Annotated in this window: 51 protein-coding genes, 2 pseudogenes and 1 riboswitch (2 of these 54 cut by a window edge); of the genes and pseudogenes, 35 read left to right on the forward strand and 18 right to left on the reverse strand. The window is 54.2% G+C overall.

The annotated features are described in order from the left end of the window. Both BQ7483_RS10525 and BQ7483_RS17735 read right to left on the reverse strand, forming a co-directional pair. Nucleotides 1–95, reverse strand: partial view of an OmpP1/FadL family transporter gene (locus BQ7483_RS10525; protein WP_072545860.1) — the 5' portion only. The gene continues 1,555 nt to the left of window position 1, outside the view; 95 of the gene's 1,650 nt are visible here — the first part of the coding sequence; the start codon lies at nucleotides 93–95; its stop codon lies beyond the left edge, outside the window. A 40-nt stretch (nucleotides 96–135) separates the two neighbouring features. Continuing rightward, entirely contained in the window at nucleotides 136–1,482 is a 1,347-nt protein-coding gene (locus tag BQ7483_RS17735) for a dermokine domain-containing protein (protein ID WP_072545861.1), read from the reverse strand. A gap of 222 nt (nucleotides 1,483–1,704) precedes the next feature. Here BQ7483_RS17735 and prmA point away from each other — a divergent pair, with 222 nt between their 5' ends. Beyond that, nucleotides 1,705–2,553, forward strand: a complete 849-nt coding sequence (gene prmA, locus BQ7483_RS10535) for a 50S ribosomal protein L11 methyltransferase (RefSeq protein WP_072545862.1) — start codon at nucleotides 1,705–1,707, stop codon at nucleotides 2,551–2,553. Here prmA and BQ7483_RS10540 read toward each other — a convergent pair. Further along, a complete protein-coding gene (locus BQ7483_RS10540; RefSeq protein WP_022019726.1) occupies nucleotides 2,542–3,414 on the reverse strand; it encodes a glycoside hydrolase family 25 protein in 873 nt (290 codons plus the stop codon). The two genes, prmA and BQ7483_RS10540, sit on opposite strands and share 12 nt — an antisense overlap. Before the next feature lie 263 nt (nucleotides 3,415–3,677). Here BQ7483_RS10540 and BQ7483_RS10545 point away from each other — a divergent pair, with 263 nt between their 5' ends. The 5 genes from BQ7483_RS10545 to BQ7483_RS10565 are packed head-to-tail and all read left to right on the forward strand — an operon-like array spanning nucleotide 3,678 to nucleotide 6,566. Beyond that, nucleotides 3,678–3,947, forward strand: coding sequence for a hypothetical protein (locus tag BQ7483_RS10545; protein ID WP_072545863.1), 270 nt, complete (start codon nucleotides 3,678–3,680; stop codon nucleotides 3,945–3,947). A 13-nt stretch (nucleotides 3,948–3,960) separates the two neighbouring features. After that, nucleotides 3,961–4,515, forward strand: a complete 555-nt coding sequence (locus tag BQ7483_RS10550; protein WP_072545864.1) for a 1-acyl-sn-glycerol-3-phosphate acyltransferase — start codon at nucleotides 3,961–3,963, stop codon at nucleotides 4,513–4,515. Nucleotides 4,516–4,531: 16 nt separating this feature from the next. Continuing rightward, nucleotides 4,532–5,308, forward strand: a complete 777-nt coding sequence (locus tag BQ7483_RS10555) for an amidohydrolase (RefSeq protein ID WP_022019729.1) — start codon at nucleotides 4,532–4,534, stop codon at nucleotides 5,306–5,308. Nucleotides 5,309–5,341: 33 nt separating this feature from the next. Then, on the forward strand, nucleotides 5,342–6,235 hold the full coding sequence (locus BQ7483_RS10560) for a helix-turn-helix domain-containing protein (RefSeq protein ID WP_022019730.1): 894 nt from the start codon (nucleotides 5,342–5,344) through the stop codon (nucleotides 6,233–6,235). Nucleotides 6,236–6,257: 22 nt separating this feature from the next. Further along, nucleotides 6,258–6,566, forward strand: coding sequence for a nitrous oxide-stimulated promoter family protein (locus tag BQ7483_RS10565; protein ID WP_022019731.1), 309 nt, complete (start codon nucleotides 6,258–6,260; stop codon nucleotides 6,564–6,566). A gap of 4 nt (nucleotides 6,567–6,570) precedes the next feature. On the opposite strand, the gene BQ7483_RS10570 is transcribed toward BQ7483_RS10565, so the two are convergent. Next, nucleotides 6,571–6,777, reverse strand: a complete 207-nt coding sequence (locus BQ7483_RS10570) for a hypothetical protein (RefSeq protein WP_072545865.1) — start codon at nucleotides 6,775–6,777, stop codon at nucleotides 6,571–6,573. 16 nt (nucleotides 6,778–6,793) lie between these two features. Beyond that, nucleotides 6,794–7,258 (reverse strand): MaoC family dehydratase, encoded by a 465-nt coding sequence (locus BQ7483_RS10575; protein WP_022019733.1) that lies wholly within the window; start codon nucleotides 7,256–7,258, stop codon nucleotides 6,794–6,796. A 161-nt stretch (nucleotides 7,259–7,419) separates the two neighbouring features. On the opposite strand from BQ7483_RS10575, the gene BQ7483_RS10580 reads away from it, so the two are divergent. Genes BQ7483_RS10580 through BQ7483_RS10590 form a run of 3 tightly spaced genes read left to right on the forward strand, consistent with a single transcriptional unit; the run spans nucleotide 7,420 to nucleotide 9,593 of the window. Beyond that, nucleotides 7,420–7,836, forward strand: a complete 417-nt coding sequence (locus BQ7483_RS10580) for a secondary thiamine-phosphate synthase enzyme YjbQ (protein ID WP_072546222.1) — start codon at nucleotides 7,420–7,422, stop codon at nucleotides 7,834–7,836. 4 nt (nucleotides 7,837–7,840) lie between these two features. Then, a complete protein-coding gene (locus BQ7483_RS10585; RefSeq protein ID WP_072545866.1) occupies nucleotides 7,841–8,572 on the forward strand; it encodes an SDR family NAD(P)-dependent oxidoreductase in 732 nt (243 codons plus the stop codon). 40 nt (nucleotides 8,573–8,612) lie between these two features. Beyond that, the gene (locus BQ7483_RS10590) at nucleotides 8,613–9,593 is read left to right on the forward strand and encodes a lytic transglycosylase domain-containing protein (RefSeq protein WP_072545867.1); all 981 of its coding nucleotides are present in this window, start codon (nucleotides 8,613–8,615) and stop codon (nucleotides 9,591–9,593) included. Between the two features lie 6 nt (nucleotides 9,594–9,599). Here the strand turns inward: BQ7483_RS10590 and BQ7483_RS10595 are convergent, their stop codons facing one another. Next, on the reverse strand, nucleotides 9,600–10,376 hold the full coding sequence (locus BQ7483_RS10595; RefSeq protein ID WP_022019737.1) for a TIGR03915 family putative DNA repair protein: 777 nt from the start codon (nucleotides 10,374–10,376) through the stop codon (nucleotides 9,600–9,602). A gap of 62 nt (nucleotides 10,377–10,438) precedes the next feature. Beyond that, the gene (locus BQ7483_RS10600; protein ID WP_072545868.1) at nucleotides 10,439–11,701 is read right to left on the reverse strand and encodes a putative DNA modification/repair radical SAM protein; all 1,263 of its coding nucleotides are present in this window, start codon (nucleotides 11,699–11,701) and stop codon (nucleotides 10,439–10,441) included. A 219-nt stretch (nucleotides 11,702–11,920) separates the two neighbouring features. On the opposite strand from BQ7483_RS10600, the gene BQ7483_RS10605 reads away from it, so the two are divergent. The 5 genes from BQ7483_RS10605 (at nucleotide 11,921) to BQ7483_RS10620 (ending at nucleotide 17,162) form a co-directional block, all read left to right on the forward strand. After that, nucleotides 11,921–12,436, forward strand: coding sequence for a very short patch repair endonuclease (locus BQ7483_RS10605; protein WP_072545869.1), 516 nt, complete (start codon nucleotides 11,921–11,923; stop codon nucleotides 12,434–12,436). A 210-nt stretch (nucleotides 12,437–12,646) separates the two neighbouring features. Continuing rightward, nucleotides 12,647–12,895 (forward strand): hypothetical protein, encoded by a 249-nt coding sequence (locus BQ7483_RS17550; RefSeq protein ID WP_139247635.1) that lies wholly within the window; start codon nucleotides 12,647–12,649, stop codon nucleotides 12,893–12,895. A 144-nt stretch (nucleotides 12,896–13,039) separates the two neighbouring features. Then, nucleotides 13,040–14,209, forward strand: a complete 1,170-nt coding sequence (locus BQ7483_RS10610; protein WP_072545870.1) for an McrB family protein — start codon at nucleotides 13,040–13,042, stop codon at nucleotides 14,207–14,209. Nucleotides 14,210–14,215: 6 nt separating this feature from the next. Further along, nucleotides 14,216–16,489, forward strand: a complete 2,274-nt coding sequence (locus BQ7483_RS10615) for a DUF2357 domain-containing protein (protein ID WP_072545871.1) — start codon at nucleotides 14,216–14,218, stop codon at nucleotides 16,487–16,489. Nucleotides 16,490–16,505: 16 nt separating this feature from the next. Next, on the forward strand, nucleotides 16,506–17,162 hold the full coding sequence (locus tag BQ7483_RS10620) for a DUF1847 domain-containing protein (RefSeq protein ID WP_072545872.1): 657 nt from the start codon (nucleotides 16,506–16,508) through the stop codon (nucleotides 17,160–17,162). On the opposite strand, the pseudogene BQ7483_RS10625 reads toward BQ7483_RS10620, so the two are convergent. From BQ7483_RS10625 to mfd, 4 genes and pseudogenes are all read right to left on the reverse strand, one after another. After that, nucleotides 17,132–17,476 (reverse strand): annotated as a pseudogene (locus BQ7483_RS10625) (MATE family efflux transporter); the annotation flags it as partial. The gene BQ7483_RS10620 and the pseudogene BQ7483_RS10625 sit on opposite strands and share 31 nt — an antisense overlap. Further along, nucleotides 17,449–17,676 (reverse strand): hypothetical protein, encoded by a 228-nt coding sequence (locus BQ7483_RS17340; protein WP_235847347.1) that lies wholly within the window; start codon nucleotides 17,674–17,676, stop codon nucleotides 17,449–17,451. The gene BQ7483_RS17340 and the pseudogene BQ7483_RS10625, both read right to left, overlap by 28 nt. A gap of 177 nt (nucleotides 17,677–17,853) precedes the next feature. After that, nucleotides 17,854–19,053, reverse strand: coding sequence for an ATP-binding protein (locus tag BQ7483_RS10630; protein WP_072545873.1), 1,200 nt, complete (start codon nucleotides 19,051–19,053; stop codon nucleotides 17,854–17,856). Between the two features lie 126 nt (nucleotides 19,054–19,179). Then, the gene (gene mfd, locus BQ7483_RS10635; RefSeq protein WP_072545874.1) at nucleotides 19,180–22,584 is read right to left on the reverse strand and encodes a transcription-repair coupling factor; all 3,405 of its coding nucleotides are present in this window, start codon (nucleotides 22,582–22,584) and stop codon (nucleotides 19,180–19,182) included. Nucleotides 22,585–22,723: 139 nt separating this feature from the next. Here mfd and BQ7483_RS10640 point away from each other — a divergent pair, with 139 nt between their 5' ends. The 6 genes from BQ7483_RS10640 to BQ7483_RS10665 all read left to right on the forward strand — a co-directional run bounded on the left by BQ7483_RS10640 (nucleotide 22,724) and on the right by BQ7483_RS10665 (nucleotide 28,387). Continuing rightward, nucleotides 22,724–23,473 (forward strand): polyprenol monophosphomannose synthase, encoded by a 750-nt coding sequence (locus tag BQ7483_RS10640; RefSeq protein WP_072545875.1) that lies wholly within the window; start codon nucleotides 22,724–22,726, stop codon nucleotides 23,471–23,473. Between the two features lie 5 nt (nucleotides 23,474–23,478). After that, nucleotides 23,479–24,828: a dihydroorotase gene (locus BQ7483_RS10645; protein WP_072545876.1), complete on the forward strand. Its 1,350-nt coding sequence runs from the start codon at nucleotides 23,479–23,481 to the stop codon at nucleotides 24,826–24,828. 265 nt (nucleotides 24,829–25,093) lie between these two features. Beyond that, entirely contained in the window at nucleotides 25,094–25,981 is an 888-nt protein-coding gene (locus BQ7483_RS10650; RefSeq protein ID WP_022019753.1) for a vitamin B12 dependent-methionine synthase activation domain-containing protein, read from the forward strand. 71 nt (nucleotides 25,982–26,052) lie between these two features. Continuing rightward, a complete protein-coding gene (locus tag BQ7483_RS10655; protein ID WP_022019754.1) occupies nucleotides 26,053–26,541 on the forward strand; it encodes an RNA polymerase sigma factor in 489 nt (162 codons plus the stop codon). Between the two features lie 2 nt (nucleotides 26,542–26,543). Beyond that, nucleotides 26,544–27,176 carry a hypothetical protein gene (locus BQ7483_RS10660; RefSeq protein ID WP_022019755.1) on the forward strand — a complete coding sequence of 211 codons (633 nt, stop codon included), beginning with the start codon at nucleotides 26,544–26,546 and terminating at the stop codon, nucleotides 27,174–27,176. Then, nucleotides 27,158–28,387 (forward strand): metallophosphoesterase, encoded by a 1,230-nt coding sequence (locus BQ7483_RS10665; protein ID WP_072545877.1) that lies wholly within the window; start codon nucleotides 27,158–27,160, stop codon nucleotides 28,385–28,387. Before BQ7483_RS10660 ends, BQ7483_RS10665 begins: the two co-directional genes overlap by 19 nt. Before the next feature lie 200 nt (nucleotides 28,388–28,587). Here the strand turns inward: BQ7483_RS10665 and BQ7483_RS10670 are convergent, their stop codons facing one another. Further along, nucleotides 28,588–29,757: an IS4 family transposase gene (locus BQ7483_RS10670; RefSeq protein ID WP_072544383.1), complete on the reverse strand. Its 1,170-nt coding sequence runs from the start codon at nucleotides 29,755–29,757 to the stop codon at nucleotides 28,588–28,590. Between the two features lie 350 nt (nucleotides 29,758–30,107). Between BQ7483_RS10670 and BQ7483_RS10675 the strand changes: the two genes are divergently transcribed. The 3 genes from BQ7483_RS10675 (at nucleotide 30,108) to BQ7483_RS10695 (ending at nucleotide 33,126) form a co-directional block, all read left to right on the forward strand. After that, complete coding sequence (locus BQ7483_RS10675) at nucleotides 30,108–30,473, forward strand: DUF4372 domain-containing protein (protein ID WP_072545878.1); 366 nt, start codon at nucleotides 30,108–30,110, stop codon at nucleotides 30,471–30,473. A 1,303-nt stretch (nucleotides 30,474–31,776) separates the two neighbouring features. After that, nucleotides 31,777–32,067, forward strand: a complete 291-nt coding sequence (locus BQ7483_RS10690) for a YdeI/OmpD-associated family protein (RefSeq protein ID WP_083535712.1) — start codon at nucleotides 31,777–31,779, stop codon at nucleotides 32,065–32,067. A 300-nt stretch (nucleotides 32,068–32,367) separates the two neighbouring features. Beyond that, nucleotides 32,368–33,126, forward strand: a complete 759-nt coding sequence (locus BQ7483_RS10695; RefSeq protein ID WP_022019757.1) for a lysophospholipid acyltransferase family protein — start codon at nucleotides 32,368–32,370, stop codon at nucleotides 33,124–33,126. Between the two features lie 260 nt (nucleotides 33,127–33,386). On the opposite strand, the gene BQ7483_RS10700 is transcribed toward BQ7483_RS10695, so the two are convergent. Beyond that, on the reverse strand, nucleotides 33,387–34,133 hold the full coding sequence (locus BQ7483_RS10700) for a DUF4369 domain-containing protein (RefSeq protein ID WP_022019758.1): 747 nt from the start codon (nucleotides 34,131–34,133) through the stop codon (nucleotides 33,387–33,389). Between the two features lie 133 nt (nucleotides 34,134–34,266). Here BQ7483_RS10700 and BQ7483_RS10705 point away from each other — a divergent pair, with 133 nt between their 5' ends. The 8 genes and pseudogenes from BQ7483_RS10705 (at nucleotide 34,267) to BQ7483_RS10740 (ending at nucleotide 46,394) form a co-directional block, all read left to right on the forward strand. Next, nucleotides 34,267–35,505 carry an anaerobic sulfatase-maturation protein gene (locus BQ7483_RS10705; RefSeq protein ID WP_022019759.1) on the forward strand — a complete coding sequence of 413 codons (1,239 nt, stop codon included), beginning with the start codon at nucleotides 34,267–34,269 and terminating at the stop codon, nucleotides 35,503–35,505. A gap of 50 nt (nucleotides 35,506–35,555) precedes the next feature. Next, nucleotides 35,556–37,715, forward strand: a complete 2,160-nt coding sequence (locus BQ7483_RS10710; RefSeq protein WP_072546223.1) for a S46 family peptidase — start codon at nucleotides 35,556–35,558, stop codon at nucleotides 37,713–37,715. A 118-nt stretch (nucleotides 37,716–37,833) separates the two neighbouring features. Further along, complete coding sequence (locus BQ7483_RS10715; RefSeq protein ID WP_072546224.1) at nucleotides 37,834–39,996, forward strand: S46 family peptidase; 2,163 nt, start codon at nucleotides 37,834–37,836, stop codon at nucleotides 39,994–39,996. A gap of 60 nt (nucleotides 39,997–40,056) precedes the next feature. Next, the gene (gene trxA, locus BQ7483_RS10720) at nucleotides 40,057–40,356 is read left to right on the forward strand and encodes a thioredoxin (RefSeq protein ID WP_072545881.1); all 300 of its coding nucleotides are present in this window, start codon (nucleotides 40,057–40,059) and stop codon (nucleotides 40,354–40,356) included. Between the two features lie 164 nt (nucleotides 40,357–40,520). After that, nucleotides 40,521–41,685: pseudogene (locus tag BQ7483_RS18255) on the forward strand (IS4 family transposase). A gap of 65 nt (nucleotides 41,686–41,750) precedes the next feature. Continuing rightward, nucleotides 41,751–43,328: an arylsulfatase gene (locus BQ7483_RS10730; RefSeq protein ID WP_072546225.1), complete on the forward strand. Its 1,578-nt coding sequence runs from the start codon at nucleotides 41,751–41,753 to the stop codon at nucleotides 43,326–43,328. 59 nt (nucleotides 43,329–43,387) lie between these two features. Further along, complete coding sequence (locus BQ7483_RS10735) at nucleotides 43,388–44,773, forward strand: alpha-L-fucosidase (protein ID WP_072546226.1); 1,386 nt, start codon at nucleotides 43,388–43,390, stop codon at nucleotides 44,771–44,773. A 106-nt stretch (nucleotides 44,774–44,879) separates the two neighbouring features. After that, complete coding sequence (locus BQ7483_RS10740; protein ID WP_407657217.1) at nucleotides 44,880–46,394, forward strand: sulfatase; 1,515 nt, start codon at nucleotides 44,880–44,882, stop codon at nucleotides 46,392–46,394. A gap of 145 nt (nucleotides 46,395–46,539) precedes the next feature. On the opposite strand, the gene BQ7483_RS10745 is transcribed toward BQ7483_RS10740, so the two are convergent. From BQ7483_RS10745 to BQ7483_RS10755, 3 genes are all read right to left on the reverse strand, one after another. Further along, on the reverse strand, nucleotides 46,540–48,858 hold the full coding sequence (locus BQ7483_RS10745; protein ID WP_083535713.1) for a M60 family metallopeptidase: 2,319 nt from the start codon (nucleotides 48,856–48,858) through the stop codon (nucleotides 46,540–46,542). A 197-nt stretch (nucleotides 48,859–49,055) separates the two neighbouring features. Then, nucleotides 49,056–50,633, reverse strand: a complete 1,578-nt coding sequence (locus BQ7483_RS10750; RefSeq protein WP_022019778.1) for an Rne/Rng family ribonuclease — start codon at nucleotides 50,631–50,633, stop codon at nucleotides 49,056–49,058. A gap of 312 nt (nucleotides 50,634–50,945) precedes the next feature. After that, on the reverse strand, nucleotides 50,946–51,221 hold the full coding sequence (locus BQ7483_RS10755) for an HU family DNA-binding protein (protein WP_022019777.1): 276 nt from the start codon (nucleotides 51,219–51,221) through the stop codon (nucleotides 50,946–50,948). 256 nt (nucleotides 51,222–51,477) lie between these two features. On the opposite strand from BQ7483_RS10755, the gene mutY reads away from it, so the two are divergent. From mutY to BQ7483_RS10775, 4 genes are all read left to right on the forward strand, one after another. Next, the gene (gene mutY / locus BQ7483_RS10760) at nucleotides 51,478–52,521 is read left to right on the forward strand and encodes an A/G-specific adenine glycosylase (protein WP_072545883.1); all 1,044 of its coding nucleotides are present in this window, start codon (nucleotides 51,478–51,480) and stop codon (nucleotides 52,519–52,521) included. A 71-nt stretch (nucleotides 52,522–52,592) separates the two neighbouring features. Beyond that, complete coding sequence (locus BQ7483_RS10765; RefSeq protein WP_072545884.1) at nucleotides 52,593–53,039, forward strand: single-stranded DNA-binding protein; 447 nt, start codon at nucleotides 52,593–52,595, stop codon at nucleotides 53,037–53,039. A gap of 23 nt (nucleotides 53,040–53,062) precedes the next feature. Beyond that, nucleotides 53,063–54,418: a gliding motility-associated protein GldE gene (gene gldE, locus BQ7483_RS10770; RefSeq protein WP_072545885.1), complete on the forward strand. Its 1,356-nt coding sequence runs from the start codon at nucleotides 53,063–53,065 to the stop codon at nucleotides 54,416–54,418. A 1-nt stretch (nucleotide 54,419) separates the two neighbouring features. Continuing rightward, nucleotides 54,420–55,058, forward strand: coding sequence for a 4'-phosphopantetheinyl transferase family protein (locus BQ7483_RS10775; RefSeq protein ID WP_022019773.1), 639 nt, complete (start codon nucleotides 54,420–54,422; stop codon nucleotides 55,056–55,058). A gap of 81 nt (nucleotides 55,059–55,139) precedes the next feature. Here the strand turns inward: BQ7483_RS10775 and BQ7483_RS10780 are convergent, their stop codons facing one another. Next, on the reverse strand, nucleotides 55,140–56,513 hold the full coding sequence (locus BQ7483_RS10780) for a tryptophanase TnaA (RefSeq protein WP_072545886.1): 1,374 nt from the start codon (nucleotides 56,511–56,513) through the stop codon (nucleotides 55,140–55,142). 279 nt (nucleotides 56,514–56,792) lie between these two features. Further along, nucleotides 56,793–56,998, reverse strand: a riboswitch (cobalamin riboswitch). A gap of 114 nt (nucleotides 56,999–57,112) precedes the next feature. Then, nucleotides 57,113–57,671, reverse strand: the 3' portion of a protein-coding gene (locus BQ7483_RS10785) for a hypothetical protein (RefSeq protein ID WP_072545887.1). It continues 14 nt past the right edge of the window; 559 of the gene's 573 nt are visible here — the last part of the coding sequence; its start codon lies off the right edge, out of view; it ends in the stop codon at nucleotides 57,113–57,115.

A 57,671-nucleotide genomic window follows, 5' to 3' on the forward strand; every position in this document is an offset into this window, starting at 1 on the left:
GCTATCTTGGCGGCGTCATAGACCGTCTGCGCCGTCACAGGGGCCAGTGTCAGGCACAAGCCCATGACAGCCAGAAACATTTTTCTATTTTTCATACTCCAATAATCTTAAAACAAACATTCTTAAACACACATGTTATCTTCTGCTTCTGGACGAACCGCCTCCGCCACCCGAACGGACAGCACCGCCACCGCCAAAGCTACGCGAACTGCTGCCCGAGCCGAAGCTGCTGCGCGACGACGAGCTGCTGCGCGTGGACGAATTGAAGTTCGAACGTCTGCTCTCGTTGTTATTGTTATTGTTCATCGGCGAATAGGAACGCGTGCGCACCGAGTTGGAACTGCCGCGGCTATAGGTGGCACCCGACGAACGGAGACCGCTGCCGCGTGTATAGGTGGAAGTGCCGCCAGTACGTCCGGCCTCGGACGACGATCCTACACGCGTGCTGCTCGGACGGGTATAGGCCCCTGTATTGCGACGCGAATACGTGGACGGTGTGCCGGCCGAAGCATCGTTGCGTGTCGTGGTGGAGCGTGAGCCTACCACCCTGCGGACGGTCGTTGTCCCGTTCTGGTTGCCCGAGCGGTAGGAAGTGGTGCCGCTCACACGGCCATTCGTCGAACGTACCGAACCCTGGTTGCTGACCACCGTTCCGTTACGGTAGACACTCCGGCCAGACGAGCGGCGCGTGGTGTACGTGTCGCGCGAAGCCCAGTGGCCGGGTCCCGGATGATGCCAGCCCGGATAGTAGTGCGGATAGTGGTAATAGGGCCAACCCCAGCCCCATCCGCCGTACCAGCCGCCCCAGCCGGCATACCAACCGCCGTACCAGCCATCATACCAGCCGCCCCAGCCCCAGTTCCAGCCGTAGTAGGGCCAACCCAAACCCCAGCCGTAGGAGTTATAGCGCCAGTCCCACCACAGGCGGTTGGTGAATGTCGGGAAAGCATAGGCATACAGGCCGTCGGTATAGACGTTCCAGTCCCACGAGTTCAGACCGTAGACCACATCCCAATAGAGCGGGCTGCTGATACTGATGGCATAGCGCGGATTGCGGAAACGGACAATGCGCATGGCGTACTCATAGTCGTCCTGCGAGCCGTCGAATCCGTTCACCCACTCACCGTCGGGGTCGGGCACGGCTTTTTCTTCAATGTAGAGGGTATCTTCGTTCTGCGAGAAGTTATACTCCTTCGCGTCGTAGCGGCGGTTGTATTCGTCCACGTCGCGCACGTTGCCCTTCTTGTCCTTCACCACGACGGTGGTTGTCGTACCCGAGTTGGTACAAACCACAGGCTTCTGCGTCTCTACCACAATCACGTTCTCGGGAGCTTTCCGGACGGCCTGCTCCTCGGTCTTTTCGGTCTTCTCTTCGGCCTTCTTCTTCGAGGGTACATAATAGAGGTCGTCCACCACACTCTGTGCCGCGAGTGTCCACGGGAGACACAGGGCTAAAAGTGATAAAAAAACAATCTTCTTCATATATCTGTCAGTTTATAGTTTACAAACACTTGATTTCGTATGACAAAAATAAGGCCAAAGCACCGGATTTCCCAAAGATTTTCCCCCTCCCTTTATAGGGATTTCCCTAAATCAGTCTATCTTTGCAAACGAAGGCTTTTGCCAACTTCATTCAAAGATATAACAAATTGTGCGACGGGATGCCACTGCGCCCCCGCATTTTAACAAAACCCCATTAAAACAATGAAATATTTAGAATTCACCTTCCACACCCAGCCCTGCACGGATACGGCCAACGACGTGCTCTGCGCCGTCTTGGGCGAAGTGGGTTTCGAGAGCTTCGTCGAGCAGCCCGACGGCATTGCCGCCTACATCCAGAAGGACCTGTACGACGAGGAAGCGGTACGCCAGGCCGTGTCCGACTTTCCCCTGGCCGACACCACTATCGACTTCAGCTACACCGAAGCCGAGGACAAGGACTGGAACGAGGAGTGGGAGAAGAACTTTTTCCAACCCATCGTGATAGGCAACCGCTGTGTCATCCACAGCACCTTCCACCACGACGTACCTCAGGCACAATACGACATCGTCATCAACCCGCAGATGGCCTTCGGCACGGGACACCACGAGACGACGAGCCTCATCATCGGCGAACTGCTGGACAGCGACCTGCAAGGCAAGTCGGTGCTCGACATGGGTTGCGGTACGTCCATCCTGGCCATCCTGGCACGCATGCGCGGCGCCGCCCGCTGTACGGCGGTGGACATCGACGACTGGTGCGTACGCAACTCGCTGGAGAACATTGCCCTGAACCACCTGGACGGCATCGACGTCTACCAGGGCGACGCCTCGTCGCTGGCCGACAAGGGACCCTTCGACGTGGTGATAGCCAACATCAACCGCAACATTCTGCTGGCCGACATGAAGCACTACGTGGCCCGCATGAACCCCGGCGCCACCCTGCTGATGAGCGGCTTCTATACCGACGACATCGCCGCCATCCGCGCCGAAGCCGAAAGCCTGGGCCTGACGTTCATCGAACACAGGGAGAAGAACCGCTGGGCAGCGGTGAAGTTTGAATTATTTAAGTAAAAGTGAGTCGAGCTGGGCCTGCGTGCCGTTGAACACGTTCAGGTCCACCTTCTTCTCGATGCCCGGCACGGTACCCACATCCGTATGCTGCCAGAAGTGCCACGACCCCTGGTAGCGCACGGAGTCCACGTAATAGTGGGCTATCCAGTAGGGATAGGCGTCGAAGACGGGGCTGTCCAGATAGCGCATCTTGAACTTATAAGAGGTGTAGAGGATGGGCTTCACGCCATAGTGGGCTTCCACGCGGTCGAGCCACGTCTTGACGCAGGCCTGCAGCTCGGCCTTGTCCTTCTTGCCCGTCGTCTCCACGTCGAGCACGGGAGGCAGGTCGCCCGCCGTGAGCGGCACGGTGCGGATGAAGAAATCCGCCTGCTTCAGCGCGTCGGTGCGCGGCAGGAAGTAGTGGTAGGCCCCGCGGATGAAGCGGTAGGCGCGGGCCGAATCGAAATTCTGCAGGAAGGTGTCGTCCTGATGGTCGCCGCCCTCGGTAGCCTTCAGGAAGATGAAGCGGATGGGAAACTCCCCTGCCCGATGCTCGGCCAGGCGCGACCAGTCGATGCGCCCCTGATAGTGGGACATGTCCACGCCGTGCACCTCGAAGTCGCAGGGCATGCACACGCCGTAGCCCTTCAGCCCGTAGCAGGGCTTCCAGCGGTAGGCATAGGGGCGGATGAAGAACCAGTAGAAGCCAGCCGAAAAGACCAGTACCACACAGACGGCCAGCACGTTGCGCACCCACACGGGCATGGTGCGCTCTACCGCCTGCCGCCTGGCAGCCTTGCCTCGCGGAGCAGCCGTGCGGCGGCGCACGGGTTTCTTGGTTTTGCCGTCGTTTTTCTTCTTGGAGGATGCTTCAGTCATACACTCAATCTAAATTGCCTGCAAAGTTAGCAGTTTTCCGAAATATCCGCTTACTGATTGTCTTATTTTGAATGCCCCCACTCTTTTTTACCCCATCGCACGGCCGGCAGGAAAGCAATGCTTTGTCCGCGACAAAGCAGCCTTTTCCTCATGAAAAAACAATGCTTTTTCCACAAAGAAAATGAAAAAAACACCCGCCCCTGGTCCTATCATAAATAAAAACACTATCTTTATCCCGAAAATCTAACTTAAAACTCAAGATTATGGCAAGTAGAAAAGCATTGAAGAAAAGCGTGAACTATATCGCAGGTGAGCTCTTCACCGAATGTCTGGTCAACAAACTATATGTTCCCGGTACCGACCCGCAGAAAGCCGACAACCTGATGGCCGATGTCCTGAAGATGCAGGACGAATTCCTGAGCCGCATCAGCCACACCGAACCGGGCAACGTGAAGGGCTTCTACAAGAAGTTCCGTGCGGACTTCAACGCACAGGTGAACGAGATTGTGGACCGCATGCGCCAGCTGAAGTAACCGCGACGGAGGAATGAAACAGCAGCTCTGCCGTTTTATCTACCACCGCCTGCTGGGCTGGAAGACGGTCGTCACGGTGCCCTTCCACGAGAAGTGTGTCATCTGTGCCGCTCCCCACACCTCCAACTGGGACCTGCTCATCGGCAAGCTCTTCTATGGCTCGCTGGGACGCAATGCCAGTTTCATGATGAAGAAGGAGTGGTTCTTCTTCCCGCTCAACCTGGTGTTCAAGGCTATGGGAGGCATCCCTGTGAACCGCGGCAAGAAGAATTCGCTGGTCGACCAGATGGCCCGCCGCTTCGCCTCGTGCAGCCGGTTCAATCTGGCCATCACGCCCGAAGGCACCCGCAAGGCCAACCCCGAATGGAAGAAAGGCTTCTACTACATCGCCCTGCAGGCGCAGGTACCCATCATGCTCTTCGGGATAGACTATCCGTCGAAGACCATCACCTGCACGAAGGCCATCATGCCCTCGGGCGACATCGAGAAGGACATGCGCGATATAAAGCGCTATTTCATGCAGTTCACCGGCCGCCACCCCGAATACTTCTCCGTCGGAGAGATTTGAAAAAGACACTGAAAACATGCGCATCAGCCTCATACAGACCGACATTGCCTGGGAGGACAAGCAGGAGAACCTGCGACGCCTCCGCCTCCGCCTCGAAGAGCTGAAGGGGCGGACGGACCTGGTCGTCGTGCCCGAAACCTTCACGACCGGCTTCAGCATGAATGCCGACCGCCTGGCCGAACCTCTCACGGGGCCTACGGTCAGCCTCCTCCAGCAATGGGCGTCCAAATACTGCACCGCTCTGGCCGGCAGCTTCATCGCCCGCCACGACGACGGCACCTGCCGCAACCGTTTCTTCTTCTTCACGCCCGACGGAAAGGCCGCCTACTACGACAAGCGGCACCTCTTCCGCATGGGGCACGAAGACCAATACTTCGCTCCCGGCGGCGAACGCCCCGTCATCTCCTACCGCGACTTCCGCATCCTGCCGCAGGTGTGCTACGACCTGCGCTTCCCCGTGTGGAGCCGCAACGTGGACAACGGCTACGACCTGGCCGTCTACGTGGCCAGCTGGCCGGCCTCCCGCCGACAGGTGTGGGACGTACTGCTCCGCGCCCGTGCCTTGGAGAACCAATGCTACGTGTGCGGCGTGAACCGCACCGGCATCGACGGCAACGACCTGCTCTACGACGGAGGCAGTGTGGTCTATTCGCCCAAAGGGGAGCGTCTTGCCTCCCTGCCCGACGGTCACGAGGGGACCGCCACCGTCGACCTCGACCAGGCCTCCCTGCAACACTTCCGCAAGAAATTCCCTGTGGCAGCCGATGCCGACCCCTTCGTGTTACAGAAATAATGTGTAAATTTGTAGCGATTTACAGACACACCCATGGAAGAAATTATCAAATTGGATACAGTAGAGCAGTATAACCAACTCTTCGGCTTGAAAAGCCTGCACCCGCTGGTCAGCGTCGTAGACCTGAAAGAAGCCACCCGTTTCCCCACCCACGTCACCATGAACTATGGCGTCTACGCCCTGTTCCTGAAACAGACACGTTGCGGCGACATCCGCTACGGACGGCAGACCTACGACTACCAGGAAGGCACGGTGACCAGCTTCGCCCCCGGCCAGGTGGTCGAGGTACAGATGGACGAACGCCCGCAGGCACGGGGATTGCTCTTCCACCCCGACCTCATCCGCGGCACTGCCCTCGGACGTGAAATCAGGCACTACTCCTTCTTCTCGTACAACTCCAACGAAGCCCTCCACCTGTCTGAAGCCGAAAAAGGGCTCTTCACCGACTGCCTGGACAAGATACGCATGGAGGTGGAGCGCCCGGCCGACCGCCACAGCCGACGGCTCATCGTGCGCAACATCGAGCTGCTGCTGGATTACTGCATGCGCTTCTACGAACGCCAGTTCACCACCCGCTCGGCCGTCAACAAAAACGTGCTCAACCGATTCGAAGACCTGCTGGACGACTATTTCACCAGCCACCAGGCTCAGGAAAAAGGGTTGCCCACCGTCCGCTACTTCGCCGACAAGGTGTGCCTCTCGCCCAACTACTTCGGCGACCTCATCAAGAAGGAAACCGGCCGTTCGCCGCAGGAATACATCCAAGACAAAATCATCGACCTCTCCAAGGAAATGATAGCCGGCACGGACAAGACTGTGAGCCAGATAGCCTACGAACTGGGCTTCCAGTACTCGCAGCACTTCAACCGCATCTTCAAGAAACACGTGGGACACACGCCCTGCGAATACCGCAGGACACTGGCCTGACTGAAACGATAAAACCCGCCCTATGTCGAAACGCCTGGAGCAGGAAAAGGAAACCGTCGGACAGATGATCCGCCTGTATTGCCGCCGGAAGGAAGGCAACAGGGAGCTGTGTCCCCAATGCCGCGAACTGCTGGAGTATGCCCACGCACGCCTGTCGCACTGCCGCTTCGGCGAAGGCAAACCCACCTGCCGCCTCTGTCCCGTCCATTGCTACAAGCCCGAGATGAAGGAGCGAATGCGCCTCGTCATGCGCTACGCAGGGCCGCGCATGCTGCTCTACCACCCGATGGCCGCCCTGCAGCACCTGTGGCGCGAATATGTGAAAAGATAAGGCGTCAATACTTCACCAGCCGCTTGGGGCTTCCGTGCCACGAACAACCCAGGCACCAGACCTCGCTCAGGTCATAGCCCTCCAACGACGCCGCCGCGTCCTTGGGCACAATCTCCCCTTCGCCTGATACATAGACGGGCAGGCGGTTCCCCTGCGCGTCCTTCACGCAGAAGATACCGACCTTGCACTGCGGACAAAGCATCTTTTTCATCCCCATACGCCCGCTGTCAGTTGAAATAATAGAGGAAGACGGCCACACCCTCGAGCGCCTTCTTCTTCTCGCCCTCGATTTCGATGGCAAACTTGATTTCGGCTTTGGCCACGCCGCGCAGGTTGGCCAGCGACTGCAGGGTAGCCACCAGACGGATGCTCTGACCCGACAGTACGGCCTGTCCGAACTTCATCTTCTCGATGCCGTAGTTGATCATCATCTTCAGGTTGTTCACCTCGATGATCTGGCTCCACAGGTAGGGCAGCATGGACAGGGTGAGGTAGCCGTGCACGATGGTGCTCTTGAAGGGGCTCTCCTTCTTGGCGCGCTCCGTGTCCACATGTATCCACTGATGATCCAGCGTAGCGTCGGCAAAGAGGTTGATACGCTCCTGCGGAATCTGCACATACTCTGAAATACCAATCTGCTGGCCTACCAGCTTTTCAAATTCTTCATACGAATTAATAATCACTTTTTCCATAGATGTCACTCTTATATTGTTCGATAGTATTTGTTTTTGAGTGGACAAATATCGCACTTTCCCCACAATCCGCCAAGAATTTCACCCGGCTTATGCAGCCGTTTACGCAAGAATTGTCTATATTTGCCCCTATATTGTACCAAAAAATCCCTCTGCAAGACATGAGCATCCGACAGATAGAATTTTCCCTGCCGTCGCACGGACGGGGATTCCACCTCGTAACCGACGAAATTGTGGCGCAGCTCCCCCCGCTTCCCGCCGTGGGGCTGCTCCACCTGTTCATCAAGCATACCTCCGCCGCCCTCAGCATCAACGAGAATGCCGACCCCGACGTACAAGCCGACCTGGAAGCCATCTTCAACCGGCTGGTGAAGGAACGCGAACCCTACTACCGGCACACCTGCGAGGGCGACGACGACATGCCCGCCCACGCCAAGTGCACCCTGACGGGCACCGGCCTCACCATCCCCGTCACGAACCACCGCCTGAACATGGGCATCTGGCAGGGCATCTACCTCTGCGAGTTCCGCAACGGGAGGGAACGACGAAAGATTGTAGCCACTGTCATCGGAGAATAGCCTTATGAGAAGAGCCGTCATCATCGGAGCCACGTCGGGCATGGGCCTGGAAGTGGCGCGCATCTGGGCCGCCCGCGGCTGGAAGCTGGGCATTGCCGGCCGTCGCGAAGAAGCCTTGCTGCGCTTCCAAGCCAGTTACCCCGCCGGCCAGGTGGAAGTGCAACCGCTGGACGTAACCCACGACGACGCCCCCCAACGGCTGGACGAACTCATCGCGCGGCTGGGCGGCATGGACCTGTTCCTGCTGAGCTCGGGCATCGGCTCGCAGAACCTGGAGCTGCAACCCGCCATCGAACTGGCCACGGCGGCCACCAACGTCGGCGGCTTCATCCGCCTGACGACCGCCGCCTTCCACTACTTCAAGGCGCACGGAGGGGGACACATCGCCGTCATCAGCTCCATCGCCGGCACCAAGGGATTGGGTTCCGCCCCTGCCTACTCGGCCACCAAACGCTTCCAAAACACCTACATCGAAGCGCTGGAGCAGCTGGCACGCATGCAGCACTACCCCATCCGCTTCACCGACATCCGCCCCGGCTTCGTGGCCACCGACCTGCTGAAAGGCGGACGCTACCCCATGCTGATGCAAGCCCCGAAAGTGGCGGCGCGCATCGTAAGGGCCATTGACCGACGGCAGACGGTGGCCGTCATCGACGGACGCTACCGCGTGCTTGTCTTCTTCTGGCGGCTCATCCCTCGCTGGCTGTGGAAGCGCATGCCCGTCAGAAACCGATAAATCCATCCGAAAAACAAACGTAAAACATAAAATGACTGATATGAAAAAGAATTTCCTCCGCCCCATACTGGCCTCCACGGCCACGCTGTGCATCGGCATCTCCCTGCCCTTCCTGCTGGGCAACGACCGCTTCGACCCCGAAGTGAACTCCGTGCGCAGCGACGTGTCCCACTTCACCGCCTCGCCCTCCGTCCCCGACCAGGTGAGCTTTGCCGGACAAACCATCCACATGGACCGCTACGACCACCGCGAGCGCATGGATCGCGAGCTGATGTCGTTCACCTACATGCACTCCACCACCCTGCTCTCGCTGAAGCGTGCCAACCGCTACTTCCCCATCATCGAGCCTATCCTGAAGGAATGCGGCGTGCCCGACGACTTCAAGTACCTGGCCGTCATCGAGAGCGGATTGAACCACCTGGCCAAGTCGCCCGCCGGAGCCGCCGGCATGTGGCAGTTCATGCAAGGCACGGGGCGCCAATACGGATTGGAGGTGAACCAGAACATCGACGAGCGCTACAACATAGAGAAAGCCACCCGCGCCGCCTGCAAGTATCTGAAGGAATCCTATGAGAAATATGGCAACTGGCTCTGCGTGGCCGCCGCCTACAACGCCGGCCAGGGACGCATCACCCAGCAGCTCCAGCGACAGATGGTCGACCAAGCCGCCGACCTGTGGCTCGTCGAGGAAACCTCGCGCTACATGTTCCGCCTGCTGGCCGCCAAGGCCGTCTTCACCGACCCGCAACGCTACGGCTTCATGCTCAAGCGCGAACAGCTCTACCCACCCATCGCCTGCACCACGGTGACCGTCACCAAGGGCATCGACAACCTGGCGCAGTTCGCCCAAAGCAAGGGCATCACCTATGCCCAGCTCAAGGACTTCAACCCCTGGCTGCGCGACACCTCGCTGATGAACAAGAGCGGGCGCACCTACGTGCTGAAAATACCCACCCGTGCGGGCATGCACTACAACCCCAAGAAGACCGTCGCCCACAACCGCCGCTGGGTCATCGACTAAGGCGCCTCACTCCTGCTTCTCCGTCAAGTACTTCCAGTAGCGCACGGGCATGTCCTGACGGTGCTTGCGCGGGTTCCACCGCTCCTTGATGCAGATGGCCTTGAAGTACGTCTTCCACAGCTGCTGGAAGAGGCGTTCGTCCTTGTCCATCAGCTCCTCGTCCAGGCGTCCGTCCACCAGACGGACTACAGGGCTGTCGTCGGCAAAGGTGACGTGCCTCACCTCCTGCCCGTCGAAGTAGAAGCCATAGCTGCGCCCCACGTCGTACACCACCCAGCGCTGGTCGCCCAGGCGGTCGCGGAAGTGGTCGACCACCAGCGGCAGGGCATCCTTCTCGGGCTCCACGGCGGCAAAGTAGGTGCCGTCGGCCGCCTTCTGGAAGCGGATGAACTGGATGAGGTGCCACTTCTCCGTCTCCACCCGCTTCCACATGCGCGCAAACGCCAGCACGTCGGGGTCGGCAAAGTTCGTCTCGATGGAGCGGGGCGCGTCGACCACCTTGCGAATGTAGCGGAAGAGCACCATGGGCGTCCCCGCCTCCTCGGCCAGCCAAGAGCGGGTCAGGCAGCGCAAGGCACCCGCCGAGAGCTTCTTCTGCACCCCTTTCCACACCCTTTCGGCCTTCGCCGTATCGGTCACTACCGTGAACACCTCGCCGTGGAAAAGCGGAAGCGGCTCCCCCTCCACCGACAGGACGTCGGGGAAGGTGCGCCGCGAATATGCCTCGAAGACGGCCGTCAGCAAGCCGTCGAAGGTATTGTCAAACTGAAATATCGTCTGCATATCTGCGTGTTTCTGTAAGTCTATTCAATGAACAGGACTTCCGTCCTTCTTGTCCGCCGGCCTCACCCGCCGAAATCCAGCGTCAGCTGTCCGTCGTCGCCGCCCTTCGCCTTGCGCTTCACCAGCAGGCGGCGCACGCCCTGTGGCGTCAGCTCGTTCACCGTCAGCATGGGCAGTTCGCTGCAGGTGATGAAGTATTGCGCCTTCTTCATCACCGCCCCCATCTTCTTCAGCTGGTAGTAACCCAGCCGCCCGAAGCGGCGCGAAGCCACGATGAGGCGGGCAGACTTCACCCCGATGCCCGGCACGCGGAGCAGCATCTCGTAGTCGGCCTTGTTGACGTCGACAGGAAACTGCTCGGGGTGGCGCAAGGCCCATGCCAGCTTGGGGTCTACCTCGAGGTCGAGGTCGGGATAGGCATCGTCCACAATCTCGTCCACCTGGAACTGGTAGAAGCGCATCAGCCAGTCGGCCTGGTAGAGGCGGTTCTCGCGCACCAGCGGCGGCTGCTTCAGGGCGGGCAGGCGCGGGTCGTAGGCATTGACGGGCACGTAACCCGAGTAGTAGACGTGGCGCATGGTGGGTTGGCTGTAGAGGGCCGACGACAGGCGCAGGATGTCCTTGTCCGTCTCCGTTGTGGCGCCCACAATCATCTGCGTGCTCTGCCCTGCGGGCACGAAGCGCGGCGCGTGGCGGAACTTCTTCCGCTCCTCGCGGTTCTCCAGCACCCCCTGGCGGATGTAGCGCATGGGGGCGTACACGCTGCGGTGGTCCTTCTCGGGCGCCAGCAGCTTCAGGTTCTCCTCCTTGGGTATCTCGATGTTCACGCTCAGGCGGTCGGCATAGAGCCCCGCCTCGTGTACCAGCTCCTGGGAGGCGCCTGGGATGCTCTTCAGGTGGATGTATCCGTTGAAGCGGTGCACCGTCCGCAGGTCCTTGGCCACGCGCACCAGCCGCTCCATGGTGTAGTCGGGGTTGCGTACCACGCCGCTGCTCAGGAAGAGCCCCTCGATGTAGTTGCGGCGGTAGAACTCCATGGTGAGCTCCACCAGCTCGGTCACCGACAGCGTGGCGCGCGGTATGTCGTTGCTGCGGCGGTTGATGCAGTAGGCACAGTCGTAGATGCAATAGTTGGTGAGCATCACCTTGAGCAGGGAGATGCACCGCCCGTCTTCGGCAAAGCTGTGGCAGATGCCCACGCCTCCCACCGTGTTGCCCACCATGCCCGCCTTGCCCCGCCGCACGGTGCCGCTCGACGAGCACGACACGTCGTACTTGGCCGACTCGGCCAACACCTTCAGTTTATGGAGCACATTTTCGTTCATCGTTCGCGGAGATAGGGTTGTGGGGACAAAGGTAATGAGAATCGGGTGGTTTCGGGTCGGGGGGAGGAGGATTTTTTTGCGGGCAACCTGTCTGGAGGAAATGCACAGACGGCAGGCAGGAGATACAGGTTCTCTTCGGACACCTCATTTTTCATCGGACAGGGCTGAAAGATGGAGATTTTTCCGTAAGTTTGCATCCGTTGAAAACCCTATCACCGCATGGCAGACAAGCTGACACCCGAACAGCGGCACAAGTGCATGTCCAGCATCCGCAGCCGCAACACCAAGCCCGAGGTCCTGGTGCGCAAGTACCTGTTTGCCCGGGGGTTCCGCTTCCGCATCAACGTCCGCCGCCTGCCAGGCACGCCCGACATCGTGCTCCGCAAGTACCGCACCGTCATCTTCGTAAACGGCTGCTTTTGGCACGGCCATGAAGGCTGCCGTTACTTTGTCCTTCCCAAGACCCGCACCGACTTCTGGCAAGCCAAGATTGAGCGCAACCGCGAGCGCGACCTTGCCGAACGCCTCCAGCTCCGCCGCATGGGTTGGCACGTCATCCAGGTGTGGGAGTGCCAGCTCAAGCCCAAGAACCGCGAACAGACCTTGCAGGGGCTTGCCCTTACGCTAAACCATATTTTCCTTCAGAACTGTTCCGTCTCCAAGGCGAAACCTTATGGAGAGCAGGAAGAAGGTGACGGCATGTCGATGGCGGCGGAAGAGAAAAGCGAATACTGAACATCAAACCTTCACACCTAACTGAGCATTTTAATACGGAAAAGGTCCTGATGACAAATATGATTATTTTTATTACTGAAGGAAATACCATATCCAAATTTAAGATTAATCTATGAAAAAATAATATCTTTGCGGCTAAGATTCAGTACATTCATATTGTATTAACTATATCTAACCCAATCAGATAAAACCATAATAAAAGATTCGGCCATGAAAGAATATTACCAGCTAAAGATAGGAGATACTTCCACCAATGGACAGGTCAAGATTGTAGATAAAGACAGATTATGCTATATCGTTGAATCACAAAGTAAAGGAGCAAAAGGATTACGTACCATATCCAGAAGTCTTCTTACAGAGTACGTGGAATATTTCAAACAACATCCAAATGCTTCCGCAAATGATGCAAGAAATGATTTATGTGGAAAAACTGATATTGATAAATTTGAGTATGGCTAGACCTCGACTCTGAGCGTAATGGCCAAAATGGTTCTTAATTCCAATGAGGCTGTTAATCAAGATTATACTGAACTTGTTATAAATAATGAAGCTTATTCATTCCGCCGTTACATAACCGCCATTCAATCCAAACCGTTTGTTCTTTTGGCTGGTATTTCCGGCACAGGCAAATCGCGTATAGTGCGCCAACTGGCGTATGCTACAGGCGGAGAGTCCCCTGACAAGGTCCAAAAACCATACAACTACGAGATTATACAGGTACGGCCCAATTGGCATGATTCTACAGAACTGATAGGATATGAGACCCGTATTTCAGGAGAACCAGAGTACAGGACAACCGACTTCCTGCGCTTCCTGGCCAAAGCCTGGTATTTTGAGGAAGTTCCTTTCTTCCTATGTCTGGACGAAATGAATCTGGCACCTGTCGAGCAATACTTTGCCGAATACCTGAGCGTACTCGAAACTCGTAAATTAAGAAACGGTAAAATCGTGTCTGATCCACTACTGCCACCACTAAACAGCTTCGGAAAGAAAAAGGACAATGCTTGGGTATGCGACTCCATACTGAATGACCTGTTTGGAGAAGTATGGAAAATAAACGGAGAAATCATAGAAAAGGATAAAGGCAGGGAAGCCCAACTCCGTGAAACATTCCGAATGGATGGAATCGGACTTCCCTCCAACCTGATTGTGATGGGAACAGTCAACATGGACGAAACGACCTTCAGCTTCTCCCGGAAGGTACTGGACCGCGCCATGACCATCGAAATGAACGAAGCCAACCTGGAAAGCGGACTGACGCAGGCAGACAACCAGCTTCCTGACATCAGCGCATCCGACATTCTGCCCCATGCCGTAGAAGCAATGGACGTGTATGAAAGGAACCGACAAACGTGTGACATCGTCATCAAGTATCTGAACCAAATCAACGAAACTCTGAAAGGGACTCCGTTCAAGATTGCCTACCGTACACGCAACGAAGCCATTCTGTACGTACTGGCGAACATGAGATACACCGAAAACGATGACTGCTACAAACTGATACAGGCACTGGATGAAGTGACCAGCATGAAAATACTGAGCCGTATTGAAGGAGACAAGAACAAGTTGATGAACTGGGAAAAGAACGGATGTATCCTGGACGACCTTTTCTCACAAATCAAGCAACTATTCAGCGACATCTATAAGAATTTCGATTGGGAAGAAGAAAAATCCATGTATGGCAACGTGGAAGAAGAATCCCTCTCCTTACAGAAACTGAAAGAGATGAAACGAAAGCTGGACAACACGTATTACTGTACCTTCTGGAGCTGACGAACAATGGAAGCCTTGCTGAAACTGGAACATAAGGATTTCGAATTGTTGGTTTCCTGCAACTCGTATGACAGGATTTTCAGGAAAGCAGCTGCCTGCATGCGGGTAGCTCCCGATTCTGATGCCCTGAAATCATACTATACCTGGAATGATGACAACACTATATTGACCTGCAAAGGGAATACAATTGAAAAAGGGACCTACGTCCCCTCGATATTCTTTGAAAATACCGATTACCAATATTGGATATGGTTCAAGACACCAGTTTCCCAGGCATATATCGACACCACATTGAGCAGCATCAGCGACGGATTCTGTTTCAACGAAGACGCCCAAGTGCTGTACGGACACATCAATTACGGTAACGACATCGGTCGTACCGACCTGAAAATTACCTACAAAACCCAGGAAAACCGTCAACAGACCTTCGTTTTCAGTTATGATGTGTTATCCGTCAAGCTGGATTATCACAGCGACCTGAAGCACATCATCCATGACATTGAAGAAGAATACCGGATGCTCTCCATCGACTTCTTCCGCAGGACACACCATTCCTTTACCGAGAAACTACAAGGGGAAACTCCGGACATCATTTGGTGGAACGTATTTCAGGAAATAAACGAAGAGTTCATACAGGCCGTCAAATCGGTTGTCGACCGCCCGCACCATAAAGTAGTTTATGCGGAAACATACTGCCGGGCAGACAAACTGAAACGGCTTACCCCCCAACTGGAAATGAAAGTCACCGAACATCGGACGGAACCTCAAAGACTATATCGGACAGAAATTCCCAACATGAGCGCCGATACGTTTGAGAACCGTTTCCTGAAATACGCTGTCAAATCGGTTTCCCAGAAATTTACGGAATTGAAAAACAGAATTCTGGAGAACTATCCGATGGATTCCAATATCCGATTTATCGAAAGCCTGGGCAAGACTGAGGAAGAAATGAAACGACTGGTCCACCATCCCTTTTTCCGTACTATAGGAAACTTTAAAGGAATGAGCCAGGAGTCGCTGACGCTGAAACAAGGAACAGGATATTCCCAAATTTACCGCATCTGGCTATTGTTGACATGCAGTTATGATCTGGAAGAGGGTATCAGAAGTCTGGAATTGAAAGACATTGCCACACTATACGAAATTTGGTGCTTCATAGAAGTAAAGAATCTGGTCAAGACAATACTGGGAGAAGACAATCTTCTGGTGGACAACCAAAGCCGCATAGATCTGAACAAGTACTTTACCTATTCACTGACCAAGGGACAAAAGTCCAAAATAGTCTTCTCAAGAACAACTTCCGAGGGCGATCCGGTCGAACTGGCAGAAGTAATCTATAATCCCAAGGGAAATACAAAAACGGCAAAAAATGAAACTTCCATCGACCATACCTACTCATTTACTGTTCCACAAAAACCGGATATTGTACTTCAGCTGACCAGACGGGACATTGAAACAGGTTTCAAACTGACTTATCTGTTTGATGCAAAATACAGAATAGACCAAACGGACGGCAACGGAATCGACACCCCGCCCGACGATGCCATCAACCAAATGCACCGCTATAGAGATGCACTCTATTATGACCCGGGGCAAGAAGGGCTTCCTATAAAAAAAGAAGTTCTGGGCGGCTACATACTTTTTCCCGGCAACGGCGAAGAAGAAGAGGTGGCCAATGCCGACTTCTATCGCTCCATAGAAAAAGTAAACATCGGTGCTTTTCCGCTCCGTCCCAACAACGAAAACAGCAAAAGACTTCTGAAAGACTTTCTGCATTCGCTCATTTGGGAACAACCTACCGTACAAATACTACAGGATGTAAAAGCCCAGAAAGGCACAAACCTGACGTTGGAAAAGAGCGGTACCATTCTGGCCGTTACAATCTTTGAAAACGGGAAAAGGGAATATTTCCAGAAGTTCATTGACAGAGAACCGGAAATTGAATATTATTTTGGAAAGATAACGCCTTCCAACCAATTATCGCAACTGAATTTTCAGAAATACGATTACTTTGTCCCTGTCATCAACGGGCAAATCCGTGACATCTATCAGATTGCTTTCAGTTCCATCCGATATCGCAAAGACTTGCCCCATCCAGACAACAAACCCATTGCCGATGATGACGTGCGCATCGTCATGAAACTGGTAAAGCCTTCTTATCTGGTTGGAAATAAAAGATTCATCCAACTGCAACCCAAACTATTTCCTCCCCGCCGTTGGGGATTCAGAGAATTTGTATCAGTTCGCGAACTATTAAGTTACGTCGTCCAACAATCATAAAAACATTATCTACCCTATGAATACCTCCGAACAACCCTCATCGCCCACCCGCCACTCGTGCGTGGATTGCGGCACACAGAACTGCAAGTACCAGAACCGCACGTATCCCGAATTCTGCCCCACCACCCATCTGAAGGAGGAAGACCTGCAATGGGCACTGGAGCGCTACGACGAACCACGCAACCACGACATCATGGTGGCCAGCGCCGAAGTGGAATACGAAGGCTACTGCCAATGGACGCGCGTACAGGAAATCATGGAGTTTGCCCGAAAGATAGGGGCACACAAGATAGGCATCGCCCACTGCATCGGCCTCATCCGCGAAGCACGCATCTTTGCCCGCATCCTGCAAGCCAACGGCTTCGAACCACTGGCGGTGATCTGCAAGGTGGCGGGCAAGGCGAAATCGTCCATCGGCATCCCGCAGGCGTGCGAAACCATCGGAGCGGCCATGTGCAACCCCATCCTGCAGGCGCGCCTGCTGAACGAGGCGCGGACGGACCTGAACGTGGTCATCGGCCTCTGCGTGGGGCACGACAGCCTGTTCTACAAGTACTCCGAAGCCTACGCCACCACCCTCGTCACCAAGGACCGCGTGACGGGCAACAACCCTGTCGCCGCGCTCTACACGGCGGAGTCGTACTATCGGAAGAAATTCGGCTTGGAGCGGTAGTACCACACGCCCACAACATCGGCCAGCGCCCAACCGATGGGAACAGACCACCAGATGCCCGTATAGCCCACCTGGGGCAACGAAGCCAGCAGATAGGCCAGCAACACGCGCGTGCCCAGCGACACCACCGTGAGCACCACCGACATGGAGGGAAGGGCCACGGCACGATAGAAGCCGTAGAGCAGGAAGAGGTAGCCGATGCCCACGTAGAAGCTGCCTTCGATGCGCAGGTACTCCACGCCGATGGCGATAATCTCTGCCTCGGACGGAGAGACGAAAAGCGACATCAGCCAGGGGGCGCCCACAAAGACGAGACCAGGGCATCGGCGCCGAGGACACGCCCCACGATGAGCGTATCGGCCACGTTGTAGCACTGCTGCAACAGGTTGCCCAGCATCAGCGGGAAGGCAAAGCGGAGCATCGTGCCCGTGATGCTGCCCTCCGTCAGATTTCCCTTGTACAAGTCGGCCATGAAATCGGTTCTTGAAATGACGCCCAAAATTAAGGCACGCACGTCAGATATACAACGGTTGGACGAAGAGTTTTAGGGATACAAAGGGTGGAAAAGACAGATTTAAGCATATTTATTTGGAATGCATTCATAAAACAATGAGGGTGTGTCAACATAGAAAAGTATAATCAAAACGCAATGTCATCCTGAACGCAGTGGAGGATCTCAATACACAAACGATTAATAAGTCAATCCAACCAACCATATCGGCAGTTTATGCCCCGTGGCATATTCCAACTGGTCGGCCAGGATGTACGATTGGGGCAAATCAGCAATCTGCCTGAAGGTTTTGTCCGCACCGCCTACCTCAAAAGTATAGGTGTGGTCAACCTTGAAGTCGCCTTTCTGCTTCCCATATTCCACTGTATGATTCACACACAACTGGCTGACAACAAACGTCTCGCGGGCCGTACCTGTCTGTACGGCTTCAGGAGAAAGAGCATAAAGCAGATTCGGGTTTTGCAAATAGATTTTATCCGGCTTCTGCATTTTCTTGACGGAAGACACATCGGCATAGAGCAGATTGAGCAGTTCGGCACGGGCAAGCCCTTGCAGGTAAGTCAAAACAGAATTGCGTGTCAAGCCGATAGTTGAAGCCAGCTTGGTAATGTCCACCTCATAAGGAACAGACGTGGCCAATACACCCAACAAGGCTTTCAGCCTTCTGATATAGGCAGGATCGACTCCACAAAGCAGCGGCATCTCCTGCTCCAAAATGAGATTGATGACATTCTCAATGCTAATATAATAGTCGTCACGATTGCCTGTAAAGAACGGATAATAGCCTTCGTGCAGATATTCGTTGAACATCTGTACAGGACGGCACTTTTCATTGACTTCCGCACAAATGACACCGGCATTCTCCAGCACCTCATTCAAGCTGTAAACAGGCAATGATATATTTTTATAGAACATCAGAAACTCCCGAAAAGAAAGCCCATACATATTATAAGGCAAGCATCTTCTGGAAAGGTCAGCATCGGCATTCAGAATGTTCAGCAAAGAGGAACCACTGAACACAATCTGCAAAGCCGGGTACAAATCATAGGCTTCCTTCAGCTCCTTACTCCAAGCAGGGTATTTGTGTACTTCATCCAGAAACAGCTTCTTCCCTCCTTGCAAATAGAACCGCTCTATCAAATCGAGTAAAGAATGATTGCTGAAGTAAATGCTGTCGAGCGAACAATAAAGTACCTCCCTGCAACCCGGTGCATAGTTCATCTTGATGTACTGCAACATCAATGTTGTCTTTCCTACACCACGTGACCCGCGGATAGCTATCAAGCGATTGTCCCAATGAATCTTGCCCATCAGTTCTCTTACGATGCGTGTACTGGTTTGCGCCAGCAACCTCTCTTGCTTTATAAACAGATTATCCATACCTTCTCCGATTAGTTTGCAACAAAGATACGAATTTGTTTACCCAAGAAAGCAGAAACGTTCATAATTTGTTGACCAAAGAAAGCAGATTTGGCATAAATTTGTTGAGAGCTCTCAACAAATGCCTTATTCTTCCACCGCCATCGCCACCATTTCCTGCAGGGTGGCAACGGCTTCTTCGACCGTAGGCACGTCCTTGACCAGCATGCTGCGCTTGCCGTTCTGCTCGCGCAGGTCGCAACGGCGGGTGTACTTCATCATGTAGGCGATGACCTTGCCGAAAGCCTGGCTCTGATAGTAGGGGCTGTCGGGGTTGGACACGAAGAAGAGGGTCATGCGGCCACCTTTGAGGAACACCTTCTCGGCTCCCAGACGGGCGGCCAGGCGACGCAGGGGCACGATGCGCAGCAGCTCTTCCGTCTCGGGCGGCACAGGGCCGAAACGGTCTTCGAGGCGGGCGCGGAAAGCGTCGACGTCCTTGTCGAGCACCAGCGAATCGAGCTCGCGGTAGAGGAGCATGCGCTCGCTGCTGCCCGTGACGTAGGTGGCGGGCAAGAGGAGTTCGAGGTCGCTCTCCACCTGACATTCGTCCACAAACTGCTCGCCGCTGATCTGCCCGCTGCCGTCGGCCGCCTGCTGCTCTTCGGCCACGAGGTCGGCAAACTCGTCGTTCTTCAACTCGCGCACGGCTTCGGTGAGGATCTTCTGATAGGTTTCGTAACCCAGGTCGGCGATGAAGCCGCTCTGCTCGGCGCCCAGCATGTTGCCCGCCCCGCGGATGTCGAGGTCCTGCATGGCGATGTGGATGCCGCTGCCCAGGTCGGAGAAGTTCTCGATGGCCTGCAGGCGTCGCTTGGCTTCGGGTGTCAAGCTGGACAACGGGGGTGCCAGCAGGTAGCAGAAGGCTTTCTTGTTACTGCGCCCCACACGCCCGCGCATCTGGTGCAGGTCGCTCAAACCGAAGTTCTGCGCCTGGTTGATGATGATGGTATTGGCGTTGGGGATGTCGATGCCGCTCTCGATGATGGTGGTGGCGATGAGCACATCGTAGTCGTAGTTCACGAAGTCGAAGATGATCTTCTCCAGCTCGGCCGGCTCCATCTGACCGTGACCGATGCACACGCGGCAGTCGGGGATGTTGCGCTCGATAAGGGCCTTCAGCTCGGGCAGGTTGGAGATGCGGTTGTTCACGAAGAACACCTGCCCGTTGCGGCTCATCTCGAAGTTGATGGCGTCGATGATGACTTCCTCGTTGAAGGTATGCACCTCTGTCTGAACAGGGTAACGGTTGGGCGGCGGCGTCTGGATAACGCTGAGGTCGCGCGCACCCATCAGCGAGAACTGCAGGGTGCGGGGGATGGGCGTGGCGGTCATGGTGAGCGTATCGACATTCACCTTGAGCTGGCGGAGCTTCTCCTTGACGCTGACGCCGAACTTCTGCTCCTCGTCGATGATGAGCAGGCCCAGGTCCTTGAACTTGACGTCCTTGCCCAGGATGCGGTGAGTGCCGATGAGGATGTTCACCTCGCCTGCGGCCAATTCCTTGATGACAGCCTTCGTCTGGGCGGCAGTGCGGGCGCGGCTCAGGTACTCCACGCGGCAGGGCAGGTCTTTCAGGCGCTCCTTGAACGTCTGGAAGTGCTGGTAGGCAAGGACGGTGGTGGGCACCAGGACGGCCACCTGCTTGTTGTCGCAGACGGCCTTGAAGGCGGCGCGGATGGCCACTTCGGTCTTTCCGAAGCCCACGTCGCCGCACACCAGCCGATCCATCGGCCGGGCGCTCTCCATGTCGGCCTTCACGTCGGCCGTGGCCTTGCTCTGGTCGGGCGTGTCTTCGTAGAGGAACGAGGCTTCGAGCTCGCGTTGCAGGAAGCTGTCGGGGCTGAACTGGAAACCTTTCTCCTCGCGGCGCTGCGAGTAGAGCTTGATGAGGTCGCGGGCGATATCCTTGATCTTCTTCTTCGTGCGGTCCTTCAACTTCTCCCACGCGCCCGTGCCCAGCTTGTTGAGGCGGGGCGCTTCGCCCTCCTTGCCCTTGTACTTGGACACCTTGTGGAGGGAGTGGATGGAGACAAACACCACGTCGTCGTTCTGATAGACGAGCTTCATCACCTCCTGCGTAGTGTTGCCGTTGGGGATGCGCACCAAGCCGGCAAAGCGCCCCACGCCGTGGTCGGTGTGCACCACGTAGTCGCCCGGCTGGAACTGGTTGAGCTCCTTCAGCGAGAGGGCCACCTTGCCGCTGCGGGCCTTGTCGCTCTTGAGGTTGTACTTGTGGAAGCGGTCGAACAGCTGGTGGTCGGTGAAGACGCACATGCGCAGCGTGTTGTCGGCAAAGCCTTCGTGCAGGGTCTTCTCGACCGCCGTGAAGGTGATCTTCTCGCCTCCGCGCTCCTCGAAGATGGCACGGATGCGGTCGGTCTGCTTGGTGCTGTCGCTACAGATATAGATGGTATAGCCGTCGGACAGATAGCGGTGGAAGCTGTCGGCCACGAGGTCAAAGTTCTTGTGGAAGATGGGTTGCGCCGACGTGTCGAACTGCAGCGAAGCGTCGGGCGTGCCTGTGGGCTTGGTGCCGAACTCCAGGCGGCGGAAGTCGAGGGCACGGACGGTGAACTCGCCGCCGTCGATGAGCTTGCCGTCCAGACGGATGTCACCGTTCTCCTCCGCCTCGCGGGCGGCGATGGCTTGAGGCGTCAGGGCTTCGTCGTGCACCTGCTGGATGCGTTCGCGCAGCCACAGGAAGTCGCGCATGGACAGGATGGTGTCGGCAGGCAGGAAGTCGAGGAACGACACCATGCCGCCCGTGCCGCCTGCCGAGAGGTCATTGCTGAGGTCGGGCACGATGACCACGCTCTCCTTCTTCTCCTTGGACAACTGCGTCTCCACCTCGAAGGTGCGCAGGCTCTCCACCTCGTCGCCGAAGAAGTCGATGCGGAAGGGGTATTCGCTGGAGAAGGAGAAGACGTCGATGATGCTGCCTCGGACGGCATACTGGCCGGGTTCATACACATAGTCGGTACGCTCGAAGCCATAGCTGTGGAGCACCTCGGTGACGAACGTCATGTCCACCTGCTCGCCGGCATGGAGGGTCAGCGTCTTCTCCTGGAGTTCACCCTGCGACACCACCTTCTCGGCCAGCGCGTCGGGGAAGGTGACGATGCACAAACCGCGGCTGTCCTTCTGCAGGCGGCTGAGCACCTCGGTGCGGAGGATTTCGTTGGCGGCATCCTTCTGGCCGTACTTGATAGCGCGGCGGAAGGAAGAGGGGAAGAAGAGCACCTGCCCGTCGCCCAGCACCTGCACCAGGTCGTGGTAGAAGTAACCCGCCTCCTCGCCGTCGCCCAGCACAAAGACGAACGGGCGACCTGCCCGCCCCACCAGCACCGAGGCCAACAGGGAAGCCGACGAGCCGTGAAGCCCGCCCACGAAGAGGTGTTTCAGCTGGTCGTCGGCCAGCAGGCGCAAGGCCGCCTCGATCTGCGGATGGGCGGCGTATCGTTGTTGCAGTTCGGTAATCGTAAAGCTCATGTGCGTGAAAATTATCCGTGCAAAATTACGAAGAAAATAGATAAGAATACGTCCGCCGCAAAGAAAAGCACTGTTTTCCTACAGAAAAAACAATGGAAAACACTACATTTGTGGCACATTTACAATCGACAGAAAAGATATGCATACATCAGACAGCATCGTCATCATCCCGACCTACAACGAGCGGGAGAATATCGAGAACATCCTGCGGGCCGTCTTTGCCCTGGAGCACGGCTTCCACATCCTGGTCATCGAAGACGGGTCGCCCGACGGCACGGCCGAAATCGTCAAGCGCCTGCAGAGGGAAGAGTTCGCCGACCGCCTGTTCATGGTGGAGCGGCGCGGCAAGCTGGGCTTGGGCACGGCCTACATCGCAGGTTTCCGCTGGGCGCTGGAGCACGACTACGAATACATCTTCGAGATGGACGCCGACTTCAGCCACAACCCCAAGGACCTGCCCCGCCTCTACAAGGCCTGCGCCGAGGAGGGAGCCGACGTGTCCATCGGCTCGCGCTACGTGAGCGGCGTCAACGTGGTGAACTGGCCCATGGGGCGCGTGCTGATGTCCTACTTCGCCTCGAAATACGTGCGCATCATTACGGGCCTGCCTATCCACGACACCACAGCGGGCTTCGTGTGCTACCGTCGCCGCGTGCTGCAAACCATCAACCTCGACTCCATCCGCTTCAAGGGTTATGCCTTCCAGATCGAGATGAAGTTCACCGCCTATAAGTGCGGCGCACAGGTGAAGGAAGTGCCCGTCATCTTCATCAACCGCGAGCTGGGCACCTCGAAAATGAACTCCAGCATCTTCGGCGAAGCCGTCTTCGGCGTCATCCGCCTGAAGTGGGACAGCTGGTTCAAGAAATATCCGAAAATTAACGGCTAACAGACATGAAACGTACCCTCATCCACAACGCCCTCATCGTCAACGAGGGACAAACCATACAAGGCTCCGTAGTCATCACCGACCAAGGCCGCATCGCCGAAGTACTGACCCACGGCAAACCCCTCTCCGCCCCTTGCGACGAAACCATCGACGCCACCGGCTGCTACCTGCTGCCAGGCGCCATCGACGACCACGTGCACTTCCGCGACCCGGGCCTGACGCACAAGGCCGACATCCTCAGTGAAAGCCGGGCGGCCGCCGCAGGAGGCGTGACCAGTATCATGGACATGCCCAACACCCTGCCGCAAACCACCACCCTCGAAGCCCTCGACGCCAAGCTCAACCTGCTGAACGAACGCTGCATCGTGAACCACTCGTGCTACTTCGGCGCCACGAACAACAACTACGGCGACTTTGCCCGCCTGGACCGTTCGCGCGTGTGCGGTATCAAGCTCTTCATGGGTTCGAGCACAGGCAACATGCTGGTGGACCGCATGGAAAGCCTGCGCGCCATCTTCGGCAGCACCGACCTGCTCATCGCCGTCCATTGCGAGGACCCCGCCACCATCCGACGGAACATGGAGAAATACAAGGCACAATATGCCGACGAGGACGACGTGCCCGTCAGCAAGCACCCCAACATCCGCTCTTCGGCCGCCTGCTACGCCTCGTCGAGCCTGGCCGTGAAGCTGGCGCGCGAAACGGGTGCCCGCCTGCATGTGCTCCACCTCTCCACCGCCCGCGAACTGAACCTGCTCGAGGCAGGCCCCGTCAGCGGCAAGAAGATTACGGGCGAAGCCTGTGTGGCCCACCTGCTGTTCAGCCAGACCGACTACCGCACGCTGGGCACCCTCATCAAGTGCAACCCGGCCGTGAAGACCAAGGCAGACCGCGACGCCCTGCGCCGTGCCGTCAACGAGGATGTGATCGACGTCATCGCCACCGACCATGCCCCCCACCTCATCACCGAAAAGAAGGGCGGTGCGCTGAAGGCCGTGTCGGGCATGCCGATGATTCAGTTCTCGCTCGTGAGCATGCTGCAACTGGTAGACGAAGGCATCTTCACCATCGAGAAGGTCGTGGAGAAGATGTGCCACGCCCCTGCCCAGCTTTATGGCATCTGCGAACGCGGCTTCATCCGCGAAGGCTGGAAGGCCGACCTCGTACTGGTGCGCCCCGACACGCCCTGGACGCTGGAGAAGAGCCTCATCCAGAGCAAGTGCGGCTGGAGTCCGCTGGAGGGCCGCACCTTCGACTGGCACGTGGAGCGTACCTTCGTCAACGGCCATACCGTCTACGACGGCCATGCGGTAGACGAAAGCTATCGGGGCGAGGAACTGCGCTTCGACCGCTGACATCAGATTCGTTCGGGAGGAAGACAGGTAACGATAGTTTACAAAAACGCTTATTATCCGTTCCAAGAGCCGGACGCTCCCTCCAAACAGGTTTAAGCCCCAAGAGGCTTATGTTTCAAACATAAGGGGTGAATGTTTCAAACATAAGCCCCCTATGTTTCAAACCTTCGATAGTGGCGCCTCAAGGTCGGTGAAAGCCTCTCTCTGAAAAGCCCGCCCGACAACAGTCATAGATATTTACAACATCATACAACAGGAAACGAACATGCTCCTTACCTACAACATCGCCGATACGGCCCCCTACATCAACTGGATCTACTTCTTCCACGCGTGGGGCTTCCAGCCGCGCTTCGCCACCATCGCCAACCTGCACGGCTGCGACTCGTGCCGTGCCCTGTGGCTGGCGTCTTTCCCCCAAGCCGACTGCAACAAGGCGGCCGAAGCCATGCAGCTCTTCAAGGAGGCCCAGCGCATGCTCGCCCGCCTGGAAGGGGTGCTGCAGATGAAGTGCCTCTTCCGCCTGTGCCGCGCCAATGCCGATGGCGACAACCTGCTGCTGGACGACATCACCTTCCCCCTGCTGCGCCAGCAGACACCCCATGCCGACGACAGCCCCTACCTCTGCCTGAGCGACTTTGTACGCCCCCGCTCGTCGGGCATCGCAGACACGGTAGGTGTCTTTGCCTCCACCGTGCAGGGAGAGGCGGAAGCTGCCTGCGGCGACGATCCCTACCGGCAACTGCTGGTACAGACCCTGGCCGACCGCCTGGCCGAAGCCGCCACAGAGCGCATGCACCTCTACGTGCGCCGCACCGCCTGGGGATATGCCCCCGACGAAGACCTGCCCATATCCGCCCTGTTGCAGGAGAAGTTCCAGGGCATCCGCCCGGCCGTGGGCTATCCGTCGCTGCCCGACCAGTCGGTCAACTTCCTCATCGACCGCCTGCTGGACCTCAGCCGGATAGGCATCCGCCTGACCGAAAACGGCGCGATGCATCCGCACGCCTCGGTCAGCGGGCTGATGCTGGCCCATCCGGCGGCCCGTTACTTTGCCGTGGGCCGCATCGGCAACGACCAGTTGGAAGACTATGCCCGCCGGCGGGGCCTGCCTGTGGACGAAATCAGAAAATTTCTGGCGGCCAACCTGCGGTGAGCTGTGATTTTCCACGTTTCCCAGCGACTTATCCATAAAAGCTTGCAACATCCATCCCCCGAGAAATGACCATGGACCCGATAGAACAAGCGTTCGTCAGCCTCATCAAGGAATACGAACGAGTCATCTACAAGGTATGCTACCTGTATGCCACGCCCAATGCCCCGCTCAACGACCTTTACCAGGAAGTGGTGCTCAACTTGTGGAAAGCCTATCCCAAGTTCAGAGGCGAGTGCAAGGTATCCACCTGGATCTACCGCATCGCCCTGAACACCTGCATCAGCTTCATGCGCAAGGAGAAGAATATCCCCGAAATCGTATCGCTGACACCCGCCGAGGCCGACCGCAGCGAGGAGTGGGACGAGACACAGGCCATGCTGCGCCAGCTGTACCGCCTCATCAACCGGCTGGGCCAACTGGAGAAGTCCATCATCCTGCTCTACCTCGAGGAAAAGAGCTACGAGGAAATCAGCGAAATCACGGGACTGACCGTGACCAACGTAGCCACCAAGCTGAACCGCATCAAAGAGAAACTGAGAAAAATGAACAAGGAGGACTGAATATGGAACTGGAGGAACTGAAAAAATCGTGGCAGACACTGGACCGCCACCTGCAGACACAGAACATAACGACGGAAGAGAGGGTGGCCGCCCTCGTCGAAAGCTACCAGCGGAAAACCAAACGGCGGCTGGGCAACATCCTGAGCCTGCTGAGGGCCTCGCTGGCCATCGGCATCGTGCTGCTGACCATCATAGGTGCCATCGCCGTCCTGCTGCCCGCGTGGTACGACAACGAAGAAACCCTGCTCAAGCTGCAGGTAGTGCTGGCCTTCATCGCCCTCACCCTGCTGGCCGGAGGCTGCTGGGACTGGTGGACGTACCGCTACATCCAGCAGACACGTGTCGACCTGCTGCCCATCGCCGAGGTGAGCCGGCGCATCGTCAGGCTGCGGCTGTGGACCCGCCAGGAAGCGGCGGCCATCAGCCTCTGGGTGCTGCTCTTCGGAGGCATCTATTATTGGGGCATGGAGTTCTACCGCCTGCCGGCCCATGTCCAGGCAGTTATCCTCGGCGTATTTGTGCTGTTCGAGGCAGCCATCATCTACCTGCTCTACCAGAAACTCATATACAAGAACTTGAACCAAATCAAAAAAGACATAGAAGACCTGAAAGACGTATGCACCGAATCACATTAATCCTGCTCCTGGCCCTGCTCCTGCCCGACCTGTACATCTACCTGGTGTACATCGTGCGCCGTACGAAGAACTTTGCATGGCGTGCAGCCTTCTGGCTCCCCTCCGCCGTGCTGGTCGTGCTGTACCTGTACCTCATCTACCTGACGGGCGACAATGCCCTGGCCCACCATCCGCAGGCCATCGGCCGCCTGGCCATCGCCGTCATGGCACTGGCCGTACCCAAAATCCTGTTCATGCTCTGCTCGCTGCTCGGCATCCTGTGCCGCGGACTGGGTCGCTGCCTGTCGGCCGCCCTGCTGCACACGCCGTTCCGCAAGCCGCAGGCACCGTTCATCGTCCACCGCACGCCGTTCACAGCCGCCGGGCTGGTGCTGGGCGTCGTGAGCTTCGTCAACGTGATTTATGGAGCCACAGCCGGCATCACGCGTTTCCAGGTGAAGCACGTGACCTACGAATCGGAGCGGCTGCCCGAGGGATTCGACGGCTACCGCATCGCCCAGTTGTCGGACATCCACATCGGTAGTTGGCAGGGCCGCCCCGAAGCCGTGGAAAAGCTGGTGAAGCTCACCAACGAACAGCAGGCGGACCTCATCGTCTTTACCGGCGACCTGGTGAACCAGCAGAGCCACGAGCTGGACAGCTTCCGCCCGACCCTGTCGCGCCTCCAGGCACCCGACGGCGTCTACTCCGTACTGGGCAACCACGACTACGGCACCTACTACCGCTGGAAGAACAGCCGCGAGGAGGCCGACAACCTGCAATACCTGCGGGAGCAGCAGCAGGCCATGGGCTGGCGGCTGCTGGACAACAGCCACGCCATTCTGCACCACCGCGGAGACAGCATCGCCCTCATCGGCGTGGAGAACGACGGAGAACCGCCCTTCCCCCAACATGCCGACCTGCCCCGTGCCACCGAGGGAACGCAAGGGATGTTCAGCATCCTGCTGAGCCACAACCCCACCCACTGGCGCCGCGAGGTGCTGCCCGAGTCGGACATCGACCTCATGCTGTCCGGGCACACCCACGCCATGCAGATAAGCCTCTTCGGCCGCTCGCTCGCCTCGCTGAAGTATCCAGAATGGTCGGGCATGTACCGCGAAGGCTCACGTGCCCTCTACGTCAACATCGGCATCGGCTACGTGGGCCTGCCCTTCCGCTTCGGCGCCTGGCCCGAGATTACCGTCATCACGCTGAAGAAAAAGAGATCATAATGCAATTTTACAGTCTATGGATATTGGTCCTAGTAAATATAGTCGTATATTTCATTATGGATTAATGACCGGTGTGGCAATTGGAATATCTATAGTGTCGTATTTTCTTCTATGCTATAATACTCCAATTGCTCATTTTTGTGCGTCATTAAACGATGAAGATTGTTTGCTAATTCAATTCACTGCTGTCCGGAGAAACTTTACCACAATGTAAGCTGCCTAGGACCATCACCCTCCGGAACATTAGCAGTGAGGTCGGTTTGATTAAATATATCTTTGATGTCGCCTCTTTTGAAGAGAACTTGACCAATAGAATTTGAAATAGAATGAAGACTTGGGTTCAACATATAATGTTTCTTCGCAATGATAAGCAGAAGATAGTCACAGATAGCTATCCATATCTGTGTGTACACGGCGTTTTGGGTGGTTCCATAGAATGTCTTTATGTGCAGATGCTGCTTTATCCATTTGAAGAACAACTCAATTTGCCATCTTTCCCTGTACAACTCGGCAATGGTCAATGCCTCAAGTTTGAAGTTATTGGTGAGGAAACGGTAAACTGTATTTGTGCTGAAGTCTTCATATACAACAAGTCTAAGAGAATCAGGATACTTCTGAGAAGTAAGTGGCCCAGTCAATTTGATGGTTTCATCAGAGGAAAGTCCGGCAGATTGATCTACCTCTCTACTATCAATAACCTTATAAAGCATATTTCCTTTTGCTCTAGTTACAAAAAAGGCATTGTTAAGATGAAAATGCTGGTACAAGGAGTCAAACTTGACATATCCTTTGTCCATAAGATAGTAGGAGTTTGCTTCTACAGGTATCTTATCCATAATTTTGGAATCGTGAACCGCTCCTTCTGTCAGATGAACAAATGTCGGGATGGAACCCCTAAAATCCATCAAGGTATGCATCTTGATTGCTCCTCTCTCATGATGAAACTTAGCCCATGGACAAAGCTTCAGACACAGCTCAATAGTGCTGCTGTCAAAGGCATAGACCATTTCATCCAGGTCAAGTCTAAGTTTCTGTCCCTTATATGCTTCCTTTGCTTGTCGTATCAGAACTTGTGCAAAGTCCTGATAGATACGCCAATCCTTCTTTTCGTTCGCTTCGGCCAAGGTGGATTTGGGCATTACCTTGATACCAGAACGGTAAAGATCAGGAGAACAAAGGTTAAGTGTAGTCTCTATGTCTCTCAGCCCGGACCTGTCCGTGAACTGGGCAAAGCTCATTACCATGAACTGGTCACGGCAAGTGAATTTGATGGAGTGTCTGTCACCCTTATAGCGGTTGACGCACTTCTTAAATTCGTATGTGTTTATAAGAGACATAACCTGTGCAAATATTGTTTTTCCTTTGTTCATAGTTTGCAGAATTGGCTGTTTATACCTTCTTGCAAAACTATGATTTCTAATCGAAAAATTTTATTATCCTCGTAACCAGTTGAGTATTAATTAATAATAGCTGCTTTGGAGAATCTTCTCCGGACAGCAGTGAATTCAATTATCAAACAGGCATTATGTATTTGATACAGGTGCAAATGTTACTCTTATTTGCTCGGATACAATACCTGGAAACTCTATTTTTTCTCACTACTGTCCAATAAAAGTTGGCTAATCGGTCTTTGAAATTATTGAAATACAGTCTTTTAAGTAGTATTTCTGAATGAAACGGATTTGAATTTGTAGTTTAGCGGTCAAATTGAAGACCGCTTATGAACCAAGATAAATACGTATTCGCTCAACTTACCGCTTTTCTGAACAGAACACAGTTCAACAACTTCGTTCGCAAGTATGATGGTAATCGCTACGTGAAGCAATTCACTTGCTGGAATCAGTTACTTGCTATGATGTTCGGACAACTGAGCAATCGTGAGAGCCTTCGCGACCTAATTGTAGCTTTTGAAGCGCATCGTTCCAAGCAATATCATCTTGGCTTGGGACGCAATCCAATAGCCAAAGCCACCCTCGCTTATGCTAATCAGAATCGTGACTACAGAATCTTTGAAGACTTCGCATTCTATATGATGAAGGAAGCTTGCGAAAAGCGAGCAACCAATATCTTGNATACATGGAAATAAGTCTCGCGAGAAATTATTTCTTTTAAATCACTTTAAGTTAGGTGAGCTGGAAACAAGATTTCAGACTTGCATGATAAAACCTGAACAGTATTTGTTTGGAAATGTCAGTGGTATATTGGGAACGGATATCATAAGTAGGGCGAACTGATACATTGATTTTAAGGAAAAGAATATAATGGCTGGGGCAACTATTCCGGAACATTACGATTATATGTTGGAATATCAGGTTAAGAATAACCTGTATTATACAGACATGGATATAGGAAATTTGAGTGTCAAAGATATCCTGGTAGATACTGGCTACAGTCGCAGTGATTTTGTACTTGAAGATCAACTCAAGCAAAGTTTAAAGGGAATTGAATTCAGTAAAACTGATACATGCTTTTCGTTTACAAATGCCAAGGAGGTATATGAAATCTACAAAAAGGACGAATGTCGCCTGAATAACATACATATTGAAAATGTTACCTTCTCTTTCTCAGCAAATAGAAATATTATAGGACTCGAATTTTTCAAACGATTTTCATCCGTATATATTGACTCGGATAACTGTAGGATATACTGCTGTAAATAACTCAACGTGAGTCCGATATAGGCAATAAATATTTCATTGAAAATTAAGAACACAGCAATAAAAGCATTAAATTTATAGTACTCAATTATAACTATGTTCTCAGAGCCTAAAGCTTCTGCTTTTTTGAAAAGAGGCCTGCCATTGACGTGAACTTTATCAATGACGGGCAATTGGCTATCTTCTGATTCTTACTTTCGAACTCACATTTTTAATTGAGGGATTCTTCAGACCGATTATTTATCCGTAATTTTGCATCTGTTTTAGTTACATGGGTATGAGCAGAATAAGCATGGTGAATTTATTGGAGGTCAAATCAAGGCAGGAATTACGTCAGTGGCTAATTCAGAACCATCGGACAGAAACGGAGTGTTGGGTGATAGTAAAGAGGGGCAGACCCAAGGATGACGGTACTTTCTGGTATATCGATGCTGTGGAAGAAGCTATGTGCTTTGGGTGGATAGACAGCACCGTCAAGAAGATTGACGAAAATATCACGAGGCTGTCTCAAAATAGAAATTCAAAAGTAATAATCTTACAGATTGAAACTTAGTAATAAAAAGCCTCCTGCTTTAGCCCTTATTTATTGCAATTATAGGACTAAAAGCAGGAGGTTTTTATGTTGTAGCTTATAAATTGTAAGTAAACTTATCTCTGTTTTTAATTTTGAGACAGCCTCCCCGGAAGTCTGGAAGTATTTGGTCTGAATTGAACAAGGAGAGATGCCGTCGTATGGAACGGCTCGGATTGATGACAGATGCAGGCCGCGCTGTATTGCCAGATATGACAGAAAACGGGTTTGTGATAGACAAGGATATTTTGAAGTCATTGAAGGATGACCCGGTAGTTTGGGATAACTTCTGCCGTTTCCCTGATTTATATAAACGGGTACGGATAGATACCATTCAAATCAAGAAAAAACAGCTGGAACTGTATAAAAGCCGTCTGAATAAATTCATAGAAAACACACGGAAAGGAATCCTCTACGGAGAGTGGAATGATAACGGCCGGTTGCTGAAATAACATTCCTCCAATCCGATTGATGAGATATCCCCACCATACCGACAACTTGACCCGGATAAGGTTTCTTATTTGTTGTCATGGGTATATAAAAATAGCAAACATGAACACTTATAAGACAGGAGGCGGCTCGGCATAGCCAAACTGAAAAACTTTGTTTTTCGTTTGCCTCTGCCCTCGCCTTTCACTATCTTTTCATAAAATAGGAGGCGGCTCGGCAGAGTCAAACTGAAAAACTTTGTTTTTCGTTTGCCTCTGCTCTCGCCTTTCACTATCTTTGCCCCCGAAAAAACAGCCTGTGTTATGAAATTCTTCTACTACATTTATCAGATTTGCATCGCACTTCCCCTTTTCCTGGTGCTGACCATCCTGACAGCCGTTGTCACCATCATCGGTTCGCTGCTGGGCGGAGCACACTTCTGGGGCTACTACCCCGGCAAGATATGGTCGCAACTGACGTGTTACATTCTTCTGCTGCCTGTTCACGTCGTGGGACGCGAGAAGCTGCACAAGCATACCTCCTACGTCTTTGTCCCCAACCATCAGGGAGCTTTCGACATCTTCCTCATCTACGGTTTCCTGGGCCGTAACTTCAAGTGGATGATGAAGAAGAGCCTGCGGAAAATCCCGTTTGTGGGCAAAGCCTGCGAAAGCGCCGGCCACATCTTCGTGGAGCGCGGCAATCCGAAGAAGATGTTCGCCATGATGCGCAAGGCCGAAGCGTCGCTGACGAACGGCGTGTCGCTCGTTGTCTTTCCCGAAGGGGCCCGCACGTTCACGGGCCACATGGGCTACTTCAAGCGCGGTGCCTTCCAGCTGGCCGACGACCTGCAACTGGCCGTTGTGCCCGTCACCATCGACGGATCGTTCGAGATACTGCCCCGCACGGGCAAGTGGGTACACCGCCACCGCCTCATCATGACCATCCACGACCCCATCCCGCCCAAATGCAAGGGGCCCGAAAACATCAAGGCTACCATGACCGAAGCCTATGCTGCCGTGGAGAGCGCCCTGCCCGAGAAATACAAAGGTATGGTGAAGAACGAAGACCAGGACCGTTGAGCATTCTCCTTCCAGGATTTTTCCTCCCCTTCCCACACAGTGCTTCCTGAGGGTCTGACGAAGTGCTTTGTTACCCCCTGACGAAGCACTTCATGAGCACCTCACGCAGTGCTTCGTCAGAGTGCCAGAAAGCACTGCATGACGAAGGCAGGCTGCAAACGGACAAGAAGACATACGACGATACGAAAAGAGAGCGAATTCCAAGGGCACGGCCCGTTGGAATTCGCTCTCCTGTTTTTTCTGTAAATCCTACTGCCCCATCAAGGCCGCGTGGCAGCCACATTCTGCTGCAACCGCTTGTGCTCCTCGATGAGCTTCATGTTCTCCTTCGCTTTGGAGACGTAATCCTTCACCAGCACATTGTCCTTGAACGAAGCCGGAGCATCCTTCAGGATGGCCTCGATGTTGGGTGTCATGACGGGATAGGGCAAGGTGCTGCACATCATCATGAAGACGCTGGGCCCCAGGACGTTTTCGTAATTGTCTGCAATGAACTGCTTCAAGTAAGTGTTCATCGCACCGACCAGCGAGTCGGACTCCTGCTGCAACTGGTCGTGGATATCGTCCAACGCCACACCATCGAGCACCATGCGGGCCTCCTTGCGGTCCACTTCCTCGATGGCCAGCTCCAGCGCATTGCGCTTGTCGATAAATTCATACAGCTTGTCGTTCAGGGGAGTTCCCTCGGCCTTCATCTGTACGTTGGCAATGTCCACACGGATGTGGCCGTTCTCCAGCACCAGCGGCATCAGACCTTCGTCACCCATATAAAGGGTCACCATCCGTACACTGTCCACCGGCCCTTTCATCTTAAACAGCCCGTGTATCACTTCCGCCGAGTCGACAGCCACCCAGTCGCCGTCCTGCAGGGTCTTCAGGTAAAGCATCTTGCCGTCAAGGCTGGTTACGGAGGACTGTCCTTCTATCCTGTACCCCCTGCTGCACGAAGCACACAGCAACAGCGCCAGCAAAGGGAAAGCATAATGAACAAACATTTTATACTTCATAAGAAATATATCATTTGAATTTCACGGCGCAAAGGTATTAATAATCCTTATAAAGGAGGAGGGCGGAAACGTATTTTCATTTGCTTTACGTATTTTTGCACTTAAATTAATAAAAAAGCAACAAGAAACGAACATGTCTACCTACGCACCTTTCGCCAAACCGCTCTACGTGATGCTGAAACCCGTAGGAGCCGTATGCAACCTGGCATGCGACTATTGTTACTACCTGGAAAAGTCCAAACTCTACAAGGACAATCCCAAGCACGTGATGAGCGAGGAGCTGCTGGAGAAGTTCATCGAGGAATACATCCAGTCGCAGACCATGCCGCAGGTGCTCTTCACCTGGCACGGCGGAGAGACGCTGATGCGCCCCCTGTCGTTCTACAAGCGGGCCATGGAGCTGCAGAAGAAATATGCCGGCGGACGCACCATCGACAACTGCATCCAGACCAACGGCACGCTGCTCACCGACGAGTGGTGCCGCTTCTTCAAGGAGAACAACTGGCTGGTGGGTGTCTCCATCGACGGCCCGCAGGAGTTCCATGACGAGTACCGCAAGAACAAGCAGGGACGCCCCTCGTTCCACAAGGTGATGCAGGGCATCAACCTGCTGAAGAAGCACGGGGTGGAGTGGAACGGCATGGCGGTGGTAAACGACTACAACGCCGACTATCCCGACGAGTTCTACCGCTTCTTCAAGGATCTGGGATGCCACTACATCCAGTTTGCCCCCATCGTGGAGCGCATCCTGCCCCACGGCGACGGACGTCACTTGGCTTCGCTGGCCGACGGCGGTGACGCGCCGCTGGCCGACTTCTCCGTCAGCCCCGAACAATGGGGCAACTTCCTCTGCCGCCTGTTCGACCTGTGGGTCAAGGAGGACGTGGGCACGTACTACATCCAGATCTTCGACTCCACGCTGGCCAACTGGGTGGGCGAACAGCCCGGCGTATGCTCCATGGCACGGACGTGCGGCCATGCCGGCGTAATGGAGTTCAACGGCGACGTCTACTCGTGCGACCACTTCGTCTTCCCCGAATACAAGCTGGGCAACATCTACCAGCAGACCCTGGTGGAGATGATGTACAGCGAACGCCAGCAGCGTTTCGGACAGAACAAGTTCGACTCCCTGCCCCGCCAGTGCAAGGAGTGTGAGTGGCTCTTCGCCTGCAACGGCGACTGCCCCAAGAACCGCTTCGCCCGCACGGCCGACGGCGAGCCGGGCCTCAACTACCTCTGCGCCGGCTACCGGAAGTTCTTCAGCCACGTGGCCCCCTACATGGACTTCATGAAGAAGGAGTACCTGGCCCAGCGCGCGCCTGCCAACGTGATGGACGCCATCCGCGAAGGCAAGCTGCCCATGCCCCGATAAAAACTTATAGAAAAACAACGTATAAATCATTATTAATTAAAGTGACATACATGAAAATCAAGAAGTACCTCGTTGCGGCCCTCGCCGCAGCATTCACCTTCTCGGCACAGGCCGACGAAGGCATGTGGCTGCTCCAGCTGATGAAGCAGCAGAACTCCATCGACCTGATGAAGAAACAGGGTCTGAAGCTGGAAGCCGACGACCTCTACAACCCCAACGGCGTGTCGCTGAAAGATGCTGTCGGCATCTTCGGCGGAGGCTGTACCGGCGAAATCATCTCGCCCGAAGGCCTCATCCTGACCAACCACCACTGCGGATATGCCTCCATCCAGCAGCACTCCAGCGTGGAGCACGACTACCTGACCGACGGCTTCTGGGCCAAGAGCCGCGCCGAAGAGCTGCCTACTCCGGGACTGAAGTTCCGCTTCGTGCACCGCATCGTGGACATCACCGATCTGGTGAACGCCAAGGTAAAGGCCGGTGAGGTGAACGAATACGAAGCCATGACCAGCAAGTTCCTCGGCAAGCTGGCCAAGGAAGAGCTGGAGAAGAGCGACCTCAAGGGAAAGCCCGGCATCGAGGTGCGTGCCCTGCCCTTCTACGCCGGCAACAAGTATTACCTCTTCTATTATAAGGTGTACAGCGACGTGCGCATGGTGGCCGCTCCCCCCTCGAGCGTAGGCAAGTTCGGCGGCGAGACAGACAACTGGATGTGGCCCCGCCACACGGGCGACTTCTCCATGTTCCGCATCTATGCCGACAAGAACGGAGAGCCTGCCCAGTACAGCGCCGACAACGTGCCCCTGAAGACTCCGAAGTTCTTCCCCATCTCGCTGAAGGGACTGGACGAAGGCGACTATGCCATGATCATGGGCTTCCCCGGCTCCACTGAACGCTACCTCACCGAGAGTGAAGTGCGCCAGCGCATGACCGCCGTCAACCAGGCCATGATAGACATGCGTACCGTCTACCTGGACGTGCTGAAGAAGTACATGCGCCAGAGCGACAAGACCCGCATCCAGTATGCCAACAAGTTTGCCGGCAGCAGCAACTACTGGAAGAACTCCATCGGCATGAACAAGGCCATCGTGGACAACAACGTGCTCGAGACCAAGGCCGAGCAGGAGAAGCGCTTCGCCGCCTTCGCCCAGGGCAAGCCCGAATATGAAGGTGTGGTGGAGAAGATAGACGCCATTGTGGAGAAAATGACTCCCGCCCTGCGCCGTGCCGAATATCTGTACGAGGCCCTGAACGGAGCCATCGAATTCGGCTGCCCGCCCGCGCTGATGGACAAGATGAAGGAAGCCATCGAATCGAAGAACGACTCCCTGCTCCAGTCTGCCAAGAAGCAGCTGGAATCGGTATACGAAGGCATCTACAACAAGGACTACGACCAGCAGGTGGACCGCGCCGTGGCCAAAGCCATCCTGCCCGCCCTGGCCAAGGCCCTGACACCCGAAGAACTGCCCGCCTTCTACCAGACCATCGAGAAAGAGTACAAGGGCGACTATGACGCCTACGTGGACGACCTCTTCGACACCTCCATCATGGGCAGCCGGGCCAACTTCGACAAGTTCCTGAAGAAGCCCAGCGTGAAGGCCATCGAGCGTGACCTGGCCACCGAATACAGCCGCACGAAGCTCGAAGCCATCAAAGCTGCCGCAACCGAGTACAGCCAGACGTCAAAAGAACTGGGCCTGCTGCACAAGGCCTACATCCGCGGACTGGGTGAGATGAAGCAGCCCGTGCCCGCCTACCCCGACGCCAACTTCACCATCCGCCTGACCTACGGCAACGTGAAGTCCTACAACCCGAAGGACGGCGTACACTACAAGTACTTCACCACCACCGACGGCATCCTCGAGAAGGAAGACCCCGAAAATCCTGAATTCGTGGTTCCGGCCAAGCTGAAGGAGCTCATCCAGAAGAAGGACTTCGGACGCTATGCCATGGCCGACGGCACCATGCCCGTCTGCTTCCTGACGACGAACGACATCACCGGCGGCAACTCCGGCTCGCCCGTCATCGACGGCGAAGGACGCCTCATCGGCTGCGCCTTCGACGGTAACTGGGAATCGCTGAGCGGCGACATCAACTTCGACAACAACCTGCAGCGCTGCATCGCACTCGACATCCGCTACGTGCTCTTCATCCTCGAAAAGCTGGGCGGCTGCGGGCACCTCATCGACGAGATGACCATCGTGGAGTAATCAAATAAACAGGCACGGATTACACGGACTATCACGGAGAAAAACGACCGTGAACCCTCCGCGAAATCCGTGCCTCATTTATACCAATTCACTTATATATCCCTGATTCTACATTATGATGAACAAACTTCTATTTGCGGCAGCCCTGTCTGCCCTGACACTCCCCGCCCTGGCCGACGAAGGCATGTGGATGCTGACCGACCTGAAGCGGCAGAACGAGGCCGCCATGCAGGAACTGGGCCTGCTGCTGCCGGCCGACTCCATCTACAACCCCGAAGGCATCGCCCTGAAGGACGCCGTCGTACACTTCGGCGGAGGCTGCACGGGCGAGGTCATCTCGGCCGAAGGCCTGGTGCTCACCAACCACCACTGCGGCTACGGTGCCATCCAGCAGCACTCGAGCGTGGAGCACGACTACCTGACGGACGGCTTCTGGGCCATGAGCCGGCAGGAGGAGCTGCCGTGCAAGGGACTCACCGTTACCTTCATCGACCGCATCCTCGACGTGACGGACTACGTACAGCAGCAGCTGGCCAAGGATCCCGACCCGCAGGGCACCAACTACCTCTCGCCCAAGTACCTGACTCAGGTGTGCGCCCGCTTCCTCCAGGAGCAGAACATCACCCTGGGCACCGGCGAAAAGGCCGAGCTGAAGACCTTCTACGGCGGCAACCGCTATTACCTCTTCGTGAAGACCGAATACAGTGACATCCGCATGGTGGGTGCGCCGCCGTCGAGCATCGGCAAGTTCGGCGCCGACACGGACAACTGGATGTGGCCCCGCCACACGGGCGACTTCTCCATCTTCCGCATCTACGCCGACAAAGACGGACGCCCCGCCGCCTACAGCGCGGACAACATGCCCCTGCGTGTGAAGAAACATCTCAACATCAGCCTCCGCGGCTACAAGGAGGGTGACTTTGCCTTCGTCATGGGCTTCCCCGGCCGCAACTGGCGCTACATGATAGCCGACGAGGTAGAGGAGCGGATGCAGACTACCAACTTCATGCGCCACCACGTGCGCGACGCCCGCCAGCGCGTCCTCATGGAGCAGATGCTCAAGGATGACGCCGTGCGCATCCATTACGCCAGCAAGTATGCCTCCAGCGCCAACTACTGGAAGAACGCCATCGGCATGAACGAAGGCCTCGTACGCCTCCACGTGCTCGACACCAAGCGTGCCCAGCAGGAAGCCCTGCTGCAACGCGGACGCGAGCTGGGCGACACGACCTATCAGGCTGCCTTCGACCGCATCCGCGCCATCGTGCAGAAGCGCCGCCCTGCCCTCTACCACCAGCAGGCCATCCAGGAGGCACTGGTCACGGCACTCGACTTCATGCGCATCCCCAACACCACTGCCCTCGCCACCGCCCTCAAGAGCAAGGACAAGGCAGCCATCCAGGCTGCCACAGACACCCTGCGCCAGGCGGCCGACCGCTACTTCGCCTCCGTCCCCTATCCCGAAGTGGAGAAGCTCGTGGGCAAGGAGATGCTGCGCACGTATGCCAAGTACATCCCCGCCGACCAGCGTATCGGTATCTTCAAGGTCATCGACAAGCGCTTCAAGGGCGATACAGACGCCTTCATCGACGCCTGCTTCGAATACTCCATCTTCGGCAGCCGCGAGAACTTCGACAAGTTCATCAGCAAGCCCAAGCTCTACAAGCTGACGGGCGACTGGATGGTGCTCTTCAAGTACTCCATCACCGACGGCCTGTTGCAGACAGCCATCGCCATGATGGACGCCAACCGCGACTACAACGCCGCCCACAAGACGTGGGTCAAGGGCATGATGGACCTGCGCCAGGCCAACGGACAGCCCATCTATCCCGATGCCAACTCCACCCTGCGCCTCACCTACGGCAAGGTGGCCTCCTACGAACCTGCCGACGGCGTGGTGTACGACTATTACACGACACTGGACGGCGTGATGCAGAAGGAAGACCCGACGAACTGGGAGTTCGTGGTACCTGACAAGCTGAAACAGCTCTGGCAGGCGAAGGACTTCGGCCGCTATGCCCTCGAGGACGGACGGATGCCCGTGTGCTTCATCGTGGACACGGATAATACCGGCGGAAACTCGGGCAGCCCCGTGTTCAACGCCAAGGGAGAACTCATCGGCACCGGCTTCGACCGCAACTACGAAGGCCTGACGGGCGACATCGCCTTCCGCCCCTCGTCGCAGCGCGCCGCCTGCGTGGACATCCGCTACACGCTCTTCATCATCGAGAAGTATGCTGGAGCCAAGCACCTCATCGACGAGCTGAGTATCGTGGAGTGAACCAAAATGACGTAACGTTTGTTAGTAGATATATCATCAACAACTAACAGGATTATCATTATGGAAAAATTTGAAGAACTGATCAACAACACCGCAGAGCCCGTACTGGTGGACTTCTATGCCACGTGGTGCGGCCCCTGCAAGATGATGCACCCCATACTGAAAAACGTCAAGGCACGCGTGGGCAACAAGGCACGCATCGTCAAGATAGATGTGGACGAACAGCAGGCGCTGGCCATGAAATACCAGATTCAGGCCGTCCCCACGCTGATGCTCTTCAAGGGCGGAAAGCAGGTGTGGCGGCAGTCGGGTGTGGTGCAGAGCAACGAGCTGGTCGAACTCATTGAGAAACAGGTGTGAGCGTTAAGGCATCAGGTTTTAAGTATTAATTATCCATTATCACTACTGTCCAATAAAAGTTAGCTAATCGGTCTTTGAAATTATTGAAATACAGTCTTTTAAGCAGTCCTTTAGAATGAAACGGATTTGAATTCGTAGCTTAGCGGTCAAATTGAAGGCCGCTTATGAACCAAGATAAATACGTATTCGCTCAACTTACCGCTTTTCTGAACAGAACCCAGTTCAACAACTTCGTTCGCAAGTATGATGGCAATCGCTACGTGAAGCAATTCACCTGCTGGAATCAGCTGCTTGCTATGATGTTCGGACAACTGAGCAATCGTGAGAGTCTTCGCGACCTAATTGTGGCTTTTGAAGCACACCGAGCTAAGCAGTATCATCTTGGTTTGGGACGCCATCCAATAGCCAAAGCCACTCTCGCTTATGCTAATCAGAATCGTGACTACAGAATCTTTGAAGACTTCGCATTCTATATAATGAAGGAAGCTTGCGAAAAGCGAGGGACCAATATCTTGGAAATCCCAGGAAATAAGTACGCTTTTGATTCAACAACCATTCCGTTGTGTCTAGCCACATTTCCATGGGCGAAGTTCCGAAGAAAGAAAGGAGGAGTGAAAGCTCATGTCTTATATGACATTGAAGCACAAGTTCCTGCCTTCTATACTGTAACCACAGCATCGAAGCACGACTCTACAGAGATGTGTTCAATCCATTATGAACCAAATGCTTATTATATGTTCGATAGGGCTTATGACTTTTTTTAAGGAACTATATAGGATACACCTGACAGGTTCCTTTTTCGTTGTCAGAGCTAAAACGAACTTGAAATACACAATGGTTAAATGGAAGCGTAGGATGCCTAAGTATGTACTTACAGATGCTGAAGTGAAACTGACCGGATATCTCTCAGAGAAGAAATATACCGAGTCATTCCGATTCATTCGTTACTACGATGAAGAGGGTGACCGTGAGTTCACTTTCCTGACAAACGCAACACATATTTCTGCATTGGACGTTGCTAATCTCTATAAGAAAAGATGGTTGATCGAGCTATTCTTCAAATGGCTAAAGCAGCACCTTAAAATAAAAAGATTCTGGGGCACAACGGAAAACGCTGTCCGCATTCAAATCAGTGTAGCTATTATCACATACTGTCTTGTAGCTATTGTCCAACACGATATGCAATTGAAACGCTCAACTTATGAAGTTTTGCAGATTCTAAGCATCTCTCTAACGGACAAAACGAACTTACGTGACCTGTTCGATAAGACTGATTTCAACGATATCAAAGAACTCGATTATCCCCTTTTTGAAGGACTATTTGATTAATTTTTTAACTCGTCCATTTTTATTGGACACTAATGATGGGTCCTATTTATTTTAGAGAGTATCTTATGAACCGAATTCTGTTTACGCCGTTGTTGCTGGGAACCGCGGTTTCTCATCTTGCAGCCCAGGAACCGTCTTCGCCCAATATTGTGCTGATTATGTGTGATGATATGGGCTTCTCGGACTTGGGATGTTATGGCAGTGAGATCGAGACTCCCCATTTGGACAGCCTTGCTCAGGCGGGGGTGCGTTTCACTCAGTTTAAGAATACAGGACGGAGTTGTCCTACCCGTGCCGCCTTGCTGACAGGACGTTATCAGCATCAGGTAGGAATGGGGTGGATGACAGCAGTAGACGAACACCGGCCGGGCTACAGAGGGCAGATATCGAAGGAGTATCCTACCATTGCGGAAGTGATGAAAGCCAATGGATACGGGACATACATGTGCGGAAAGTGGCATGTGACGGTAGACGGGGCTTTCTATGCGCCTAATGGCAGTTTCCCCACTCAGCGGGGATTCGACCGTTATTATGGCTGTTTGACGGGAGGAGGAAGTTATTATAAGCCCAAACCTGTTTACAATGACATGGAACTTGTTACAGAGTTTCCCGATGATTATTATTATACGACAGCCATCTCCGATTCGGCTGCAAGTTTTGTCCGCCAACATCCGGCAGATACGCCGATGTTTCTGTATGTAGCCTACTATGCCCCGCATCTTCCGCTTCAGGCTCCGGCTGATAGAGTGGAAAAATGCCGCGACCGTTACAAAGTGGGGTATGACGTGTTGCGGAAGCAGCGATTTGAGAAACAAAAAGCCATGGGACTTGTACCTACGGATATGGAATTGCCTGTTTATGATAAAGAATTCGGTGGTAAGCGTCCTGCATGGGAAGATTTGACAGAGGAACAGCGTCAGAAATGGATTGAAGACATGGCAACTTATGCGGCCATGATCGAGATTATGGACGACGGAGTGGGACAGATTGTTGAAGCTTTCCGTAAAAAGGGAAACCTGGAAAATACGGTTTTTATGTTTTTGAGTGATAACGGTGCTACGTTGGAAGGCGGTTATTTGGGACAACTGATGGCCGACTTGTCTAATACTCCCTACCGAAGCTATAAGCAATGGTGTTATCAGGGGGGAACGAGTACTCCTTTTATCCTGACCTTTGGAGATGCTGGAAAAAATATGATGAAAGGCGAATTATGCAAGCAGACTGCTCATGTCATCGACCTGCTGCCGACTTGTATGGATTTAGGTTCGGCCATCTATCCGTCTGAGAAGTTTGAACATGCAGATCTGCCTGGCATAAGCCTGCTGCCTGCATTGAAGGGCGATGGATTGAAGGAACGTACTTTGTATTTTGAACATCAGAGTTCGTGTGCTGTCATTTCCGATAATTGGAAATTGGTGCGCAATGACCGGAACTCTCCTTGGGAACTGATAAATCTGACCACAGATCCATTTGAACAAGTTGATCTTTCTGCCAGTTATCCGGAAAAGGTTCAGTCACTGGAACACTTATGGAATGTTTGGGCGGAGAGTCACGATGTATTCCCATTAGAAGACAAACCCTGGCATGAACGTATCAGTTTTTATAAAAAGCAGAACAGTGACCAGAGCGGCAAGGACGAGTAAGAAAGGATATAGAAATAGGTATTGACATAATAAATGATAATTATTAAAATAGAATGATTATGAAAAAAATAATAGGATTATTGAGCGCGTTGCTGGTAACGTTGTCAATGTATTCGCAGCAAAACTCCGGCCCTGTTCCTGCCCCTCATCAGCTGAAATGGCATGAGGCGGAAATAGGTGTTGTGTTCCACTACGACCTGCATGTGTTCGACGGTCTGGTATACGGCCAGGGAAACAACCGCATCAATCCCGTTGAGGATTATAATATCTTCAATCCCACGCAGCTTGATACGGACCAGTGGATACAGGCAGCCAAGGCGGCCGGAGCGAAGTTCGCCGTGCTTACCGCTACCCATGAGACGGGTTTTGGCCTGTGGCAGAGCGACGTGAACCCCTACTGCCTGAAGGCTGTGAAGTGGCGCGACGGAAAGGGTGACGTGGTACGCGACTTCGTGAACTCCTGCCGCAAGTACGGCATCCAGCCAGGTATCTACATCGGCATCCGCTGGAACTCTTTGTTGGGTATCCACAACTTCAAGGCCGAGGGCGACGGCGAGTTTGCACGCAACCGCCAGGCCTGGTACAAGCGCCTGTGCGAGAAGATGGTGACGGAACTGTGTACCCGTTACGGCGACCTGTTCATGATTTGGTTTGACGGCGGTGCCGACGACCCGAAGGGACTGGGACCCGACGTAGAACCCATCGTGACCAAATATCAGCCGGAATGTCTGTTCTACCACAACGTGAACCGCGCGGACTTCCGCTGGGGAGGGTCGGAGAGCGGTACGGTAGGCTACCCCTGCTGGTCGAGTTTCCCTTATCCCTACAGCCACAGCAATGCGAACGAAGGAGCGAGAAACCACAACGAACTGCTGGCCCACGGCGACGCTGACGGCCGTTACTGGGTGCCTGCCATGGCCGACACGCCTCTGCGCGGATACAACGGCCGCCACGAATGGTTCTGGGAACCGGGTGACGACGACAAGGCTGTCTATCCGCTGGAGAACCTGATGGACATGTACGAAAAGTCGGTGGGACGTAATGCTACGCTGATTGTAGGCCTGACGCCCAACCCCGACGGAGTGATACCCGAGGGTGACGTGAAGCGCCTGAAGGAATGGGGTGACGAGATTGCCCGCCGTTTCGGTACACCGCTGGCACAGACTTCCGGCAAGGCGAAGAAGCTGTCGCTGGACCTGAAAGGCAAACAGACGGCCAACTATTACATCCTGCAGGAGGACATCGCGCAGGGCGAACGCATCCGTGCCTATCGGGTGGAAGCCCGTACAGGCGGGAAGTGGGTCACTGTGGCCCGGGGAACATCGGTGGGACACAAGCGCATCGAACGTTTCGACCCTGTAGAGGCAACGGCATTCCGTGTAGTTGTGGAGCAGTGCACAGATACTCCGCAGATACGAAACTTCAGTGTTTATTCTGCGGAATAGCAGCCCTGACTTTAAACTTTCATATTCTACTAACCCCATTATCTAAACACTCTGATTTATGAATAAATATTTGTTTACAGCATTGTCTCTGACGCCGTTGGTACCCATGACCGACGGGTGGGGAGCGACGAAGAAACAACCGGTTGCCGAGGAGCAGAAACGTCCCAATATTATTCTCTTTATGGTAGATGACATGGGATGGCAGGATACCTCGCTGCCCTTCTGGACCCAGAAGACTCCTTACAACGAAGCCTACGAGACGCCTAATATGGAGCGGCTGGCCAAGCAGGGCATGATGTTCACTCAGGCGTATGCCTGCAACATCAGTTCGGCTACCCGGTGCAGCCTCATTACGGGAGCCAACAATGCCCGCCATCGGGTGACCAACTGGACGCTGGAGCGCGACAAGCAGACCGACCGCAAGAGCAATACGGTGGAGCTGCCCGACTGGAACTACAATGGTGTCAGTCAGGTGGAGGGTACGAACAATACCTACGTAGGAACTTCCTTCGTCGAACTGCTCCGTCAGAGCGGTTATCACACCATCCATTGCGGCAAAGCCCATTGGGGTTCCATCGACACTCCGGGAGAGAATCCTACCCACTGGGGGTTTGAAGTGAATATTGCCGGCCATGCTGCCGGCGGACTGGCCACCTACCTGAGCGAGCAGAACTACGGCCACACACGCGACGGAAAGGCCTATTCGCTGATGTCCATTCCCGGACTGGAGAATTATTGGGGTACAGGTGTCTTTGCCACTGAGGCTCTGACGCGCGAAGCCATCAAGGCGCTGGACAAGGCCAAGAAGTACAACCAGCCCTTCTACCTCTACATGTCCCATTATGCCATCCATGTGCCTATCGACAAGGACATGCGCTTCTTCCCCAAGTACGTTCGCAAGGGGCTGAGCGACAAGGAAGCTGCCTATGCTTCGCTCATCGAAGGTATGGACAAGAGTCTGGGCGACTTGATGGACTGGCTCGAAAAGAACGGTGAGGCCGACAACACCATCGTCATCTTCATGAGCGACAACGGCGGTCTGGCTGCAGAACCGGGCTGGCGCGACGGCGAGGTGCATACCCAGAATGCGCCTCTGCGCAGCGGCAAGGGTTCGCTCTACGAGGGCGGCATCCGCGAGCCGATGATTGTGAGCTGGCCGGGCGTGGTACAGCCTGACACGCGTTGCGACAAGTATCTGATGATTGAAGACTTCTATCCGACGCTGCTCGAGATGGCGGGCGTGAAGGATTACAAGACGGTGGCTCCGCTGGACGGCGTCAGCTTCGTGCCGTTGCTGAAAGGTACGGGCGACCCCTCAAAGGGGCGTGCGCTGGTGTGGAACTTCCCCAACATCTGGGGCAATGACGGACCGGGCATCAACCTCGACTGTGCCATCCGCAAGGACGAGTGGAAGCTGGTATATTACTACGAGACCGGTAAGAAAGAGTTGTTCAATATCCCCGAAGACATTGGCGAGAAGCACGACGTGGCAGCCGAACATCCCGACATCGTGCGCCGCCTGTCCAAGGAACTGGGGCAGTATCTGCGCAAGGTCGATGCCCAGCGTCCTACGTTCAAGAGTACGGGCAAGCCTTGCCCCTGGCCGGACGAGGTGCAGTAGGCAAAAGATGGGATTGCCTCCCAATGAAATAAAGTGAATATTCCGTCATCCCGCACTTGATGCGGGATCCATATTCCACCGGCTGTGTGGTGATGGATCCCGGCTCAAGGCCGGGATGACGTTTTTTAGTTATAGTACCCGCATATTATCGGGCCGTGCACGCAATCCGCTTGCCGTCGGCCTGGACGGCATAGATGCCTGCACCGTCCAGCGGGATGGTGGAAGGAACGGTGAACTGGAAGAAGTTGGAGAAGTAGAGCAGCTGCCCGTCTTTCCTTACCTCGAAGGCTACGGCTTGGTCACCGTCGGTGATGCTTACTTGCTGGCCCGAGAGGCTATAACCCACTTCCTTGGTAATTTGTACATTCTCCTTGAACTGGGTGTAGTAGCCCACGTCGCCCACCTGATAGCTTTCGATACCCACGTCTCCGTTCTTCCGGTCTTCCAGGTAGTAGAAGGCATGTTTCGGGGCGGGGAACCGGGCCATGAAGTCCTTGGCTTCCTTGATCATGGCGTCTGTCACGCGGTAGTTCCAGGTGCCGTATTGTTCGATGGTAGTGTCTACCGGCTCGAAGAAGCCCCACATCTCGAAGAAGTCCGTCAGGTTTTCGTTGGCGGCCTGGCAGGCTTTCATGGCAAACTTCAGCTGGGCAGCTCCGGGGTCGGACTCCACGATGCGGTCTTCGCGCAGCAGCTTGAAGAGGGTCTGCCAGAAGTCGGTCTTATAGCCACAGCGGTGGTAGTAGTTCCACAGCTGCCAGTTCATGCGCATGTGTATCTCCGTATCTTCGTTCTGGTGGGTGGCGCTTCCCATATTCCACCATCCCTGGTGCTTTTCGCAGCGGGCTGTGGCCAGGGCGCTCAGTTCGCTGCCGCGCGAGCAGTACTTGCCCAGCTTGTAGAGGACGTAGTTGGAGAAGAGGTTGTTGGACGACTCGGTGGAGCCGGGCCAGTTGATGGCCTGCTGGTGGATGTGGCCTATCTCGTGGGCCGGTCCCCAGGCGTTGTCCTTGGCTGCCATGACGTTGCCCTTCAGCAGGATGTTGTTCAGGTAGGTGTAGACGAAGGCGATGCGGTAGTCCGAGGCCCACATGTAGCTGCCTTCGGGCGAGATGGCGAACAGATGGTTGTTGACCTGCGAGGGACGCACGTCTTCGATGCCCATCAGCTCCTGCTCCCAACTGATGATGTCGTCCCACAGGTTGATGGCCGACAGGATGTCGGTCGGTACGGCCTGCTTCATCTGCTCGCGGTGGAAGTAGAACATGATGCGTTCGCCGCGCACGCAGAAGTATTTGTAGGTGGCCTTGCCGATGAGCTCCTGGTACTTTTCGTTGGTCTGGTGTGTCTTCAGGTCGAAGAAGCCGCTCACTTTTCCGCTGCCCGGAGCGATGTGGACGGTGACGGGCTGTGCGTTCTTGTCCGAGAGGTTGGCGGTGTACATCAGGAAGAGCATGCCTTTCTGGCTGAAGCCCACTTTGTTGACTCCTTCTTGCAGGAAGCGGGTCTCGCCGCTGGCAGCCGTCTGCACATAGGTGTTGGTGCCGTCGCCGGTCTGTTCTTCACCGATGCACTGCAGGGACAGGGACTGGCCGTGGGTGGGGCCTACGAGCACTACCACCGAGTCGCCCGCTTCGACATAGATGCCTGTGGGGTTGTCCAGGTTGCTGTAGCGTTTGGTCATCAGCGTCTGTGCCCACTCCTCCACGTCGCTGTAGGGCTGGTACGACTGGATGCGGAACTCCTTCTCCCACGGGTCGTAGGTGTCGTTGCGCAGCTGGGTGGCCAGTGAGGCAAAGTAGGCGGGCAATGCCTGGATGGCTTCGTCGGTGGCCTCCTCCTTCACCTGGGTGCAGGCGAGGTCGGTAAATACCGTCAGCAGTTGTTGGTCGAGGGTCTTGTTGGGATTCTTTTGGTAGAACTCCATTTCGTCGCAGCTGACGAAGCCACCGAGTCCCGACTTCACACTGAATTTGATTTTGGTCACTTTGGACAGTGTCTGGGCGAAAGGTATGCGGCTGGCCGCGTTCTGCATCCTGAAGTTGTAGCTGCCCTGCAACTGGTACTCGGGAGCCGCTTCGGTGGCGGTGTAGACGTCCACTTCACCGAAGTTGCCGTTGCCGCTCCGGGTGTGGTAGATGATGTAGTCGATGTCGGGTTTCTGGTCGAAGAAGTATTCCAGGGTGACGGGGAAGGCAGCCTGCTGGTTCCAGATGGAGTGGTAGGGCTGTCCGTCGGCCCCGAACTTCCCGTCGAAGCTGTTTTCGATGTCCTGCCCCGGCTGGTGCTCGCTGGCTTTTCCGCCGGTGGGCGTCACTTTGATATCGGCTTCCACAATGACGTCGTCTATGGTGGGCTGCTCGGTTTCGGGCGGGACAACAACGGTGGGCGTTTCTTCTTTGCTACAGGCGGCCAGTCCTATCAGCATGCACAGGCAGGCCGCCAAACATGAGATTTTTTTCATGATGGTTTAAATGGTTTAAGGGTTAATAATAAAATAAAGAGCAGCTGTCTATGCTTGTGGAGGGCGGCAAAGGTAACGAAAGTTTTTGGAATAAGTATGCTTTTCGGGTCAGAAAACATTGCTTTTCGGGTCAGAAAAGGCCGGGTTATCAAACAATAAGGGAGGACTTCGGTTTGAAGCCCTCCCTTGCTTATGGATTACTGCTTGATTTCAACTTCTTCCTTCATGTCTATCTCCTCACCGTGGGGATCGTAGAAGACGTATTGCAGAAACGCGAGTTTCTGGTCGGGAATCACTTTGATACCAAGTCCGTACTTCATCTGCCACTTGCGCTTCAGGGATACGAGGCCCTGGTTGACGTAGGCGGCGACGTACGGGTGGATGTGTAACGAGAATTTCTTTATCTTCAGTTTGTTGGCCAGATAGTCAATCTTGCTCTCCAGAGTGTCGGTAAAGAGAATGGACGACTTGATTCTGCCTTTGCCGAAGCAGGTGGGGCAGGTTTCTGTCGTATCGACGTCCATGGCGGGACGCACGCGCTGGCGGGTTATCTGCATCAGCCCGAATTTGCTGAGCGGAAGGATGTTGTGGCGTGCGCGGTCCTTCTGCATGTTTTGGCACATGCGTTCGTAAAGCTTCTGCCGGTTCTCGGCTTCGTTCATGTCGATGAAGTCGACGACGATGATGCCTCCCATATCGCGCAGGCGGAGCTGGCGGGCCAGTTCGTCGGCTGCGCCGAGGTTCACTTCGAGGGCGTTGGCTTCCTGCCCGTTGGCGTTCTTGGTGCGGTTGCCGCTGTTCACGTCCACTACGTGGAGCGCTTCGGTGTGCTCGATGATGAGGTAGGCACCGCTCTTGTAAGATACCGTCTTGCCGAATGAAGCCTTGATCTGCTTGGTGATGGCAAAGTTGTCGTAGATGGGAAGCTGGCCTTTGTACAGTTTCACGATTCCTGCCCGTTCAGGGGCTATGAGTGCCACGTAATCCTTGATTTCGTGGTAAACAGCCTCGTTGTTCACGTGGATGCTTTCGAAGGAAGGATTGAACAAGTCGCGCAGCAAACCGACGGCGCGGCTGGTCTCTTCGTAAATCAGTGTCGGAAATTTGGTGGCTTTCTGTACCTTGACGATGGCGTCTTCCCAATGCTTCAGCAATACTTTAAGTTCTCCGTCCAGTTCGGCTACGCGCTTGCCTTCGGCCACGGTGCGCACGATGACACCGAAGTTCTTGGGCTTGATGCTCATCAGCAGCTGCTTGAGGCGGGCGCGTTCTTCGCTCGACTTAATTTTTTGTGATACGGAAACCTTGTCGTTGAAAGGTATCAGCACGAGGTAGCGTCCGGCAAACGAAAGCTCGGATGTCAGTCGCGGCCCTTTCGTTGAGATGGGTTCCTTGACAATCTGCACCACGACTTCTTGTCCTACCTTGAGTGTGTTGGCTATGGTGCCTTCCTTTTCAAGGTCGGGAAGCAGGGTTGCTTTGGTAATGGGGTTGAGTTTCTTGCGGTCGCTTAAAGTTTGCTTTACGTATTTCTCTAAAGATCGGAATTGAGGACCCAGGTCCTGATAATGAAGAAAAGCGTCTTTCTCGTAACCCACGTCCACGAAGCAGGCATTCAGGCCGGGCATCAATTTCTTGACGCGACCCAAATACATGTTGCCCACGGAGAAGGATATGTTGCGTCCTTCGCTCTGGAGCTCTACCAGCTGTTTGTCTTCGAGCAGCGCGATGGAGACTTCCTTGGGCTGTACATCTACAACGAGTTCGCTTGTCACTATCTTTAACGCTTTTAGGTTTACGAATGTACAAAGCTTCGGGATATGCAGGAAAGGCAGGAGGTGCCTGGCTGTATAGGCTGAAGCTCTGTGGGTTCCAATGGTTCACTTAAACAAAGAACAAACTCGCGAGACATTTGTTCCGCAAGTTTGTTCTTTAATTTTTTGTCGTTCAGACTAAAAATTACTTTTTGCTTTTATGTCTGTTCTTTCTTAGTCTTTTTTTACGCTTGTGCGTAGACATTTTATGTCTTTTTTTCTTCTTTCCGCTTGGCATAGCTTTAATTTTTTATGGGTTAATACTATTGTTTATTATTTCTTCACTGCCAGAGTAAAGGTCTTGGCAGGTTTGAATGCCGGGATATTGTGCTCGGGAATGATGATCGTAGTGTTCTTAGAGATGTTGCGGGCTGTCTTCTGAGCTCTCTTCTTCACTATGAAACTTCCGAATCCACGAAGATAAACGTTCTCATCCTTGGCTAAAGATGCTTTGACTGCGTCCATGAATGCCTCGACGGTGGTAAGTACGGTTGTCTTATCAATCCCCGTGTTCTTTGTAATTTCGTTTACAATGTCAGCTTTAGTCATTTTTCCTTAAAAAAAATATTATTACTAATGTTTCCTTAATTTTTTGGACTGCAAATATATAGCTTTTCCGCGTCTCTGAAAAATATATTTCGGACATTTTTCTAAAAAAGTCCGATGATTAAGGTTTGTTAGACGGAAAAGCGTTACTTTTGTCTCCCGCCTGCAAAATCGTTGGGAAGTTTGCGGACGGCAAGAACCTATGTACATATATAATAGGTCTTTGCGGCTATGTTTTGCTATTTTGACAACAAAGAGAATGAGTGATTTTTCCGCCATATTATTGGAATGGTATGCCGGGCACAAGCGGGAGTTGCCCTGGAGGGAGACCCGGGACCCTTATCGGATATGGATATCCGAGATTATCCTCCAGCAGACCCGCGTGGCGCAGGGCTACGAGTATTTTCTGAGGTTTGTGGAGCGTTTCCCCGACGTGTCGTCGCTGGCTGAGGCCGACGAGGACGAGGTCATGAAGTACTGGCAGGGGCTGGGCTATTACTCCCGTGCGCGCAACCTCCATGCAGCGGCCCGGAGCATGAGCGGGCATTTTCCCCAGACCTACGAAGGAGTGCGTGCCCTGAAAGGGGTGGGCGACTATACGGCTGCCGCCATTTGCTCCATTGCCTACGACATGCCCTATGCCGTGGTGGACGGCAACGTCTATCGGGTGCTTTCCCGATACCTGGGCATCGATGTCCCGATTGACTCTACGCAAGGCAAGAAAGTGTTTGCCGCCTTGGCGCAGGAGATGCTCGACAAGCGTCATCCGGCCCTGTACAATCAGGCCATTATGGATTTCGGCGCCATCCAGTGTACGCCCCAGGCGCCTGCCTGCCTGTTTTGTCCTCTGGCCGACAGCTGCTCGGCGCTGGCTTCGGGGCGCGTGTCCTCGTTGCCGGTGAAGCAGCATAAGGCCCGCACGACCGACCGTTTCTTTACCTATTTATATATACGCATGGGAGACAAGTTCCTGATGCGGAAGCGGACGGAGGATGACATCTGGCGCAATTTGTATGAGTTGCCTCTGATTGAGACGGACCATCGGTTGTCCGAAGAAGAACTGATGCGACAGGAGGTCCTGCAAACGGCATGGACGGAAGCGAAGGTTCGTCCCTGGGTGAGGCCGGTGTGGCTGGGCGTGAAGCATGTCCTGTCCCATCGCGTCATCCATGCCGATTTCTATGAAATGTGTCTGCCGGAGGATTCGCACGCCTTTGACGGATATCTGCGGGTGGATGTCGGCGACTGGGAACGTTATGCGGTTTCCCGCCTGATACACCTCTTCCTGGAGAAATATGTGTAAAAGTTGGACGGATATTTGCAAGGTTGCATTATTCTGTTTATTTTTGGCACTGTTTTAAAAAAGATGAAGTTATGTCAATCAATAAAGTAATTCTTTTGGGAAATGTAGGGAAAGACCCCGAAGTAAGATATCTGGATAGCGGAGTGGCAGTGGCAACCTTCCCTCTGGCAACGTCCGACCGTGCTTATACGTTGGCCAACGGTACCCAGGTGCCCGAACGGACTGAATGGCATAACATTGTCTTATGGCGTGGATTGGCCGAGACAGCCGAAAAATATGTGCACAAAGGCGACAAACTCTATATTGAAGGAAAAATACGTACCCGCTCGTACGACGACCAGGCCGGCATCAAGCGGTATGTGACGGAGATTTTTGCCGATAACATGGAGATGTTGTCACCCAAGGCCGCTGCCCCAGCTCCGCAACCTGTGCAGGGAGCACAGCCGGCTTCTTCGCAGCCTGCCGCCTCGCAAGCCATGCCTGCCCAGGATAATGCGGCAGACGACTTGCCTTTCTGATTGTTTAACTAAAACCTACCTCTTTGGACCCAGACGCTTATTTATGCCAGTTGGCAGATGTTTTTAATGGAATTTCAGTACAGACTCCTACCGTATCGGCTATCATAGCCATCGTGTTGGCGGGTCTTCTTTTGATTGTATCGGGTTTTGCCTCGGCTTCGGAGATTGCTTTCTTTTCACTATCGCCGGCCGATTTGAGTACGATTGCCGAGCGGAAGCATCCGGCCGACTCCAAAATCAGCGACTTGCTCTCGGACAGCGAACGTTTGCTGGCCACGATTCTCATTACGAACAATTTCGTGAACGTGACCATCATCATGCTCTGCAACTTCTTCTTCATGAATGTCTTCCAGTTTCATTCGGCTATTGCAGAGTTTTTGGTACTGACGGTTATCCTGACTTTCCTCCTGTTGCTGTTCGGCGAGATCATGCCGAAGATCTATTCGGCACAGAAGACGCTGAGCTTCTGCCGTTTTGCCGCTTCGGGCATTTCCATGTTCCGCTCCATCTTCTATCCGTTGGAGTCATTGCTGATGCGCTCCACTTCTTTTCTGGACAAGCATATATCGCGCAAGAACCATAACATTTCGGTGGACGAGCTGTCGCATGCTCTGGAATTGACAGACAAGACGGAGATTTCCGAAGAGAGCAGCATGCTGGAGGGTATCATCCGTTTTGGCGGTGAGACGGCCAAGGAGGTGATGACGTCCCGTCTGGATGTGGTGGACCTCGACATCCGTACGCCTTTCAAGGACGTACTGAAGTGCATCATCGAGAACGCCTATTCCCGCATTCCGGTCTATGCCGGGACGCGCGACAACATCAAGGGTATCCTCTACATCAAAGACTTGTTGCCACACCTGAACAAGGGAGACAATTTCCGTTGGCAGTCCCTGATCCGTCCCGCTTATTTTGTTCCCGAGACCAAGATGATAGACGACCTGCTCCGCGATTTCCAGGCCAATAAGATTCATATTGCCATTGTGGTGGATGAATTTGGAGGCACCTCGGGCATCGTGACGATGGAAGACATCATTGAGGAAATTGTGGGCGAGATACACGACGAGTACGATGACGAAGAACGTACGTACGTAGTACTGAACGACCATGCGTGGGTATTCGAGGCCAAGACGCTGCTGACCGACTTTTACAAGATTACGAAAGTGGACGAGGAGGAGTTTGACGAAGTGGCCGGAGACGCCGATACGGTGGCCGGACTGCTGCTCGAACTGAAAGGGGAATTCCCCGCCTTGCATGAACGCGTATCCTATAAAAACTATGAATTTGAAGTGCTCGAGATGGACAGTCGCCGTATCTTGAAGGTGAAGTTCACCATCTTGGAAAAGGCCGAAGAACCGGCAGGAGAAGAAGCGAAGTGAGATGTCTCTGTTCTTGAAACATAAGGGAGAAGACTGCTGTTGGGGTGTCTGGAAAATGGATGAAACGGAAGAGGAACTCTTGTCCATGCTGCCCCGGCGTGAGGTCTATGCCCGTTACGTCAGTCGGTTTGCGGCTCCCCACCGGAGGTTGGAATGGCTGGCGGTGAGAGCACTGCTTTTCACGTTGCTGGGCGAGGAGAGGGAGATAGCCTATCGCCCCAGCGGCAAGCCCTATCTGGCAGACGGCTCGTATGCTCTCAGTATTTCGCATACCAAAGGATATGCGGCTGTCGTTTTGGGTGCACCCGATTCGGAAGTCGGTATTGACATCGAACAGTATGGTGAACGGGTGTGCAAGGTGGCACACAAGTTTATGCGGCCCGACGAACAGGCCTTGGCTTATGAGGGAAACGAAGCCTGGTCCCTGTTGCTGCACTGGTCGGCCAAGGAAACGATGTTCAAGTGCCTGAATGCCTCGGAGGTCGATTTCAAGGAACATTTGCAGATCTTTCCTTTTATCCCCCGGCGGGAGGGTACGTTCGATGCCCGTGAATACAGGACGGACCACAGGCAGATGTTCCACATTTCCTATCAGATTACTTCGGATTTTGTACTGACGTGGTCGGTCGTCCGGCAATAAGAAAGAAAGGCCGGAACGGGTGGAGCGTTTTTTCCCGTTTGCCGGCCTTTATGGGTTCGAATACCCTTTCGGGCAGAAGATTTACAGCTTTTCCAGTTGTACGGTGAAGTGGCGCATCAGGGGAGCTTCCCAGGTGATGCGTACACCCCGGGTGATGCTTTCCCTGCGGTCGTACACGTTTTTCAGGGCGGCGGCCACCACGTTCATGTGATTGTCCGTGTAGACGCGCCGCGGGATGGCCAGACGCAGGAGGTCGAGACCGGTAAATCTGTTTTCGCGTGTCACGGGGTCGCGGTCGGCCAGCAGGTATCCTATTTCACAACCTCGTATGCCGGCTTCCAGATATAGTTCTACGGTCAGCGTCTGTGCCGGAAATTCTTCTTTGGGCACATGGGTTAGTACCCGTGGGGCATCGATGAAGATGGCATGTCCGCCAGCCGGACGCTGATAGGGGATGCCGTATTCATCCAGCTTGCCGGCCAGGTATTCCACTTGGCGGATGCGTGTCTCCAGATTGTCGAACTCCGTGTTCTCGTCCAGGCCGATGGCCAGGGCATTCATGTCGCGTCCGTTCATGCCGCCGTATGTCAGATAACCTTCGAACTGGACGCAATAGCCTTTGGCGCCTTCGTACCAGTCCTGCCGGTTGGTGGCAATGAAGCCGCCCATGTTGACGATGCCGTCTTTCTTGGCGCTCATGGTCATGCCGTCGGCCAGGCTGAACATTTCGCGGGTGATTTCCTTGATGCTTTTGTCCCGATAGCCTTCTTCGCGCGTTTTGATGAAATAGGCGTTTTCAGCGAAGCGGGCCGAATCGAACAGGACGGGTTTGCCATATTTGTTGGCCAGTGCCCGTACTTCCCGCAGGTTCTGCATGGAAACCGGTTGTCCGCCTGCCGTGTTGTTGGTGATGGTCACGATGATGAACGGGATGCGGTTTCCCTGTTCCTGCAGGGCTTTTTCCAGTTTGCGTGGGTCGACGTTGCCTTTGAAGGGAACTTCCAGCTGGGTGTCCTTGGCTTCGTCGACGGTGCAGTCTAGTGCGATGGCTTTCCGGCCTTCGATGTGTCCTTTGGTCGTGTCGAAGTGGGAGTTGCCGGGTACGATGTCTCCTTCGTGAACCAGATAGGAGAACAATACGTTTTCGGCGGCCCGTCCCTGGTGGGTGGGGATGACGTATGTGAAGCCTGTCAGGCGGGTGATGACTTCCTTCAGCTTGAAGAAGGAAGTGGCTCCGGCATAGCTTTCGTCGCCCAGCATCATGCCGGCCCACTGGCGGTCGCTCATGGCACCGGTGCCCGAGTCGGTAATCAGGTCGATGTATACTTGTTCCGATTTGAGTTGGAAAACGTTGTAGTGTGCTTCTTTCAGCCATTGTTCGCGTTCTTGGCGGCTGCTCTTGCGGATGGGTTCCACCATTTTGATTTTCCAGGATTCTGCAAAGGGTAATTCCATACTTGTTTTTTTTAAGGTTTTGATATTTTGTTAGAAATAAAACATGGTATCAGATGTTTCTGCCTCTAAAGTATGATAAAAGAATGGAATTTGCAAATGTTTTGATACAAATGTCTTGAAATGAAAAATGTCCGGCCGAAATCCCTTCGCCCGGACATCCTTTCATAAACTTTGGCAGAAGTTTAATGTTTTACTTTCTTTGAATCAAGTGTGGATGAATAAAATGAAGGACGGGGAAGTCCCGGTTCATTAGACTCACCGCTTTTTCCTCGAAAGCAATGATAAAGAATTGGCATGGCAGGTCTTCTGACTCGTTTCTGTTGCAGGCGGCCTTCCCGGAGCAACTCCAGTGGCATGGGGTAATGTGCCGGCAACGTTTTGTGAAACTCACAGCAGCGGGACTGTTCGGGACTTGCACCCGATTCCCTTTTAATCACCGCCTCCGCTTGGTGGAAGGCTGGCGAACCAATGCAGGGCAAAGTTAGAAATAAATTTTGAATATCCGAATAGCTGCCGCTGAATATCATGGGATATTCGGCGGATTTAGATTTGTTTAAGAAGTTGCCCGACTCGGGAGCTGTGCAGGGGCAGATGCCGTTTTATTCCGCTTCTTCTATCTGCCTGAGTTCGCGATTGGCACTCACCATCTCTTTCACTCTGTCGTGCGTGTAGTGGAAGGTAAAGAAGTCGGCCACGATGCAGGCAGCCAGTAGCAGTGACGTGAAGAGGATGTTGAACCGTGTGCCGTAGCAGCAGAGGAAGGTGATGAAGAACAGGGCGACAAGCGGATAGCTCGTCAACAGCATGCGGTTGTAGCAGCTCTTGTATTGCAGGATGTGGCGTACCTGGTTTTCCAGATTGGTTTCCCGTCTGATTTTGCCCAGTTTGTGCAGGCTGAAGATTTGTGCAAGAAGACCGTATAAGATCAGTACGGATCCTGTAATGCCGGGCAAGGGGTGGAAACCCGGCTGGGCAATCCAGGCAGACGCGAATACGATGCAGACGATCAATGCCATTGCCAGTCCCATCTTTTCCAAGCGTGTCAGCCGTTCCAGGCTGTTTTCCCGTCGTGTGTTCAGTATCCTTTTCACTTCTTCGCGGTGCAGAATTTCGTTGCGTGTGACCCGTTCGTCGAGTTCCTTCCACGCTTGTTGCATT

It is taken from the genome of Mediterranea massiliensis, assembly GCF_900128475.1.
Lineage (GTDB): Bacteria > Bacteroidota > Bacteroidia > Bacteroidales > Bacteroidaceae > Bacteroides > Bacteroides massiliensis_E.

Bases quoted from the DNA above. Each gene is read 5' to 3' on its own strand.
- mutY (WP_072545883.1), top strand. From the start codon at position 51,478: ATGAGTGATTTTTCCGCCATATTATTGGAATGGTATGCCGGGCACAAG.
- BQ7483_RS10740 (WP_407657217.1), top strand. From the start codon at position 44,880: ATGACCGACGGGTGGGGAGCGACGAAGAAACAACCGGTTGCCGAGGAG.
- BQ7483_RS10660 (WP_022019755.1), top strand. From the start codon at position 26,544: ATGGAACTGGAGGAACTGAAAAAATCGTGGCAGACACTGGACCGCCAC.
- BQ7483_RS10765 (WP_072545884.1), top strand. From the start codon at position 52,593: ATGTCAATCAATAAAGTAATTCTTTTGGGAAATGTAGGGAAAGACCCC.
- BQ7483_RS10595 (WP_022019737.1), bottom strand. From the start codon at position 10,376: ATGCAGACGATATTTCAGTTTGACAATACCTTCGACGGCTTGCTGACG.
- BQ7483_RS10620 (WP_072545872.1), top strand. From the start codon at position 16,506: ATGAATACCTCCGAACAACCCTCATCGCCCACCCGCCACTCGTGCGTG.
- BQ7483_RS10780 (WP_072545886.1), bottom strand. From the start codon at position 56,513: ATGGAATTACCCTTTGCAGAATCCTGGAAAATCAAAATGGTGGAACCC.
- BQ7483_RS10690 (WP_083535712.1), top strand. From the start codon at position 31,777: ATGGAACGGCTCGGATTGATGACAGATGCAGGCCGCGCTGTATTGCCA.
- BQ7483_RS10585 (WP_072545866.1), top strand. From the start codon at position 7,841: ATGAGAAGAGCCGTCATCATCGGAGCCACGTCGGGCATGGGCCTGGAA.
- BQ7483_RS10580 (WP_072546222.1), top strand. From the start codon at position 7,420: ATGAGCATCCGACAGATAGAATTTTCCCTGCCGTCGCACGGACGGGGA.
- BQ7483_RS10630 (WP_072545873.1), bottom strand. From the start codon at position 19,053: ATGGATAATCTGTTTATAAAGCAAGAGAGGTTGCTGGCGCAAACCAGT.
- BQ7483_RS10570 (WP_072545865.1), bottom strand. From the start codon at position 6,777: ATGAAAAAGATGCTTTGTCCGCAGTGCAAGGTCGGTATCTTCTGCGTG.
- BQ7483_RS10590 (WP_072545867.1), top strand. From the start codon at position 8,613: ATGAAAAAGAATTTCCTCCGCCCCATACTGGCCTCCACGGCCACGCTG.
- BQ7483_RS10715 (WP_072546224.1), top strand. From the start codon at position 37,834: ATGAACAAACTTCTATTTGCGGCAGCCCTGTCTGCCCTGACACTCCCC.
- BQ7483_RS10695 (WP_022019757.1), top strand. From the start codon at position 32,368: ATGAAATTCTTCTACTACATTTATCAGATTTGCATCGCACTTCCCCTT.
- BQ7483_RS10545 (WP_072545863.1), top strand. From the start codon at position 3,678: ATGGCAAGTAGAAAAGCATTGAAGAAAAGCGTGAACTATATCGCAGGT.
- BQ7483_RS10730 (WP_072546225.1), top strand. From the start codon at position 41,751: ATGAACCGAATTCTGTTTACGCCGTTGTTGCTGGGAACCGCGGTTTCT.
- BQ7483_RS10560 (WP_022019730.1), top strand. From the start codon at position 5,342: ATGGAAGAAATTATCAAATTGGATACAGTAGAGCAGTATAACCAACTC.
- BQ7483_RS17550 (WP_139247635.1), top strand. From the start codon at position 12,647: ATGAAAGAATATTACCAGCTAAAGATAGGAGATACTTCCACCAATGGA.
- BQ7483_RS10565 (WP_022019731.1), top strand. From the start codon at position 6,258: ATGTCGAAACGCCTGGAGCAGGAAAAGGAAACCGTCGGACAGATGATC.
- BQ7483_RS10615 (WP_072545871.1), top strand. From the start codon at position 14,216: ATGGAAGCCTTGCTGAAACTGGAACATAAGGATTTCGAATTGTTGGTT.
- BQ7483_RS10655 (WP_022019754.1), top strand. From the start codon at position 26,053: ATGGACCCGATAGAACAAGCGTTCGTCAGCCTCATCAAGGAATACGAA.
- BQ7483_RS10665 (WP_072545877.1), top strand. From the start codon at position 27,158: ATGCACCGAATCACATTAATCCTGCTCCTGGCCCTGCTCCTGCCCGAC.
- BQ7483_RS10555 (WP_022019729.1), top strand. From the start codon at position 4,532: ATGCGCATCAGCCTCATACAGACCGACATTGCCTGGGAGGACAAGCAG.
- BQ7483_RS10605 (WP_072545869.1), top strand. From the start codon at position 11,921: ATGGCAGACAAGCTGACACCCGAACAGCGGCACAAGTGCATGTCCAGC.
- BQ7483_RS10550 (WP_072545864.1), top strand. From the start codon at position 3,961: ATGAAACAGCAGCTCTGCCGTTTTATCTACCACCGCCTGCTGGGCTGG.
- BQ7483_RS10640 (WP_072545875.1), top strand. From the start codon at position 22,724: ATGCATACATCAGACAGCATCGTCATCATCCCGACCTACAACGAGCGG.
- BQ7483_RS10600 (WP_072545868.1), bottom strand. From the start codon at position 11,701: ATGAACGAAAATGTGCTCCATAAACTGAAGGTGTTGGCCGAGTCGGCC.
- BQ7483_RS10745 (WP_083535713.1), bottom strand. From the start codon at position 48,858: ATGAAAAAAATCTCATGTTTGGCGGCCTGCCTGTGCATGCTGATAGGA.
- BQ7483_RS10700 (WP_022019758.1), bottom strand. From the start codon at position 34,133: ATGAAGTATAAAATGTTTGTTCATTATGCTTTCCCTTTGCTGGCGCTG.
- BQ7483_RS10705 (WP_022019759.1), top strand. From the start codon at position 34,267: ATGTCTACCTACGCACCTTTCGCCAAACCGCTCTACGTGATGCTGAAA.
- prmA (WP_072545862.1), top strand. From the start codon at position 1,705: ATGAAATATTTAGAATTCACCTTCCACACCCAGCCCTGCACGGATACG.
- BQ7483_RS10710 (WP_072546223.1), top strand. From the start codon at position 35,556: ATGAAAATCAAGAAGTACCTCGTTGCGGCCCTCGCCGCAGCATTCACC.
- trxA (WP_072545881.1), top strand. From the start codon at position 40,057: ATGGAAAAATTTGAAGAACTGATCAACAACACCGCAGAGCCCGTACTG.
- BQ7483_RS10650 (WP_022019753.1), top strand. From the start codon at position 25,094: ATGCTCCTTACCTACAACATCGCCGATACGGCCCCCTACATCAACTGG.
- BQ7483_RS10775 (WP_022019773.1), top strand. From the start codon at position 54,420: ATGTCTCTGTTCTTGAAACATAAGGGAGAAGACTGCTGTTGGGGTGTC.
- BQ7483_RS10735 (WP_072546226.1), top strand. From the start codon at position 43,388: ATGAAAAAAATAATAGGATTATTGAGCGCGTTGCTGGTAACGTTGTCA.
- BQ7483_RS17735 (WP_072545861.1), bottom strand. From the start codon at position 1,482: ATGAAGAAGATTGTTTTTTTATCACTTTTAGCCCTGTGTCTCCCGTGG.
- BQ7483_RS10670 (WP_072544383.1), bottom strand. From the start codon at position 29,757: ATGAACAAAGGAAAAACAATATTTGCACAGGTTATGTCTCTTATAAAC.
- BQ7483_RS10575 (WP_022019733.1), bottom strand. From the start codon at position 7,258: ATGGAAAAAGTGATTATTAATTCGTATGAAGAATTTGAAAAGCTGGTA.
- BQ7483_RS10755 (WP_022019777.1), bottom strand. From the start codon at position 51,221: ATGACTAAAGCTGACATTGTAAACGAAATTACAAAGAACACGGGGATT.
- BQ7483_RS10645 (WP_072545876.1), top strand. From the start codon at position 23,479: ATGAAACGTACCCTCATCCACAACGCCCTCATCGTCAACGAGGGACAA.
- BQ7483_RS10540 (WP_022019726.1), bottom strand. From the start codon at position 3,414: ATGACTGAAGCATCCTCCAAGAAGAAAAACGACGGCAAAACCAAGAAA.
- mfd (WP_072545874.1), bottom strand. From the start codon at position 22,584: ATGAGCTTTACGATTACCGAACTGCAACAACGATACGCCGCCCATCCG.